71 protein-coding genes and 1 pseudogene (1 of these 72 running past the window's edge) are annotated in these 55931 nt (G+C 34.4%); 17 read left to right on the top strand and 55 right to left on the bottom strand.

From position 1 onward, the window contains the following. From BW983_RS23325 to BW983_RS23300, 6 genes are all read right to left on the bottom strand, one after another. Window positions 1-547, bottom strand: partial view of a DUF58 domain-containing protein gene (locus BW983_RS23325; protein ID WP_076554218.1) — the 5' portion only. The gene continues 776 nt to the left of window position 1, outside the view; the window shows 547 of its 1323 coding nt (coding positions 1-547); its start codon is at window positions 545-547; its stop codon lies beyond the left edge, outside the window. A gap of 63 nt (window positions 548-610) precedes the next feature. Beyond that, window positions 611-1642 (bottom strand): AAA family ATPase, encoded by a 1032-nt coding sequence (locus BW983_RS23320; protein WP_076554216.1) that lies wholly within the window; start codon window positions 1640-1642, stop codon window positions 611-613. A 108-nt stretch (window positions 1643-1750) separates the two neighbouring features. After that, window positions 1751-2908 (bottom strand): hypothetical protein, encoded by a 1158-nt coding sequence (locus BW983_RS23315; RefSeq protein ID WP_076554214.1) that lies wholly within the window; start codon window positions 2906-2908, stop codon window positions 1751-1753. 11 nt (window positions 2909-2919) lie between these two features. Next, window positions 2920-3708: a DUF4129 domain-containing protein gene (locus BW983_RS23310; RefSeq protein ID WP_076554212.1), complete on the bottom strand. Its 789-nt coding sequence runs from the start codon at window positions 3706-3708 to the stop codon at window positions 2920-2922. Further along, window positions 3701-4663 (bottom strand): DUF4013 domain-containing protein, encoded by a 963-nt coding sequence (locus tag BW983_RS23305; RefSeq protein WP_076554210.1) that lies wholly within the window; start codon window positions 4661-4663, stop codon window positions 3701-3703. The genes BW983_RS23310 and BW983_RS23305 overlap by 8 nt, the downstream gene beginning before the upstream one ends. After that, a complete protein-coding gene (locus BW983_RS23300; RefSeq protein ID WP_076554208.1) occupies window positions 4647-5630 on the bottom strand; it encodes a stage II sporulation protein M in 984 nt (327 codons plus the stop codon). The genes BW983_RS23305 and BW983_RS23300 overlap by 17 nt, the downstream gene beginning before the upstream one ends. A gap of 28 nt (window positions 5631-5658) precedes the next feature. Here BW983_RS23300 and BW983_RS23295 point away from each other — a divergent pair, with 28 nt between their 5' ends. Both BW983_RS23295 and BW983_RS23290 read left to right on the top strand, forming a co-directional pair. Further along, window positions 5659-6408, top strand: a complete 750-nt coding sequence (locus BW983_RS23295) for an RDD family protein (RefSeq protein ID WP_076554206.1) — start codon at window positions 5659-5661, stop codon at window positions 6406-6408. Between the two features lie 57 nt (window positions 6409-6465). Further along, complete coding sequence (locus BW983_RS23290; RefSeq protein WP_076554204.1) at window positions 6466-6756, top strand: GNAT family N-acetyltransferase; 291 nt, start codon at window positions 6466-6468, stop codon at window positions 6754-6756. Here the strand turns inward: BW983_RS23290 and BW983_RS23285 are convergent. From BW983_RS23285 to smpB, 5 genes are all read right to left on the bottom strand, one after another. Further along, a complete protein-coding gene (locus BW983_RS23285; protein WP_076554202.1) occupies window positions 6745-7716 on the bottom strand; it encodes a glycosyltransferase family protein in 972 nt (323 codons plus the stop codon). The two genes, BW983_RS23290 and BW983_RS23285, sit on opposite strands and share 12 nt — an antisense overlap. Further along, window positions 7716-8540, bottom strand: a complete 825-nt coding sequence (locus BW983_RS23280) for a UDP-2,3-diacylglucosamine diphosphatase (protein ID WP_076554200.1) — start codon at window positions 8538-8540, stop codon at window positions 7716-7718. Before BW983_RS23280 ends, BW983_RS23285 begins: the two co-directional genes overlap by 1 nt. Window positions 8541-8679: 139 nt before the next feature. Beyond that, on the bottom strand, window positions 8680-9420 hold the full coding sequence (locus BW983_RS23275) for a YebC/PmpR family DNA-binding transcriptional regulator (RefSeq protein WP_076554198.1): 741 nt from the start codon (window positions 9418-9420) through the stop codon (window positions 8680-8682). Window positions 9421-9515: 95 nt separating this feature from the next. Then, entirely contained in the window at window positions 9516-11027 is a 1512-nt protein-coding gene (locus tag BW983_RS23270) for an OmpA family protein (protein WP_076554196.1), read from the bottom strand. A gap of 77 nt (window positions 11028-11104) precedes the next feature. Next, on the bottom strand, window positions 11105-11563 hold the full coding sequence (smpB, locus tag BW983_RS23265) for an SsrA-binding protein SmpB (protein ID WP_047427948.1): 459 nt from the start codon (window positions 11561-11563) through the stop codon (window positions 11105-11107). A 121-nt stretch (window positions 11564-11684) separates the two neighbouring features. Between smpB and BW983_RS23260 the strand changes: the two genes are divergently transcribed. Continuing rightward, complete coding sequence (locus tag BW983_RS23260) at window positions 11685-13307, top strand: ABC-F family ATP-binding cassette domain-containing protein (RefSeq protein WP_076554194.1); 1623 nt, start codon at window positions 11685-11687, stop codon at window positions 13305-13307. 77 nt (window positions 13308-13384) lie between these two features. Here BW983_RS23260 and BW983_RS23255 read toward each other — a convergent pair whose 3' ends face one another. Then, window positions 13385-14197: a M48 family metalloprotease gene (locus tag BW983_RS23255; RefSeq protein WP_076554246.1), complete on the bottom strand. Its 813-nt coding sequence runs from the start codon at window positions 14195-14197 to the stop codon at window positions 13385-13387. Between the two features lie 109 nt (window positions 14198-14306). Between BW983_RS23255 and recJ the strand changes: the two genes are divergently transcribed. The 4 genes from recJ (at window position 14307) to BW983_RS23235 (ending at window position 17934) form a co-directional block, all read left to right on the top strand. Next, window positions 14307-16019 carry a single-stranded-DNA-specific exonuclease RecJ gene (gene recJ, locus BW983_RS23250; protein WP_076554192.1) on the top strand — a complete coding sequence of 571 codons (1713 nt, stop codon included), beginning with the start codon at window positions 14307-14309 and terminating at the stop codon, window positions 16017-16019. A 109-nt stretch (window positions 16020-16128) separates the two neighbouring features. After that, window positions 16129-16713, top strand: a complete 585-nt coding sequence (gene nadD, locus BW983_RS23245; protein WP_076554190.1) for a nicotinate (nicotinamide) nucleotide adenylyltransferase — start codon at window positions 16129-16131, stop codon at window positions 16711-16713. 76 nt (window positions 16714-16789) lie between these two features. Further along, the gene (locus BW983_RS23240) at window positions 16790-17128 is read left to right on the top strand and encodes a DUF3817 domain-containing protein (protein WP_076554188.1); all 339 of its coding nucleotides are present in this window, start codon (window positions 16790-16792) and stop codon (window positions 17126-17128) included. Between the two features lie 488 nt (window positions 17129-17616). After that, the gene (locus tag BW983_RS23235; protein ID WP_076554186.1) at window positions 17617-17934 is read left to right on the top strand and encodes a hypothetical protein; all 318 of its coding nucleotides are present in this window, start codon (window positions 17617-17619) and stop codon (window positions 17932-17934) included. 6 nt (window positions 17935-17940) lie between these two features. Here BW983_RS23235 and BW983_RS23230 read toward each other — a convergent pair whose 3' ends face one another. The 21 genes from BW983_RS23230 to BW983_RS23130 form a co-directional block, all read right to left on the bottom strand. Beyond that, complete coding sequence (locus BW983_RS23230) at window positions 17941-20001, bottom strand: SGNH/GDSL hydrolase family protein (protein ID WP_076554185.1); 2061 nt, start codon at window positions 19999-20001, stop codon at window positions 17941-17943. Window positions 20002-20003: 2 nt separating this feature from the next. Beyond that, window positions 20004-20834, bottom strand: a complete 831-nt coding sequence (locus tag BW983_RS23225; protein WP_076554183.1) for a hypothetical protein — start codon at window positions 20832-20834, stop codon at window positions 20004-20006. Further along, window positions 20821-21288, bottom strand: coding sequence for a hypothetical protein (locus BW983_RS23220; protein WP_084184663.1), 468 nt, complete (start codon window positions 21286-21288; stop codon window positions 20821-20823). Before BW983_RS23220 ends, BW983_RS23225 begins: the two co-directional genes overlap by 14 nt. Further along, window positions 21278-22126, bottom strand: a complete 849-nt coding sequence (locus tag BW983_RS23215; protein ID WP_076554182.1) for a hypothetical protein — start codon at window positions 22124-22126, stop codon at window positions 21278-21280. The genes BW983_RS23220 and BW983_RS23215 overlap by 11 nt, the downstream gene beginning before the upstream one ends. Then, window positions 22123-22419 carry a hypothetical protein gene (locus tag BW983_RS23210; RefSeq protein WP_076554180.1) on the bottom strand — a complete coding sequence of 99 codons (297 nt, stop codon included), beginning with the start codon at window positions 22417-22419 and terminating at the stop codon, window positions 22123-22125. The genes BW983_RS23215 and BW983_RS23210 overlap by 4 nt, the downstream gene beginning before the upstream one ends. After that, window positions 22419-22784, bottom strand: a complete 366-nt coding sequence (locus BW983_RS23205; RefSeq protein ID WP_076554177.1) for a hypothetical protein — start codon at window positions 22782-22784, stop codon at window positions 22419-22421. The genes BW983_RS23210 and BW983_RS23205 overlap by 1 nt, the downstream gene beginning before the upstream one ends. Continuing rightward, window positions 22762-23058, bottom strand: a complete 297-nt coding sequence (locus BW983_RS23200; RefSeq protein ID WP_076554175.1) for a hypothetical protein — start codon at window positions 23056-23058, stop codon at window positions 22762-22764. Before BW983_RS23200 ends, BW983_RS23205 begins: the two co-directional genes overlap by 23 nt. 6 nt (window positions 23059-23064) lie before the next feature. Continuing rightward, window positions 23065-23289: a BTB/POZ domain-containing protein gene (locus tag BW983_RS23195; protein WP_076554173.1), complete on the bottom strand. Its 225-nt coding sequence runs from the start codon at window positions 23287-23289 to the stop codon at window positions 23065-23067. Beyond that, window positions 23286-23768, bottom strand: a complete 483-nt coding sequence (locus tag BW983_RS23190; protein WP_076554171.1) for a hypothetical protein — start codon at window positions 23766-23768, stop codon at window positions 23286-23288. The genes BW983_RS23195 and BW983_RS23190 overlap by 4 nt, the downstream gene beginning before the upstream one ends. Further along, window positions 23743-24840, bottom strand: a complete 1098-nt coding sequence (locus BW983_RS23185) for a hypothetical protein (protein WP_076554169.1) — start codon at window positions 24838-24840, stop codon at window positions 23743-23745. The genes BW983_RS23190 and BW983_RS23185 overlap by 26 nt, the downstream gene beginning before the upstream one ends. Window position 24841: 1 nt before the next feature. Continuing rightward, on the bottom strand, window positions 24842-25483 hold the full coding sequence (locus BW983_RS23180) for a DUF6046 domain-containing protein (RefSeq protein ID WP_076554167.1): 642 nt from the start codon (window positions 25481-25483) through the stop codon (window positions 24842-24844). Next, window positions 25484-27253 (bottom strand): tape measure protein, encoded by a 1770-nt coding sequence (locus BW983_RS23175; protein WP_139329350.1) that lies wholly within the window; start codon window positions 27251-27253, stop codon window positions 25484-25486. It abuts the gene before it with no gap. 3 nt (window positions 27254-27256) lie between these two features. Beyond that, window positions 27257-27439, bottom strand: coding sequence for a hypothetical protein (locus tag BW983_RS23170; RefSeq protein WP_076554163.1), 183 nt, complete (start codon window positions 27437-27439; stop codon window positions 27257-27259). After that, the gene (locus BW983_RS23165; RefSeq protein ID WP_076554161.1) at window positions 27432-27863 is read right to left on the bottom strand and encodes a hypothetical protein; all 432 of its coding nucleotides are present in this window, start codon (window positions 27861-27863) and stop codon (window positions 27432-27434) included. Before BW983_RS23165 ends, BW983_RS23170 begins: the two co-directional genes overlap by 8 nt. A gap of 19 nt (window positions 27864-27882) precedes the next feature. Beyond that, window positions 27883-28320 carry a hypothetical protein gene (locus BW983_RS23160; RefSeq protein ID WP_076554158.1) on the bottom strand — a complete coding sequence of 146 codons (438 nt, stop codon included), beginning with the start codon at window positions 28318-28320 and terminating at the stop codon, window positions 27883-27885. Between the two features lie 3 nt (window positions 28321-28323). Next, a complete protein-coding gene (locus BW983_RS23155) occupies window positions 28324-29481 on the bottom strand; it encodes a DUF2586 family protein (protein ID WP_076554155.1) in 1158 nt (385 codons plus the stop codon). A 1-nt stretch (window position 29482) separates the two neighbouring features. Beyond that, complete coding sequence (locus tag BW983_RS23150; RefSeq protein ID WP_076554152.1) at window positions 29483-29875, bottom strand: hypothetical protein; 393 nt, start codon at window positions 29873-29875, stop codon at window positions 29483-29485. A gap of 32 nt (window positions 29876-29907) precedes the next feature. After that, window positions 29908-30417, bottom strand: coding sequence for a hypothetical protein (locus tag BW983_RS23145; RefSeq protein ID WP_076554150.1), 510 nt, complete (start codon window positions 30415-30417; stop codon window positions 29908-29910). A gap of 1 nt (window position 30418) precedes the next feature. After that, window positions 30419-30937, bottom strand: a complete 519-nt coding sequence (locus tag BW983_RS23140) for a lysozyme (RefSeq protein ID WP_084184661.1) — start codon at window positions 30935-30937, stop codon at window positions 30419-30421. 75 nt (window positions 30938-31012) lie between these two features. Continuing rightward, the gene (locus BW983_RS23135) at window positions 31013-31981 is read right to left on the bottom strand and encodes a phage capsid protein (RefSeq protein ID WP_076554148.1); all 969 of its coding nucleotides are present in this window, start codon (window positions 31979-31981) and stop codon (window positions 31013-31015) included. Between the two features lie 2 nt (window positions 31982-31983). Next, window positions 31984-32976 carry a phage protease gene (locus BW983_RS23130; RefSeq protein ID WP_076554146.1) on the bottom strand — a complete coding sequence of 331 codons (993 nt, stop codon included), beginning with the start codon at window positions 32974-32976 and terminating at the stop codon, window positions 31984-31986. A gap of 144 nt (window positions 32977-33120) precedes the next feature. On the opposite strand from BW983_RS23130, the gene BW983_RS23125 reads away from it, so the two are divergent. From BW983_RS23125 to BW983_RS23095, 7 genes are all read left to right on the top strand, one after another. Continuing rightward, window positions 33121-33603, top strand: coding sequence for a DUF1804 family protein (locus BW983_RS23125; protein ID WP_076554144.1), 483 nt, complete (start codon window positions 33121-33123; stop codon window positions 33601-33603). Next, window positions 33596-35146 (top strand): hypothetical protein, encoded by a 1551-nt coding sequence (locus BW983_RS23120; RefSeq protein WP_076554142.1) that lies wholly within the window; start codon window positions 33596-33598, stop codon window positions 35144-35146. Before BW983_RS23125 ends, BW983_RS23120 begins: the two co-directional genes overlap by 8 nt. Before the next feature lie 4 nt (window positions 35147-35150). Beyond that, complete coding sequence (locus tag BW983_RS23115) at window positions 35151-35609, top strand: hypothetical protein (protein ID WP_076554140.1); 459 nt, start codon at window positions 35151-35153, stop codon at window positions 35607-35609. Continuing rightward, a complete protein-coding gene (locus BW983_RS23110; protein ID WP_076554138.1) occupies window positions 35609-36964 on the top strand; it encodes a phage portal protein family protein in 1356 nt (451 codons plus the stop codon). Before BW983_RS23115 ends, BW983_RS23110 begins: the two co-directional genes overlap by 1 nt. Before the next feature lie 119 nt (window positions 36965-37083). Continuing rightward, window positions 37084-38232 (top strand): phage minor head protein, encoded by a 1149-nt coding sequence (locus BW983_RS23105; protein WP_076554135.1) that lies wholly within the window; start codon window positions 37084-37086, stop codon window positions 38230-38232. A 119-nt stretch (window positions 38233-38351) separates the two neighbouring features. Further along, complete coding sequence (locus BW983_RS23100) at window positions 38352-38879, top strand: phage virion morphogenesis protein (protein ID WP_076554134.1); 528 nt, start codon at window positions 38352-38354, stop codon at window positions 38877-38879. Between the two features lie 2 nt (window positions 38880-38881). Next, window positions 38882-39427 carry a hypothetical protein gene (locus tag BW983_RS23095; protein ID WP_076554132.1) on the top strand — a complete coding sequence of 182 codons (546 nt, stop codon included), beginning with the start codon at window positions 38882-38884 and terminating at the stop codon, window positions 39425-39427. Here the strand turns inward: BW983_RS23095 and BW983_RS23090 are convergent. From BW983_RS23090 to BW983_RS22985, 22 genes and pseudogenes are all read right to left on the bottom strand, one after another. After that, on the bottom strand, window positions 39414-39623 hold the full coding sequence (locus tag BW983_RS23090) for a hypothetical protein (protein WP_076554130.1): 210 nt from the start codon (window positions 39621-39623) through the stop codon (window positions 39414-39416). The two genes, BW983_RS23095 and BW983_RS23090, sit on opposite strands and share 14 nt — an antisense overlap. 133 nt (window positions 39624-39756) lie before the next feature. After that, the gene (locus BW983_RS23085; RefSeq protein ID WP_076554127.1) at window positions 39757-40002 is read right to left on the bottom strand and encodes a hypothetical protein; all 246 of its coding nucleotides are present in this window, start codon (window positions 40000-40002) and stop codon (window positions 39757-39759) included. Window positions 40003-40008: 6 nt separating this feature from the next. Beyond that, a complete protein-coding gene (locus BW983_RS23080; RefSeq protein ID WP_076554125.1) occupies window positions 40009-40266 on the bottom strand; it encodes a hypothetical protein in 258 nt (85 codons plus the stop codon). 79 nt (window positions 40267-40345) lie between these two features. Further along, window positions 40346-40594 (bottom strand): hypothetical protein, encoded by a 249-nt coding sequence (locus tag BW983_RS23075; protein ID WP_076554123.1) that lies wholly within the window; start codon window positions 40592-40594, stop codon window positions 40346-40348. Further along, the gene (locus BW983_RS23070; RefSeq protein WP_076554120.1) at window positions 40585-40893 is read right to left on the bottom strand and encodes a hypothetical protein; all 309 of its coding nucleotides are present in this window, start codon (window positions 40891-40893) and stop codon (window positions 40585-40587) included. The genes BW983_RS23075 and BW983_RS23070 overlap by 10 nt, the downstream gene beginning before the upstream one ends. 22 nt (window positions 40894-40915) lie before the next feature. Beyond that, the gene (locus BW983_RS23065) at window positions 40916-41245 is read right to left on the bottom strand and encodes a hypothetical protein (protein ID WP_076554117.1); all 330 of its coding nucleotides are present in this window, start codon (window positions 41243-41245) and stop codon (window positions 40916-40918) included. After that, window positions 41223-41531: a helix-turn-helix domain-containing protein gene (locus BW983_RS23060; protein WP_076554115.1), complete on the bottom strand. Its 309-nt coding sequence runs from the start codon at window positions 41529-41531 to the stop codon at window positions 41223-41225. The genes BW983_RS23065 and BW983_RS23060 overlap by 23 nt, the downstream gene beginning before the upstream one ends. Before the next feature lie 3 nt (window positions 41532-41534). After that, window positions 41535-41720 carry a hypothetical protein gene (locus BW983_RS23055; protein WP_076554113.1) on the bottom strand — a complete coding sequence of 62 codons (186 nt, stop codon included), beginning with the start codon at window positions 41718-41720 and terminating at the stop codon, window positions 41535-41537. A 1-nt stretch (window position 41721) separates the two neighbouring features. Then, a complete protein-coding gene (locus BW983_RS23050; RefSeq protein WP_076554112.1) occupies window positions 41722-42720 on the bottom strand; it encodes a nucleoid-associated protein in 999 nt (332 codons plus the stop codon). Window positions 42721-42737: 17 nt separating this feature from the next. Next, window positions 42738-43022: a hypothetical protein gene (locus BW983_RS23045; protein WP_084184659.1), complete on the bottom strand. Its 285-nt coding sequence runs from the start codon at window positions 43020-43022 to the stop codon at window positions 42738-42740. A 23-nt stretch (window positions 43023-43045) separates the two neighbouring features. Then, window positions 43046-43228, bottom strand: a complete 183-nt coding sequence (locus tag BW983_RS23040) for a hypothetical protein (protein ID WP_076554109.1) — start codon at window positions 43226-43228, stop codon at window positions 43046-43048. Window positions 43229-43245: 17 nt separating this feature from the next. Then, window positions 43246-43707 (bottom strand): hypothetical protein, encoded by a 462-nt coding sequence (locus BW983_RS23035; protein ID WP_076554107.1) that lies wholly within the window; start codon window positions 43705-43707, stop codon window positions 43246-43248. A gap of 18 nt (window positions 43708-43725) precedes the next feature. Continuing rightward, window positions 43726-43944: a hypothetical protein gene (locus tag BW983_RS23030; RefSeq protein WP_076554106.1), complete on the bottom strand. Its 219-nt coding sequence runs from the start codon at window positions 43942-43944 to the stop codon at window positions 43726-43728. Window positions 43945-43956: 12 nt separating this feature from the next. Next, a complete protein-coding gene (locus BW983_RS23025; protein WP_076554104.1) occupies window positions 43957-44244 on the bottom strand; it encodes a hypothetical protein in 288 nt (95 codons plus the stop codon). Between the two features lie 85 nt (window positions 44245-44329). Further along, window positions 44330-44710, bottom strand: coding sequence for a hypothetical protein (locus tag BW983_RS23020; RefSeq protein WP_076554102.1), 381 nt, complete (start codon window positions 44708-44710; stop codon window positions 44330-44332). A 114-nt stretch (window positions 44711-44824) separates the two neighbouring features. Next, window positions 44825-45121, bottom strand: a pseudogene (locus tag BW983_RS23015) (DUF3164 family protein); the annotation flags it as partial. Between the two features lie 21 nt (window positions 45122-45142). After that, window positions 45143-45457, bottom strand: coding sequence for a hypothetical protein (locus BW983_RS23010; protein ID WP_076554098.1), 315 nt, complete (start codon window positions 45455-45457; stop codon window positions 45143-45145). Beyond that, window positions 45454-45741, bottom strand: a complete 288-nt coding sequence (locus BW983_RS23005) for a hypothetical protein (RefSeq protein ID WP_076554096.1) — start codon at window positions 45739-45741, stop codon at window positions 45454-45456. The genes BW983_RS23010 and BW983_RS23005 overlap by 4 nt, the downstream gene beginning before the upstream one ends. Window positions 45742-45743: 2 nt before the next feature. Further along, complete coding sequence (locus BW983_RS23000; RefSeq protein ID WP_076554094.1) at window positions 45744-46367, bottom strand: hypothetical protein; 624 nt, start codon at window positions 46365-46367, stop codon at window positions 45744-45746. Then, a complete protein-coding gene (locus BW983_RS22995) occupies window positions 46364-47305 on the bottom strand; it encodes an AAA family ATPase (protein WP_076554092.1) in 942 nt (313 codons plus the stop codon). Before BW983_RS22995 ends, BW983_RS23000 begins: the two co-directional genes overlap by 4 nt. Beyond that, complete coding sequence (locus BW983_RS22990) at window positions 47298-49358, bottom strand: hypothetical protein (protein WP_076554090.1); 2061 nt, start codon at window positions 49356-49358, stop codon at window positions 47298-47300. The genes BW983_RS22995 and BW983_RS22990 overlap by 8 nt, the downstream gene beginning before the upstream one ends. Before the next feature lie 174 nt (window positions 49359-49532). After that, a complete protein-coding gene (locus BW983_RS22985; RefSeq protein WP_076554089.1) occupies window positions 49533-49742 on the bottom strand; it encodes a hypothetical protein in 210 nt (69 codons plus the stop codon). Window positions 49743-49842: 100 nt separating this feature from the next. Between BW983_RS22985 and BW983_RS22980 the strand changes: the two genes are divergently transcribed. The 3 genes from BW983_RS22980 to BW983_RS22970 all read left to right on the top strand — a co-directional run bounded on the left by BW983_RS22980 (window position 49843) and on the right by BW983_RS22970 (window position 55840). After that, window positions 49843-50604: a LexA family transcriptional regulator gene (locus BW983_RS22980; RefSeq protein WP_076554088.1), complete on the top strand. Its 762-nt coding sequence runs from the start codon at window positions 49843-49845 to the stop codon at window positions 50602-50604. A gap of 731 nt (window positions 50605-51335) precedes the next feature. Next, complete coding sequence (locus tag BW983_RS22975) at window positions 51336-53615, top strand: outer membrane beta-barrel family protein (RefSeq protein ID WP_076554087.1); 2280 nt, start codon at window positions 51336-51338, stop codon at window positions 53613-53615. Window positions 53616-53659: 44 nt separating this feature from the next. Further along, the gene (locus tag BW983_RS22970) at window positions 53660-55840 is read left to right on the top strand and encodes a TonB-dependent receptor domain-containing protein (RefSeq protein WP_084184655.1); all 2181 of its coding nucleotides are present in this window, start codon (window positions 53660-53662) and stop codon (window positions 55838-55840) included. Window positions 55841-55931 lie beyond the last annotated feature (91 nt).

The raw sequence follows: 55931 nt of genomic DNA, 5'->3' as shown, positions 1-55931 counted from the left end.
TCATAAACTCACTCTGCAATGCCATCAATTCATATTTTCTGAGATGAATAAAAGACGGATAAGATGGTAACATTGCATCTTTCTGGAATGTAAATCTCCTGGCAACAAATCCTAATGGAGATGAAGCGTAAATATTTAAGTTTCCAAAGTGATACTCTCCTCTTTCTTTTGGTTCCAAAGTATATTGAAAGAAAGTATTAGCTCCAGCCAGAATAGGTTTTTCAATCAGGAAATCTCTCTTCTGAAACTGAAAGGGAATTTCATCAATGATCTTAGTAGTTATCTTAAAACTGTAATTATTTTTAATATCAATCTTTACAAAGTTCTCATCACCATTAGATAATTTTTCCGGTAATATCCTTTGAGCCTGTAACGCATTCTTTTGATTAAAAACAAGTAAACAATCTACCATAAAAGCAAGAAAACAGATCAACAGTACAATATGAGCGGCCCACATTAATCCGGGAAAGAAAAATGCAAGAACATAAAGTATTCCCACTCCGATAAGTGTAAAGAAAAAGCGGGTATTGATATATAAGTTTTTCATTATTTAGGTTGCAGGAATTAAAATTCAATAAGTAAGGTTAATTCCTCAGTATTAAATTCTGCTCTATCTTGGTATTTCAATTCCTTCTAATATTTGACGGATAATTTCATCAGCTGTCAGCCCTTCCATTTCTCTTTCTGGAGAAACAATGACTCTGTGTCTTAATACAGCATAGCTTGCTTCTTTAATATCTTCAGGGGTTACAAAATCTCTACCTCTTAATGCTGCAAATGCTTTGGAAGCGGTAAGAAGTGCTAATGATGCTCTTGGTGAAGCTCCCAGATATAAGAACTGATTTTCTCTTGTGTTGATAATAATCTTAGCAATATATTCCATCAATTGGGCTTCGACAATGATCTCCTTTACCAGATGTTGATAGTTTTTCAACTGTTCTGCTGTGATTACTTTATTGACAACTTCTGTTTTATCTTCTCTTTTGCTTTCGTGCTGGTTTTTAATGATCGCTATTTCCTGCTCAAGGTTAGGATATCCTACATTTATTTTAAAAAGAAAACGGTCCAGCTGAGCTTCCGGAAGTCTGTAAGTTCCTTCGTGTTCAATCGGATTTTGTGTAGCGACTACCAGAAAAGGTTCTTCCATGATATAGCGGTTGCCATCCATTGTAATTTGTCTTTCTTCCATTACCTCAAATAAGGCAGCCTGAGTTTTTGCCGGAGACCTGTTGATCTCATCAATCAGTATAAAATTCGAGAAAATAGGTCCTTTTTTAAATTCAAATTCTGAATTCTTCATGCTGAATACCGATGTCCCCAATATATCAGAAGGCATAAGATCCGGTGTAAACTGAATTCTGCTGAAACCAACATCGATGGTTTTTGCCAATAGTTTTGCCGTAATTGTTTTTGCTACTCCGGGCACCCCTTCAATAAGAACGTGTCCATTGGAAAGTAAAGCCGCAAGAAGATGTTCGATCATGCTTTCCTGCCCTACTATTACTTTACCTATCTCTGTTTTTACTTTATCCAGGCTCGCACGAAGTTCAATCATATCGATTCTCGACTGAAACTGTTCTTCGTTTTTATTGAGATTTATAGAAGTTTGATTTTCTGTGTTTGGGTTATCAAGGTTTTCCATAATAAAATTTAATTTACCAATCTAACAATATAGCAATGTAACAATTATATTCATTAAGAATAGTATTTAATTATCATTGGTAAACTGTTACATTATTATATTGTTATATTATTTAAGTATTTCGTCAAGCAGTTTATTGATCCTTCCTAGATCTTCCTTCATTACGCTCGCATAGGGATCCTGTGCTTTTTTGATCAGACTGATTGCTTCATTGATTGTTTCCATGGTTTTCCCTGTCTTTAACTGAAGTTTTTTAGCAAATTCTTCATCGAGGTTTTGGGTATCAATCAACAAGTCTATTCTTACTTTATTCAGAAAGTATTGGGCTTTCTTCGCCATCATATCATGAAAATCTCCTTCCTGAAGATAAAGATTTCCAATACTTTTCACAAAATCTAACGAGGTATTTCTTAAAGGTTCTATCACAGGAACAATTCTCTGTTTTCTTTTAGCATTAAAGAAAATAAAAAGAACAAGACCTCCCAGGAATAGCCACCATGCATACTTCAAGGCAGGATTTCCCAATATAAACCTCATAAAGAAGCTTGACGTATTGGACTTATTTTCTATAAACCAAAGCGTTTCTCTATCCTGAAGATAAGAAAAAACATCTTGGGTGTATTTTACATTTCCAGGCTTTAAAAGATAGTAATTGGTAAGAAAAAGCGGTTCGCTATGGGCATAAATAGTTCCCTTTCCAAACTTTATCTTAATGAAGTTTGCCTGATCTGTATTCTTTTTTTCTACCGTTTTTCCAAGGATCTCTGTACCTGGTTTGATGAATGAAAATCCTCTTCCTGAAGGAAACTTATCTAATTTAATAAAATCATTCTGATATTTCTTATCTGTAAATTTCAGTACATTTTCTTCTTCAAAGGATATATCTGAAGCATAGAAACCAATACTGTCTGAAATGTTTCTTGGTATACGGCTTATGATCAGCATCGCATCTGAACCATTGGATACCTGATCCATTATTTTCTTCCACGATTCCCCATCAATTTCTTTTTCAATCACAAGAATGTTATGATTTCCTTTCTTGTGCTGACTATAATATTCGTAAGGAGCCTGATCAATTTTTTTCAGATTATTCTTGAAAAGGTCTTTCGCTTCGTTATTAAAAACAAATAATCCGAAAGGTGATTTTCCATTAATATCAAAATTCTTTCGCCAGTCTGTAGTTTCTTTTTTGTTAACTTCAAGCAACGCCAAAATAACCATCACAATGATGAAAATTACAGCATATATTTTGAAAGTTTTATTCATGGTTAATTTCGTTATGGTTTAAATGCCTGATATTGGTTTTTAAATTTCTGATAGCTTTGCTCATCAATACTGAATTCTCCGTACCAGACATATTCGAAGATGTAAGACAGTTCTGAAAATCCTTTTTTAAGATCCTGAACTTTCAATTCTGCTACATAATCTTTATTTGTTTTTTCAGGATTCCAGTTAATTAGTTTTTTATCGCTTAGTTTTTTTAAGGCAAATAAGAACTGATAACGTACTGCCGAACGATAATCTCCTTCATGCTCAAACTTTGCAATGCTTTCAGGAAAATTGATTTCGTGGATATTTTCGTGTAATTCTTCTACATTCAGATCCAGCTTTTTATTCTTTCTACCGAAGATAAAGTTTCCGTCTTTTCCAAGGATATACCTAATGATAAAATAAAGAAGAAATCCAACCAGAATAATGGCGAATAAACGGACAAGTGCTACTGTAAATTCTGAAGATTTAGCAAAAACGGTCTCTCCAAAAATGCTTCTCAAAATCTTATCTACTTTCCTCATCAGCTTTTGCCAAAAGGATTCTCTGGGTTTTGATACTGAATAGTCAAACTCGTTTCCTTTATACCTGGATGGTACATTTTCTTTGAACTGTTTTGGGTAAACTTCATTTTCTGTAACCGGTTTCTTCATCAGTACAGAATCTGCCCGAAGCATATTATGATAATGCTCGGTACTCAATGAATCTCCCAGATAATCATCCACAGGAGCAGAATCCTGACCTTGTACAAAGCCAAAAGACAATAAAAATACTATGAAAAAAAGAATTTTATTCATTAATGCCAATGGTATCTATTTCTTCTAATTCTACTTTCTGATGAAGATCTGTTCGACTGTCATAATACATTAATCCTGCATTGATGTACATTAGATTTGAAAGGAAAAACGAAACAAGAATTGATATTCCATACAGTACTGAAAATACAATTCCAAACATTCCTGTAAAAGGGTTTTCCTCAAACCCTCCATCTGAAGGAGAAGTAAGAAGTGAACCATATATGAAAAACATCGGAACAAGCGTAAAAATAGACGTTGCAATGTACATAATGATAAACATTACAAATGCAGCCCCCCAATACTTCCAATATGGAGATTTCTCACTTCCGTTCGGATATGAAAACTGTGATCTCACAGAATAGCTTAAACTTTCTAGAAATCCTCTTTTTGAATTGAAATAATCATACATCAGGAATGTAGTGACATTAAATAAAGTAGGATACAAAAGCAAGATCAGAAAAACTCCTATGAAAATCAGAATAAGAGCGTAAGAAAAACCTATGATAAATAATGCTATAGGTGTTACTATAAATATCATTCCCACACAAAGCTTTGCTATTCTTCCGGCATTCTGCTTAAAATCTGTCAGAATCTCGTCTGCTTTTACTTTCTTGGCACCCTGAGCAATTCTTTTCAGATAAAACACTGGATAAAGGTAATTCACAATAGCCAAAACAATAAAAAACAATAGCACCAGAACCCCTACTCCTACCAGTAATGCTGCATTATTTGAAAAGTATTCTTCAAAATAAAAGCTCCCACCGTTAATGTTTCCTCCAAAAAAATATATAAAGAATTCTTTGTACCCGAAAATGAAAATTGTTACCATTAAAACCAATAGCAATCCATTGATCAGGGCATAGTTCGTTAAATAATTCTTTCCGTATAACTTGAAGAAATTAAAACTGTCACTGATGAAAGTTCCAAAATCTCTTTTTTTATAAAATTGTATCATTGATCTGTTTATTAGTTTTTTTGTTAACAATAGACGGATACACGAAGTAATAAAATCCTATCACAGCAAGTGAACCGAAGATAATTACCAGATTCAGAAACAAAGGCATTTTCAAAGCATGTCTTGTCACATATCCTTCAATAATCCCGGCGCATATTGTAAATGGAATGGTACTTAAAAATATTTTAAATGAATCCTGAAATCCTTTTTTAAAGGAATTAAACCGTGAAAAAGTTCTCGGAAACAAAATAGAAGCACCAAGGATTAACCCGCACATTGCTTCCACGACCATTGCAAAAATTTCAAAGACTCCGTGAAGCCAGATACCTCTCGCACTATCTTTCAGCGCTCCGTAATCATAGAAAAAATATTGGAAAGAGCCCAGCATTACACTATTTGACAGCAAAGCAAACAAGGTTCCCACTCCACCTGCAATTCCGTAAATGTACAATTTCGCACCTACCTGGATATTATTAAAAATGATTCCGATAGTCGTTCCCCAGGTTGTACCGCTTTGGTAAACACCAACGGCATTGTTGTTTTTAATATTTTCGATAGTTTCATTTACATAACTTTCACCCAGAATGATATTGGCAAATTCTTTATCATAAACAGCAGAAATCACTCCTATAGACGTGAACAGAATAAAGAAAAGGAAAGCATACAACAAATATCTTCGGTACTGATATACCAGTAAAGGAACTTCAGTTTTAAAGAAATAAACCAATCTGTTCTCTTCTACTCTTTTCGTTTTATAGATCTTTTGGAAAATCTGGGAAGACAGGTGATTCAGGTAAACTGTAGTATTGCTTTTAGGGTAATAAGTTTGAGCAAAAGAAAGATCATTGATCAGGTTAATATACAACGAAGACAGGTCGTCAGGATTTTTTTTAATTTTCCCATCGATAACCTGTTCTATTCCCAACCATTTTTCTTTATTTTGTTTAATGAAATAAACTTCTCTCATAATTGTAAAGGCTAAAATAATAAAAATTATGTCTCAAATTGCGATAAATACCTCACAAAATGTAAATATTAACTTTACTATTGCCAGTGTAGGAGAAAGAATGCTTGCATTCATTATTGATCTTCTGATAAGGGTTGCTTATGTAGTGATTGTGCTTTATCTGTTTTTCAATATTCTGGATTTGGGATATATTTTGAATGGTCTGGACACATGGTCTGTAATGGCTGTTTATTTAATCCTTACATTTCCCACCTACATCTATCCCGTTGTTCTGGAAAGCCTCATGGAAGGGCAAACTCCCGGTAAAAAATTAATGAAAATACGTGTTGTAAAGATTGATGGTTACCAGGCAAGTTTCGGGGATTATATGATCCGATGGGTATTCAGACTTGTTGATGTTTCTTTTGCTGGAGCCGTAGGTTTAATTTCAATGATCGTTTCCAAAAACAATCAGCGTTTGGGAGATATCGCTTCCGGTACAGCAGTGATTTCTTTAAAGAACAACATTAATATTTCACATACTATTCTTGAAAACATTCATGAAGACTACATTCCCTCATTTCCACAAGTTATAGCTCTCAGTGATAATGACATGAGAATCATCAAGGATAATTATACAAAAGCAGTGAGAACGGATGACCGTCAGATTATCCATAAATTATCTGACAAGATCAAAAGCATTCTAAAGCTGGAAATAGATCCTACTAAAATGACTGAAAAGCAATTCATCAATGTCATTATTAAAGATTACAACTATTATACAGGAAAAGATAATTAGTAAACAACCAATTTTCCCCGGTGTAATTTTTGTATATTTAACATTAAAGTTTGAATCATGAAATTTGAAAACAATAAATCCGGAAACGGAGGTGTTCTTACGCTGAATAACGAGGTAAAAGAAGTTGGAAGATTAACCTATACTATTTTTCCCGAAGATCAGAAACTGATTATTTCTTTTGTGCTTGTTCACCCTGAATTTGAAGGCAGAGGGATGGGAAAATATTTAGTAGAAGAAGCTATTAAATTTGCCAGAGAAAACAAATGGAACGTCTATCCTCACTGTTCTTATGCAAGAGCTGTTATGACAAGAATGAATGATGTGGAAGATATTTTCTTAAAGAATTAAAACTTCATTCACCAGAATATTTTCAATATCATCAGGGTAGTCTACATCCAGATGATGATCAGACGCTACCCACTCCATAATTTCCTGTAAATTTAAAACCTTGGAATTGGAAATCCCCATCTTATCCAAAGCACAGGCATTACATTCCTGTTCATATTGATTATGAATAGGAATCACAAACAATTTTTTGCCTAAGAAAAGAGCTTCGGCAGGACTTTCAAAGCCCGCGTTGCATAAAACTCCTTCACACCCTTCAAAGTATTTCAGATATTGAGTTTCGTCGATAGGAAAAACTTCTACATTCTTTATCTTTACCTGAACCTTACTATATTTTGAAAACACTTTCCATTCTACGGGAATCTTTCTTAAAACCTTAATAATATTTTCATCCGCAAAACTTGGAAGATAAACAAGGTAATATCCTTTTTTATAAGGATTTAAACTCCTGATTTTTCTACGAATTACAGGTTTTTTAATCTGAGGGTGATAATTTTCAAAATGAAACCCTATTTTTCTTTCACTGGGAACGTAGTATTTTAATATTAATTCTCCCAGAAAGTCTTTCTTTTGAGGTTTGGGTGTTTCAGGAAAACTCATAGATGCCTGATGACTAAGTTCAATCATTGGCAGCTTCTTTAACTTGGACGCCCAGCCTGTTAAAGGCTCATAATCATTTATGATAAGATCATATTGCGAAAGTTCCAGATTTCTTATTGTCTTTGCTGCCTCAATAAAACTATTATCTGTAAACGTTTTGCGATAGGATAAACCGCCTGTTTTATTATAAAGCAAGGAAATACCTTTATATTGAAAGTTAATATCGAAATCAGCCTTTAATTGCGACTGATGTCCACTGATCAGTGTATCAACCGACGCATACTTTTTGAGTATCGGTATTATCTCTTGTGCTCTGGCGATGTGTCCGTTGCCAGTTCCCTGAAATGCATACAAGATCTTCATTAGGAAAAATTAGTTACAATTTTCAAAAGTGCAGAATTATCCATTTCCGGAATCTCCTCTGCTTCATCATCTTTTAGTAAGTGTTTATGATCATCATAGTAAAAGATCTTCCACTCTTTTTCATTGTATTCTAGTGCAGATAGATTTTCAATCCAATCTCCGGAATTAAGATAAGTACATGATCCTTTTTTATTAATAACCTCCCTAATCTGTGGCTGATGAATATGTCCACAAACTACATAATCGTATTGATTGTCTATAGCCAATTCTGAAGCGGTAAGCTCGAAATCTCCGATATATTTTACTGCCTTCTTAACATTATTTTTAATTTTTTTTGAAAATGAATATTTTTCTTTACCCATTTTCTCCAGAAACCAATTTACAACATTATTGATAATGATTAAAAGATCATAGCCTTTACCACCAAGTTTGGCAATCCATTTAGAATGCTGGACCGATGCATCGAAAACATCACCATGAAAAATCCATGTCTTTTTTTCATCAATGGTCAAACAGATTTTATTACAAACTTTAAGTTTTCCCAATTCGAAATCCGTAAACTTACGGAACATCTCATCATGGTTACCTGTAATATAATAAACGTCTGTATTTTTTGTAGCAAATGAAAGGATCTTTCTGATCACCTTCAAATGAGGTTTAGGGAAGTAAGACTTTTTGAATTGCCAGATATCAATAATATCGCCATTCAACACTAACGTTTTAGGCTGAATAGAATTGAGGTATCTCAGCAATTCCTTAGCCTTACATCCATAAGTTCCCAAATGAACATCCGATATGACAACTAACTCAACGTTTCTTTTCATCCGTATATTTTTCAGCTTTTAAATTTGCTGGACAGAAAGCCTGAATATTTTTCTAATAAAAAACTACAACCAGACATTTCCTACATTTTTACAAAGAAACTAATTGAAAGTTAACTGTATATGAATGCTATATTATTTTTTATAAAGAGTTCATTAGCTCTTCTGAGATTTCCATATTGTGGTAAACGTTCTGAACATCATCATCGTCCTCGAAACGTTCAAGCATTTTCATATTTGCTTTGAACTGTTCTTCCGTTACTTCTTTTGTATTATTCGGAATTCTTTGTAATTCCGCACTTTTTGCTTCAATTCCAAGTTCATCCAGCTTGTGAGATAAAGAACCGAAATCTTCGAATGCCGTAGTGATCATTACTTCTTCCTCATCTTTTTCTACATCTTCTGCTCCACCGTCAATCATTTCCATTTCGAAATCATCCCAATCCATTTTGATTTGAGCCAAATCAATTGTGAAAATACCTTTTCTGTCAAAGATAAATGCTAGTTCACCATTTTTACCAAGGTTTCCATCAAACTTGTTAAAGACAGCTCTCACGTTTGCTACGGTTCTTGTAGTATTGTTAGTTGTACATTCTACAAAGAAAGCAACCCCACCTTGTCCATATCCTTCATAAGTAACTTCTTCGTAGTTTTCAGCATCAGCACCACTTGCTTTTTTGATTGCTCTTTCTACATTATCTTTAGGCATGTTTGCCCCTTTCGCATTCTGGATACATCTTCTCAATGCAGGGTTAGACTCAGGATCTACTCCTCCAGCCTTCACTGCTAATGCGATATCTTTCCCTATTTTAGAGAATGTTTTAGCCATTTTATCCCATCTGGCCATTTTAGAAGCTTTTCTATATTCAAATGCTCTTCCCATTTTATTTTTAAAATTTTCAACAAAATTACTTAAAAGTCAACAAAAAAAAAATACCTCCAAAAAAATTGGAGGTATTAATTATTTAGAAAAATTAATTATTTTTTCTTTTTAGCTGGAGCTTTTTTCTTAGCTGGAGCTTTACCTTTCTTCACTACAGTCTTCTTCACTACTACGTCTAGATCAGATTTCTTAAGTGCATCCCAAGCAGCACCGTTGATAGCTTCAACAACTACTTTTCTGTCAACCATTCTTTCAGCATCAGTTGCTTTTGCAGGAACTTGAGCATCTCTAGAACCTACACCAGTAGATTTCAATTGGTTAGCATTAACACCTCTAGTTTCAAGAGCACCTACTACAGCAGCAGCTCTTTCTCTTGAAAGTTTCAAGTTGTAAGCAGCAGCACCTTTAGCATCTGTGTGACCTGTTACTAAGAATGTACCATCGTTAGATTCTTTAATAATTCTAGCAGCATCATCTAATTTAGTATTAGATTCTGGTCTGATTGTAGCTTTATTAAAGTTGAACAAGATACCTTTAAGAGCACCTGTAGCATCTTTAGCGATAACATCTTTTGGCTTAGGACATCCGTTGTATTCAGGAAGACCTGGAACAGTAGGACAAGCATCATCTTTATCTAAGATACCGTCACCGTCTGTATCTGGCCAAGGACAACCGTTGTTTTCAGCAGGACCTGCTACTGTAGGACAAGCATCATCTTTGTCGATAACACCATCACCATCTGTATCTGGCCAAGGACAACCGTTGTTTTCAACTGGACCAGCTACGTCTGGACATTGATCGTCTTTATCTGGAACTCCATCTCCGTCAGTATCTGGACATCCTTGGAATTCTGGTAATCCTGGAGTATCAGGACAAAGGTCATCTTTATCTAAGATACCATCCTTATCTCTATCTCTGTTTCCAAATCTGAATAAGATAGATGCAGAAGCTTGCCAGAAATTAGCAACAGTAGATTTATCACCTGGAGTTGACACATAATCTCCTTGGATACCAAGACCGAAGTTTTTAGTTACCCAGAAGTTAGCACCAGCACCTGTAGATACAGCAAAGTGATTTGCTTTTCCTGCCTCGTTACCGTCTTTACCGTTAGTAACTGCATAATCTAATACATTACCATTAGCATCTAGTCCGTTTGCAGGGAAAGATTGTCCTGTATAGTCATGTCTTAAATAGTTAGCACCAACTCTTAAATATGGATCAAACCAAGATTCTTCGTTCCATAAAAGACCTGCTGCTTTAGCCTGGAAACCAATACCTGTCATTAGGAAAAATTCTTTCCCCATGTTGAATCTTTTGTTTTCAACATTTCCAACAGAAGTCTGCCAGTCAATAACTAAACCTTTTCCAATGTTTCTAGCAACTGTTAACTTAGATAATGGAGGTGTAATAGAATAGTTGTTCACATTGAACACATTCTTAGTCAAATTGTTAGCAGAGAACGTATTACTGAACTTAGATCTTGCTGCTACGTGGTTTTCTGCATGAGCACCAACTCCGATTAACCACGGATTGTTGGTAGTCTGCGCGAAAACAGTAGAGGCAACAGTAAGCGCCAATGCTGAAATTCCTAATTTTAGATTTTTCATAGAATTAAATGATTAAATAATTGATAATGCAAAATAAATATAATTTTTCTTTATATACAAAGTTTTTCAAATGATTTTTAACTTTTCTTTAATATTCTGTCCAGGTTCCGTTTATTTTCTCTATCTTTTATAGCCTCTCTTTTATCGAAAAGCTTTTTCCCTCTACCCAGCGCTATCAGCACCTTTGCTTTACCTCGGTCAGTGATATATAATTTCAAAGGTATAATCGTGTTTCCTGCATCTTTTAACTTTTTTTCAAGTTTTTGCAATTCTTTTTTGTGCAAGAGCAATTTCCGTTCCCTTTTTGTCTTATGATTGTAAAAAGTTCCCAATTTATACTCGTCAATCATCATATTAATGATGTACAATTCCCCATCAATAAACTGACAGAAGGATTCTGTGATGGATGCCTTGGAAGAACGCAAAGATTTTATTTCTGTACCCGTCAAAACCATTCCTGCTTCGTATTCTTCGAGAATTTCATACTCAAAGCGAGCTCTTTTATTTAATATATTAACTGTTTTTTCAATCTTCATCATTTTAAAATTTCGTTAATGAAATATATAAAAAATACGACACATTTAAAAACTTGACTATTATAATATTACGAAATACCCAAATTCTTTTTGTATTTTTGCGCCAAATTTACAAAACTATATGTTAACAGTATCTAACTTATCTTTACAATTCGGGAAAAGAGTTCTTTTTGACGAGGTAAATATTATGTTTACCAAAGGAAACTGCTACGGGATTATCGGAGCAAACGGTGCGGGAAAGTCTACATTCCTTAAAATATTAACAGGAAAGCAGGATCCTACAACTGGACACGTATCTTTGGAACCAGGAAAAAGAATGTCAGTTTTGGAGCAGGATCACTTTGCATATGATCAGTTTACTGTTCTTGAAGCGGTATTAAGAGGTAACAAAAAATTATTTGAGATAAAGGAGGAAATGGATGCGTTATACGCAAAAGAAGATTTCTCCGACGAAGATGGAATTAAAGCAGGTGAACTAGGTGTAATCTATGATGAAATGGGTGGATGGACTGCAGAATCAGATGCACAAACCATGCTTTCTAACGTAGGAATCAGTGATGATATGCACTGGCAAATGATGAGTGAACTTGAGAACAAAGACAAAGTAAAGGTTCTTTTGGCTCAGGCACTTTTCGGTAACCCTGATGTATTGATCCTGGATGAGCCTACCAATGACCTTGACATTGATACAATCTCTTGGTTAGAAGATTTCCTTGCTGATTATGAGAACACAGTAATCGTTGTATCTCACGACCGTCACTTCCTTGATACGGTTTGTACGCACATCGGTGACTTAGATTATTCTAAACTTAACCTTTATACAGGTAACTACTCTTTCTGGTACCAAGCATCTCAGCTAGCTACAAGACAAAGAGCTCAAGCTAACAAGAAAGCTGAAGAAAAGAAGAAAGAACTTCAGGACTTCATTGCTAGATTCAGTTCTAACGTTGCTAAAGCTAAACAGGCTACCGCAAGAAAGAAAATGATCGACAAATTAAACATTGACGATATTAAACCTTCTTCAAGAAGATACCCTGCAATCATTTTTGAAATGGAAAGAGAAGCCGGAGATCAGATTCTTGATGTAAAAGGTCTTGAGAAGACTAAAGATGGAGAATTATTATTTTCTAATATTGACTTAAACCTTAAAAAAGGAGATAAAGTAGCAGTACTTTCGAAAAGCTCTTTAGCAATCACAGAATTTTTTGAAATTTTAGCTGGAAATGTTGAAGCAGACAAGGGAACTGTTGCTTGGGGAGTTACTACAAACCAATCTCACATGCCTTTGGATAACACGAATTTCTTCCAGGAAGATCTAAGCCTTGTTGATTGGTTAAGACAATTCACTAAGAATGATGAAGAGCGTCACGAGGAATTCGTAAGAGGATTCTTAGGAAGAATGTTATTCTCCGGTGATGAAGCTTTAAAGTCTTGTAAAGTACTTTCAGGGGGTGAAAAAATGAGATGTATGTTCAGTAGAATGATGCTTCAGAAAGCAAATGTTCTATTATTAGACGAACCTACAAACCACTTAGACCTTGAAAGTATCACGACATTGAACAACTCATTGTCTAACTTCAAAGGAAATCTTTTACTGGCATCTCATGACCACGAAATGTTGTCAACTGTCTGTAACAGAATCATCGAATTGACTCCAAACGGAATCATTGACAGAGAAATGACTTATGACGAATACCTTGCTGACAAAAAAGTGAAGGAATTAAGAGAAAAAATGTATTCTTAATCTGAATTACATGATCATATAAAAATACCTCAAAGCAATGCTTTGAGGTATTTTCGTTTAAACAATAAATAAAATAATTATTTTGTAAGTTTCGTTGTCGGAATAGCTACTGTTCCCGGATCTTTCCATAATCCGTCTTTTTCCGCTCTCTTCTTAATTGCCTGAGCTCTTTTTTCGCTATCAGGGTGAGAGTTAAACATTTTCTCAAAACCAGTTTGTGTACTTCCCTGTGATAGTAAAGCTAACTTCTTAAAAGCTGTATAAGCTCCTACTACATCATATTTATTAGCTTTCATAAAATCATATGAATAAGTATCTGCTTCAGATTCCTGCTTTTTGCTGTGAGAAGCATCTAAGAATGCATTAGCCATCTTTCCTACCTGGCTATCGTTAAGAGTAGCCACCGCGTTAGAAGCAGATGCTGCTGCGTCCAATGCTGCTGCCTTAAGATAAGCAGACTTCATAGCATCTTTGGTATCTTCATTTTTAACGTGTCCAATTTCGTGACCGATTACGGCTAGTAATTCATTATCTGTCATGATATCCATCAGAGAAGAAAATACACGTACACTTCCGTCTGCACAAGCAAAAGCATTGATATCTTTCACTTTATAAACTTTATAGTTCAGATTCAGTCCGTCTTGTGATTTGTGTTTTCCAAACAGTTTGTTCAATCTCACAGTATAAGGATCTTTCGGTCCTGCTACGGGATTGTTTTTATCCATCCAATCTACTGATTCTTTGGATAATTTAATTGCGTCTTCGTTAGTAAAAGTTAAAGCTTTTGCACCATTGGAAACTATTCCGGCAGCTTTACCGAGATTGATTTTCTGTGCACTGATTGAATTCATTGCGCCTAAAAATGCTAGGCATACGATAATTTTTTTCATAGTCATTTAAATTTGGAGCACGAAGATAACCATTTTTTAACAATTATTAAGTCAAAACTTCATTCTCGATCCATTCAAAATGCTATTTTTTTTCCTTATTTTTGTGAACATGAGTCAAAAATGGATTTACAAGCCCGAACCCGATGAGGAAGTTGTGGACGGACTAAGTTCGTCACTTGGTTTTGGTACTTTTGAATCTAAACTTCTCGTTCTAAGAGGAATTGACAATTATCAGAAGGCGAGAGAATTTTTCAAACCAAACCTTAACGATATACACAGCCCGTTTTTAATGGCAGACATGCAAAAAGCTGTAGAGCGTATTGCTAATGCAATTGAGAATGGCGAAAAAATATTGGTATATGGTGACTATGATGTGGATGGAACCACAGCAGTTGCTTTAATGTACCTATACCTCAGCAAAATTGTTGAGAAAAAATACTTAGATTATTATATCCCGGACAGAAACTCTGAGGGATATGGGATTTCAACTGAAGGAATTGATTTTGCCAAAGAAAATGGTTTTTCATTAATCATTGCTTTGGATTGTGGAATCAAGGCTTTGGATATGATTAACTATGCAAGCACTCTGGGAATAGATTTTATTATCTGTGATCACCACCTTCCCGGTGAAGAAATCCCTAATGCTGCTGCTGTACTTGATCCTAAAAGAAGCGACTGCAGATACCCATTTAAAGAACTTTCCGGCTGTGGTGTAGGCTTTAAGCTTTGCCAGGGTCTGAATACTATTTATAAGCTTCCGGAAGCTGAATTATTTGAGCTGACGGATCTTCTTGCTATTTCTATTGCTGCGGATATTGTTTCAATGACCGGAGAAAATAGAGTTTTGGCAAAAATGGGATTGAAAACTCTTAGAAAGACCAGAAATCTTGGATTAAGATTATTGATCCCTGAGGATAAGCTTTCTCATTTTGAAATTTCCAATATTGTTTTTGAAATTGCACCAAAAATAAATGCTGCAGGAAGAATCTCTCATGGTAAAGCTGCGGTAGAACTGATGGTTTCTGATAATCTGAAACATGCCAATCAAATCGTAGATGACATTATGAACCTCAACGATGAAAGGCGTGAACTGGATATGAACTCTACCCTTTCCGCCCTGAATCAAATTATAGAATCTCAACAGGAAACCAAACACACCACCATTGTTTATCATCCTGAATGGAATAAAGGAGTAATTGGGATTGTAGCATCCAGATTGATTGAAACCTATTATAAGCCTACTCTTGTTTTCACTGATGGAAATAATGGAGAAATGGTAGCTTCTGCTCGATCTGTTTCTGATTTTGACGTTCACGAAGCGCTTGATTTATGTTCTGAATACTTCCTGAAATTCGGAGGGCATCATGCGGCTGCCGGACTATCAATGGAAAAAGAAAAGTTTGCTGCTTTTAAAGAAAAGTTTGAAAGAATTGTTTCTGAAAAAATTAAGGAGCATCAAAAAGAACCTTCTATCACGATTGATTCTGAAATTAAAATTGATGAAATCAACAGAGAGTTTATCAATTTCCACAGGAAACTGGCTCCATTTGGTCCACATAATATGAAACCTATTTTTACATTGACCGATCAAAAACTTTCAGGATATGTAAAAACTATGGGAAAAGATAATAATCACCTTAAGTTTTATATCAAACAGGAATCTACCGGACGAAATATCGAATGTGTAGGTTTCAAGCTTGGGCAGTTTGTAGAAGATTTTAAAAATAAAAACTTCGACCTTGCTTTTACTCTGGAAGAAAATCACTGGAAAGGCAATGTTACTCATTATCTTAATATAAAGGATGTGAAATTTAGAGATTAATAGGTTGCAGGGATTAGAAAACCAAAATTTTAAATTTCCTGCAAAGCCTGAAATAATCTAACTGTTACCTATAAACTTTCGATAAGCTCTTAGCTGTTACTTTACAAAAATGAAAAAAATCGGTCTATTCTTCGGATCTTTTAATCCAATACATATCGGACATCTTATTTTAGCCAATTATATTCTTGAAAATTCGGATATGGATGAACTGTGGTTTGTGGTAAGTCCGCAAAACCCGTTTAAGGATAAGAAATCTCTATTGAAGGATCACAACAGACTTGATATGGTACAGCTTGCGGTAAAAAATTACCCGAATATGAGAGCTTCCAATGTTGAGTTTTCTCTCCCAAAACCAAGTTATACAATTGATACGCTCACTTACCTTCATGAAAAATATCCTGACTATTCATTCAGTCTGATTATGGGAGAAGATAATCTGGATAGCCTTCACAAATGGAAAAATTCCGAAACTCTGATCAAAAATCATCATATCATTGTTTACCCAAGGGTATTTGAAGGTGAGAAAAAAGATTCTGAGTATTTACAACATGAGAATATCTCTATGATCAAAGCTCCAGTAATAGAACTTTCTGCTACTGAAATCCGAAACATGATCAAGGATGGTAAAAACGTAAGACCTATGTTACCGCCTGAGGTTTTTGAATATTTGGATGGAAGTAACTTTTATAAGTAATTTTGCAAAACGAAAAACAGAGATTAGAAGCTAGAGAAAGACTCTTACTTTTACCTCTCAACTTATTTCTATAATAATGGACTTCATCAATAAATTCTTTTCAAAATACTCTCAGGAAAAACTCATCAAATGGTTTAAACAGATTTGTCTTGCGGAAGCTATTTCATGTGTTTTATTGTATTGTGTTGCTATGATCTGGATTCGATATGATGAAAACCTGTATTCAATTATTTTCATTAGCGTCATTGGTAGCTTACACGGTTTATTTTTCACACTTTACCTTTTACTTTGTATTCCTGCAAGAAAAATTTACAACTGGGATGATGAAGATTTCGTGTTCGCCTTATTAGCTGCATTTTTCCCCTTTGCTACAGTATGGGTTGATAAAAAGCTGGCTAAATTCGATAGAGAATAAATTATTTTTTCATAATATAATCGCAAAAACTGAATGTCAAAAAATTCAATACTGAATGTCAAAAAATTAATAAATCTCATTAAAAGCGTACAGGCAATTATTATTGATTAAAAAAAAGAAATAGCACATAAGAATGAACAGACGAAAACCAAAGCGTTCAAATCAATCTAACAAAAAAAGGAATTGAAATATCTCTATGTGGATGTGATTCAGGAACATCTTCTCAATGCTTTATAATAGACCATGTTAAGTATGTTCATCAACTTCAATATTTATTATTATCATTAGATAAATTAAACTCCATTTAAATAGTCTTTAAATGGAGTTTATATTTTTTTCCTTTACATTTAGTTTTACAATACTTTATGATTAGATTTTCCGATTATAAATACAATTACTGTTTTCCGTAAAAAAACCAAAAATAATTTTAATATCTATGCAACAGTTATTATTTGAGTTCAAATAATAACTGTTCTTAAATATTTAGAATGAGTGTTAAAGCAGATAACCCCATAATTCTGGGGTTATCTTATTTTAATAAATTGTGTAACTTTACAAAAATGAATATCATGACTAGTTTACTAAATAAACTAAAAAAATACTTTAAAACAGGTGGAATTGACTTACATTTAAAAGAATTAAGAGATCGTGTATCTAGCTTTAATGGAATTACACAGGATGTTTTAATTTTAGAACAAGCTATAGAAAATATTGAAGATAATGTTTTAAAAGATTCACTTAAGAGAAATCTTTTAGATCATCTTCAATATTTAACACAGAAAGATGACATTGATAGAGCTTGGTAGGTATTTTTATGCTGCACCAGCATTGATGAATACTTCCTCCATATCTATCTTTGACCTATCAAATATTTGTTGATTACCCTTTTCGTTGGGATGTATAAAGATTCCGCTTTCGTTGCTAAAACATGAGTTATCCTTCGTTGTAGCATCAAAGCCTATAGAAGTAGCTATATCATATCTAATACTCATTAGTTTTCTTGAGTTAACAACATTTGCGATCATTGCATTTTTAGCAGCTGTGGATGAATCATATAGAGGTATATGATTCAAAATCACTGTACAGCCGTAGCCTTCACAGAAATCAATCATCGCATTTAATTTTGCTTCAGTATTGCCACCATTAGTACCAATCGTAATACACACATAACGTGGACGAAAACATGGTATTTCTATAGCCAGTCTATTCATAAGACCATCTATATTACCTACCGCTCTACCACTTATTAAATATTCCTTTCCTAAGAATGTTCCACATAAATCAGCAAAGCGCTTATTCAGAGGATTATTGTTTGAACCACGCATAATACTATCCCCAAAAAACATTATATATGGTCTTTCTTTTGCCATAGAATAAATCTTCATTTTCGATATTGACCCACCTCCAGACATAAAACCAACTTTGTATTGGTCAAATTCATCTGTTGTAGGTTTGAAAGTGTACAATGCTTCTTGTGTCGTTCGTTTATTTCTAATTCTGATTGTAGTTTCTGAAATTTTATAACTCATACTGATAGAATATGAATCATTAATATTTACATCTATCAGCGTTGAGAAATCAAATGTGTTATTAATTTTTTTAGTAGAGAAATCAACTGAATATGTTGCAGAACCTACTTGGTTTTCTGTAGGTTTTGTTCCAAAATACATTTTCGTATTTATATCGCTCAACTTTACATCAAACTCAAAACACCTCTTATTTAGGTAAATATTATTAGCAACGACAATTCCCAATCCATCACCTATTGAAGTAATGTTGATTATTCCTGAATCAATAGTAAAAACTGAATTTATTGATTCTTTAACAATTTTACTAAGCAATTCAGTTTTATCCAACATTATATTAGACCACTGAAAAGATTTGGTTTCTCTGCTTTCAAGTAAATCAAGTCTTTGCGCAACAGTAAGTGTTTTTGGTAATATCGCAGAATGATATGTAAAGTATTCGACACATAGAGCTATTGTAGGATTTTCCGACCACTCTCCGGTAGCAACTAACATTTGTTTTACAGGAGTTCCTCCATTGAATGCATAATACATTATTCCACTACTAAACATCACATAATATAGATCTGAATCAATTGGTTCAGTGAAGACATATTCAAAAATTTGTGATGTCACATTAACTTGAATAGTCCGATCAAGAGACATATCAGATTTCTTATGTATAAAAATATTCACATTTCCTATAGCCGTTGCTTTTGCTCGTATTTTCACTATATATCGATCTTTCAAAAGTGCTGGTGATTGCCAATATCTTAATGTAGCTGGCAGGGTGTTATTTCCTTGTTCAAGGGTAAATCCGGCATTAGGCAGAGTCATTTTGTTAGGATTAGCGAAATCTGGATAATTACCAACTGCCGCAGATGTTTTATCATATTTTTCTGAATTTACATCAATTTTGGTTTCTGATTTTGTCCATACAGTTCCTTTTTTATAAAACATCGTGGAATATCCTTGTTTTGATCGTAAATTTCCAGCATTTGGATATTTTGTTCCCCAGTCTAAAGTACTGGTAGGATCTGTTGGTTTGTCCAGTTCTGAAGACACTGCTGGTTTATAACTTCCATCTTCTGTTGGAGCCATACCTGTTGGATTTAAGATTCCTTTGAATTCTGATTCTACTGCCTGATGGATATCAGTTAAAGCATCATTAAATGCATCTAACAAAGAATCTTTCGCAGCATTATCAAGTTTACTATTAAGCGATAGCTGTAGATCTTTTACAGCGGCTATATCTATTTGATCATCTTTGTGCCAGAAGGAATCAAATAAATTGTAAAATGCTTCTTGTGAGGGTTTCATCCCTTTGGCAAACAACTGCCTAAGATTAATTTTTGAAATTTTTGGCATAGTTATCCTACGTATTTAATGTAAATTACAATTCTGAATGGAGACATATTGTTATGCTCCTGATCATTTCCTAGTGTATTCGTTTTTCCCGCATATGCTTCTCCAGCTGCGGAAGTTATTTCGTAATTCCAGTCTTCATTAGCAACTGGACTATCACCCTGACAAGCAGCCGTATATTCGGGATTATCAATAATCTTTCCAGTATTAATTCCTGAACCACCAAATATTTTAAAGAAATGTTTTGGAATCTCTGATATTGTAAGCTTATGTTTTTTTTCACCCCCAGATTTTGCGACTTCATTAAAATCTGAATCATTTAAATCAAGACCTACAGGCATTCTCCCTGCAAAATCCTTATCCTCTTCCCAGCCTGGCGGAATTTCGTTAGCAGGTCTGTTCCATAGTACACGAGCCCCACCATTGATTATTGGCGCAGATGCTTTTTCTAAGCGAGAAATCCTTTCCTCCAATAGATTTAAGGCAGTCACACGCTTGAAGTCCTCCCAAATAAATGCATCAGGTGAAAATCCAAAAGTGACATATCTATAAGTCTCAAAGTCTTTTTCTCCATTTTCAAACATTAACTTTTTAACTTCCGTTTTGATGATGACACTGGATTGCTTCAAAGCGCTCTTAAACTCCAATAATTCGCCATTTATAACTACATAGCCATCAGAGATGGTGGTTCCCTGATCCTCACAACCTGATATAATAGCTTTATTTCCTGCCATTCCCGCTAAACCAGTAAATATACTGTAAGCTTGCTGAAGCTCATTAAATCGCTCTGTAGTAAGCCTCATTCCTCCAGCTTGATTATAATTAAATGTTTTCATCTACAACTATTTTGTATCTTTTGGATGCTAGTTTGAAAAAGTCAATCATTGACTTTATTTCAATTTGATAATTTCTTAATTCCCCAGGGATTAAAACCGTAAAGTCTACTTCAAAGCCTTCCGTTTCTTCTTCTGTATATACAATCATCTCTCCTAAGAATTTTGGTTTTTTTTCAGCCTCAGTATAAATGTATTTAGGCTGTTTAAGTACAGTATCAACTATTTTAATCCGTCTTTGATAATCAAAGGTATCATTGAGAATCTTCCGGAGAAAACACGTTTGCGAATTGTTCCTAATTTTTGTAATATTTTGATTTCTGTTTACAAGGAATAGATTATTGACATCTATTATTTCTTCTGAAATAAGAGATAGAAAGGAGCTTATTTTTGGCAACCTCAAAATTGATGGCCATGTTTGCAGGATATGTTCCTGTGCATTAAAATTAAACCACATATTCGATTTTTGAATTTTCCCAATCAATTGCGAAATATCCACTGATTGGTATTGTTGAAATTTCTACATTTTCAAACTTTCCATAATTTCCAGCATTAGGGTCTATCCAAGCCGTTTTAACATTAATTAAATGCGGATTAATAACTCCTTCAATAATCTGAAGTTTGTCAACCAGTTTATTCAATATCAGTTCACCATTAAATGGTAATTCCTTCATAAACTCCAATAATGCTTCTTTTACAGGTTCATTCCCCATAACAATGGAAACACCGTTTGAGTCAATTACGTTAGGATCTCTTTTTACCTTCAAAAAAATCTGAAGTTTATCAGGTAAATAATTGATGACGGTTGTTTTTACACCAGCATCACGAACTTCTGAAATATAATACTCAAATGCTCTTTTTTGCTCTTCACTAATCGGTTGGAGCAAGGCCCCGGATTCAGTAGCAATTTTTATTATAAGCCTGCTTTGATCTTTCAACTCTTCTATAGCACAATACTTTATAATTTTTGATTTTTCAATTTGATCATCTGTATAACCAATATTGTTAAATTTATCTGAATCAGTTAACAAAGAAAAACCGTGCTGAAAAGCCAGTGAAATTTTCCGATACCATCTTGGGGTATGTGCCTTATCTTCTTCAATCATTTTTGCAGTTTCTTTTTTATGAGTTTCAAAAATTTGTTCATGAGTCCAGACAAGGAATGCACAAACCCAAAGGATATTACGCCAAATGGAAACTTTAGACTTGGAATCTAAGATAGTAAGCCCAGAGATTTCGGGATATGTTTCTTTACGACTTATAAGGCTATTATATATTTCTTCAATACTTCTCATTGTACTTCAAATGTTTCTTCTATTTCCCAGTAATTTATTCCCTCTAATGGTTTTATTTGAACCTCGTTACTAGATCTTGTGGCAATAGGTGGATGTTGTCTGATTTTAAAATAATCTACCATAGTCTTTTCAATGACTATATCATCAGGAATTTTAATAACTGTCCCGGAACTTAACTGTTCTGAAGGGGCAAGATTATTAAACTTTGCTATATAAACAGAATTACCAATGTTACCAGTGTATTGTATAGCTATGTCTAACAATGATTGATTATTGCGGATTGTTACTTCCATTATGATATTTTCCCGTTGAGTTGTTTATATTTCTGAAGTTCTTCCGTAAGACGATCTACTTTTTTTTCTAGTTCGTGAATTGTTTGAGTTGCCTCTGTGAACTTTATGATAACCTCTTGTTTCTCAATTTCTGATTTTTGCAGATTTTCAATGGCTTTTTCCAACCTCACTCCCAAATCATCAACAATACGTTTATAATATTCGAGAGCCTTTTCTGCATTATCAATTTGGGAAGTTTCAGCTTCTGCATTGGCTTTTTTACGACCAAAGAACCAACCGCCAAAACCAGTTGCCAAAGCAGTAAGTAAAACTCCTAAACTATCAGTAATTATATTTTTCATATCATCCATTATTATATACTGCATCTACTTTTATTTCCATTTCAGGGCTAATGGATAGACTTTTAATAAACATTCCATCCTTTATAAACTCCTGCCTAATTTCACGGGCAAGATCATCCTTTTTACTACTTTCTAAAAAACGTCTAGTTCCTACACCTACTGTTGGATCCATTTTAAATTGACCCTTATCTGCAAGTATTAACAAATTTTGATTTTGAAAGGTACTTTCACCAATCACAAAATCCCCATCCTCTATCTTGATATCAAAATTTTCATCTAAAATTAAATCGAACGGCATATTACATTATTTAATTATTCCGGTTCCGGTTCCTGTTTGGGAAGTGGCTGTTCCAGATGTTGCAACGGTTACATTTACCTCGCCAGTTTTAACAAATTTGTATATTGCTTCAGCCATTTCTTTAGCAATTCTGTGTCTGGATTCTTCAGGCTTTTCTGTTTCCTGAGATTCTTTTGTAAATATCTTTAGTAGTTCATTTTCCAAAATTGGTTTCCCTATCTCTAAACTCATTTTAAAAGGCTTTTAAAATCATTTTTAATACTATTAAATTCGGGCTCAAGGATTAATTTGATGGTAGAACCTGTATTGGTCTGATAACCTCTCTCAATGACCGTGAAAAGACGGTCCATTAGTTTTAAGAGGTTTTGATTTCCGGCCTCAATCAGAATTTTATCTGTTAGCTCCAATTTTGTTTCACCAACATTCCAAAGAAATTTATCAACTTCATCGGAAGCGATTATCATCCAATCTTCATCATCTTCAATACGTATAGCTAAAACAAAAGACCCTATTTTAGGAATTTGTATAAAGCTATTTTTATCTGAAAGCACAGGCTTTAATCTCACTTCAAGATATTCCTGGTCATCTTCATCAATAAGTACGCAGGTTCCTTCATTTTCGTTTACCGACTTTACTCTGGCTATATTTGTAACCATTGGTGCTTTTAACCAATTTTCAAAGCCATTACGGAGTTGTTCCAGTGTTGCCATCCCAAATAAATCCTAATTTTGCTGTTTGCCTTCCGCCACTCATTCCAAATTCTCCGGAAACTGATTCTACAAAGTAGTGACCTGTTTTCTCTGGATACATTCCTCCATCAACTTCCAGTACCATTCCTTTTGTAACATAAGGAATGAGGAAAAGTTGTAAATTCCCTTCATAACCTTTGTAATTCTCTTTAATTTGAAGACGGTTAACAATTTCCTGTACATACTTTGAAGGAATTCCCGGCTTAATTTTCACCTCTTTTTCATCATCATATTTTTTAGTGATCCGGTTCAATGCTTTCTCCTGGAGTTCTTTCTCTTTTTTGATACGTTCAGCCTCCTTTTGAGCATCTGTTTTTTTAAGGTTGTTTTTAGTCTTTGTAACTTCTCCTTTTTGGTCCTTTTCCCTGACTACTATTTTGACGTTCTTATCAACTTTTCGTTTTTGAAAGTCATCATCTTTAACAGTGTTCCAGCCAATTTTAACTTTAGCTCTGGTTTGAACCTTACCGAACAATGTCCCTACATACAGTTCATCAAAATTGAAGTATACTGCTAATTGACATTCTTTTTTAAGATATTCCAGAACCTGAATTCCGGTAGCGTTTTTAAAGCGAACATTTTTTAAAGGAATATCTGGAAGCTCAGCGGACAACTTAATATCTGTTCCAGTTGTTACATCCTGTAATAACTGCTTTACAGTTACCGTTGCATAGGTCTTATTAAAAATAATATCATACAGTTGATATCCATACCCTTCACACTCCAGTTCCACCGGAACTCCAAGCTTTACATTTCTGACAAAACCAACAAAGCGTTTTTCATTTTTGTTATTGTATCCTAAATGAACAGAGACTCTATCACCCTCTTTAAATTCATAAATTAGTTTTTTTTTGTCTGGAGTATTTTTGTCGAACGTTTGATCTTTATTTTCATTAATCATGTGAGATATACGTGGTAAAGTAATACTACAGGAATCAATAAAAGATCCTACATCTGTCTTCCATGATACTTTGTTCGGTTTTACTTTGGTATGTTCACCTATACTAATATCACTTGTTAAATAAAAAGCCATATTATTTCCATTCTAAATCAGTTATAAAATCACTTTTACACGTTAATTGAAAGGGACGTATCCAGTAATTTTGACCCTGAGTTTCAGGAAACTCCAAATCACTAATTACTATACGACAAGTCTCATCTAAAAACAGTTCCGGGTACCCGCCATGAAGAGTCTTCTCCAGTGTACTTTCCCTTAATGCTGTCAAATCAAGAATTTCTTTCTCTGGAAATTTCCTGTTTTTTCCCACTAAAAACCCTCGAATAGTGAACTTATAATTATCAATATTTATAATTTCTGTGACGGTTCCTTTTCTTTCCACTACTGGAGTATCAATGATAGTACTCACCATATTAACAGAGACAGTACAGATATCTATAGGAATCTCAATCGGTTCAATATTATCAGCTAATATTTTAGATCCTTTTAGTACAATAGGAAACCAGATATCTTGACCATATGTTCCGATTTTATTTAATGCCTGCCCTGTTCTATTGCTTGTATGTATAGTTCCCTTTGGTGTTTCATTTTTAGGAATCCCGGAATAATTAACATCAAGATTTAATTTTTTAGGCTCATCAATATGATAGGATTGTCTTCCAAAGACTTCACCATATAATTTAAAAATATTGATTACGTTCGCTGTTGTTGGTGTCATTTACATATTTTTAGATCCGTTATACAATACTCTTCCCATTAATTCCATTAACATTTTTTCAATCTCCTGTTCACTTTCTTTCATATTCATGGTGGTAAACTGGATATTATCAAAGAATTTACCGAGGTGAATTGTTATGTACTTCGTTCCTCCACCTGCAATAGTATCTCCTGCTTTTTTCGATTCTTTCTTATTCTTAGTTTTGTCCTTATCTTCAGGGACACCAACATTTTTAAACCTTGTTAAATCTGCTTTATAGGGTTTTGTGTCCTCTTCTTTTTTCGGTTTTGGTAATAATGCGACACTCTGAGTCACATCAATACCAATTTTATTATCTTTACCAAACCCGAGAATTCCTTTGATGATTTTATAGACGATTTCCAGAGTTTCCAAGAAAGGTAGGAGTACGTGATCCCATACCCAACCAAGTAGTTTACCAAGTGCTCCAGTGACCTCTAATATACTGACCAAAACAAAATGAGCTCCTTTGAAAATATCTATCATAAGCTCGGACTTTGATCCCCATGCAATGATTCCGGAGATTATTTTCCAAACCGTTGAAAATATCGTTTTTAGTGTATTCCATAAAACACCATACGTTTCAACTAAAGTATTTAGGAACTCCCCCCAAACACTGGTCCCCGTACCAATGTTCATGATATAATCAATCGCAACACCAAGACCTTTTGAAATCATATCAATGTAAGGAGCTGCCATTGCTAACATTGGCTGAACCATTTGAGACATTTGAATTGCAACATCGAGTACTTTATGAATAACTGGGGCAAATGCATCGCCAATATCTGTTAATGCATTTTGAGATCTGTCTTTAACGGATTCCCATTTACCAGCCATTGTTTTATTCATCTTTTCCAATGCTCCTTCATACAACCCTCCTTCCGAGCGAGCTATCGCAAGCGATTTTGCAAGAAGATCATATGTAACATCCATTTTTTTGACTTCTTTCTCAGATTTACCAGTTGCGGCTGCTAATAACCCATAAATATTGATTCCGGCATATCCGAACTGTTTAATATCCGCGGCGGAAGCTACACCTAACGACTTAATTTGTTGCATATTAATTGCCATTCTCTGAAGTTCATCATTTCCTCCACCTGTTGCAGAAATGGCATTGGCAAGGTTCATAATGTCTTCACGTGCAGCTTCAGCATCGCGATCAACACTGACTAATGCCCTGTTAGCCTTTAACAAAGTACCTGTATCATAGGACGATATTTCAGCATCATGACGAATTTTGAAATAATCCTCTGTAGCTCCTTTATCTCCAATAAATGTTGACAGACCAGTAATATCCTTTTCTTTTTGCATTGATCCGGAAATAGCCCCTCCAATACCTGCCTTTACTGCATTTAAAAAAGCGGATGCGATATTCATCCCAACATCGGCAAGCATATTTCCTGTCATTATCCCTCCAATACCAGAGCCTCCACCGGAACCTCCTCCAGAAGAACCTGCTCTTCCTGCCGAACTTCCCGGATGTCTTGATGCCAATCTTTGCAATCTTTCAAGTTCTCTTCGGGCTTGTTGAATCTGACTGGGAATAGTAGAATTACTAATAGTACTTTGAACAGTTCGGATCTGACGTTGAAGTTCGTTATAGGATTGTCCTAAAACTCGGTTTCGGCTTGTTACACGGTCAGCATGCTGGGCCATTTGAGCAAATGCAGATCGTGAAGCTGAACTCATCCTTGATAAGCCTCCGCTCATCAAATCTTTCATTCTTACTACAAATTCTACAATATTACTCACGATCTACATTTTATTTTTTTGTTGTGCTTCCCATATTTCCAGAGCTATTCCAGTGCGATAGAAAAATTTTTCGTCGCCCCATTCTTTGAGGGCATTAAAACCAAATTGCATTGTACCAAAGACGATCAGAAATTCGATTCCGTCTTCTCTTTTTTCAAAAGTTTTTTTTCCCCTTTCGTTAAGCACGAAAAAACTCTCCTTTTTTACTTTCTAAGATGTTGTTCATCTGAAGGAAAACAGCGATAAATAAGTCTTCATCCTCAATAAGGGCGTAGTCACCATCTAGCCACAGATTTTCTACGATCATGGCAACCGCTTTGGACATTCCATTCATTCCAATTGCTGTCAGGTAATCGCCCAGGTCTTCAGCCATTGGCGGTCTTAATACCGCTAAGTTGTCATCAACCTTTATATAGATCAGGTCTCTGTTTCCATGTTGCTGTTTCCAGTTGGTGAGTTGTTCCTCTCCAAATCTTTCAATAAAGGGAGTTCTATCCTTTACCTCATTTTTTTGAGAACTGGCTTCCTTCTCTTTTTCTTTGGCTTTTCTTTTAGCAAATACATCCTGTAGCTTTGCTTTATTTTCGTCTGTGTTGATTGATTGTTTCATTGTTTTATTTTATTATTAATTAGTGAATTTGTTGACGACCCATTGCAATAAATGGTAAGGTTACCTCTCTATTTTTTGCACCCTGTTCCATTGATATTCCATCCTCTGTAAATTGAACCCCTGTTGTAATGATGCTTTTCAGTTTATCAGTAAGTCTACGTTTAAAGGAGATTGAAATAATGATAAGTTCATGAGGAACCTCTGTGATATCATCATATCCTGCATCCTGAGCAGCTTTATTCATAGCATCCGCTTCAAAACCTAAAACCTTGATATTCCCTTCATATTTAATATTCCCTTTAGTAATATCAATAGGTTCCATTCCTGAACCATAAAGAGGATCTGCTTCCACCGATTTTTTTGATTCAAAGCCACGAAGTCCTTTGATTCTTCTATTTAGAATTTGTACTTCAAAGTTTGCCCATGCACACTCTGAAGAGGTGATATTTACATTCATTTTTTAGATTGATTTTGTTAAGCCTAAATTGATAATGATCCAAGTCATATAACCAAGTGGTTGTATTTTGATTTGTTGTTCCAAAGTGGAAGTATTAATCAAATCCTGATCGGTTGGAATAATGACATCAGCATCACTGATCTGATCTGCCATGTGTAAAAGAAGCTGCTTTTTAATATTCTGCTCCAGATATAAAGCATCAGCATCATTGATCTTTCCATCCTTAGTCATTCGGACGTTTGTCTCCAAAAACGGTGTTGAGCTACTTGTAGAGATTCGTTGAGCCTTATCAATCAATCTGCCATGTACCAGGATATGAAAATCATCAGTTCCAGCCATTTTATCAACACTGAAATAATATCCGGAAACACCTTCACGGGTGTGGTAATGGATATATCCGGCATTTGTAAAATTATTGAGTTCAACTGGGTCATACTCATCTACCGGACGGGTTCCAATATATGCACTGGTAACACTAAGGATGCCATTCATCCCATCTCCTAACTTAATATGAGCAGGATATTTTACAGCTCTTCCCAAAGCAACACCAATGGATGCAGAACCGTCATTTTTTGTACCACCTATGACAACACCTGAATAGGTGTTTTCTGAAGTGATTAGCTGGTCGATAGGTGTTACAGATTCATTCTTAACTCTACCTTCAATAAGAATTCTTACAGGGCGGTTCATTGATTGCTGATACTGTCCTAAAACTTTAGAAGTTACCAATGCTTTTTTTACATCCTGATCCAGAAATCCTGTTCCGGAATCATAAGAAGCTGAAGGATTTCTGCAAACCCCGACAAGATTAACACGTCCTTTGGATACATTGAGTAATTTCTTTACTCCGTTTTGATTGGTAGAAGTACAAGCCAATTCCATTGTCATAGTATCTTCATTGCCGAGAATCCACAATTCCTGACTTCCACCAAGTTCATTGTAAAATTCGAGGATGTGCCTGTATAAAAATGGCTCAGCAGCTTCTGTGTATCCTTTTTTGATTGCATCATCTAGTGAATAAACGGTACGAACCTTTCCAATGTTTTCCGCAGTTTTAGCAGTCCCTACAATTCCTGCAACACCATCCGTAACCAATACTTGACGCTGCAAGTTGCCATTTGTAACATTTGTTTTTACGCTTGGCGTTCCACTTCCTTGCATATTATTTTTGATTAAAGGTTTCTTTTAGTTTATTAAGAGCTTCTATAAGAGTAGGTGCTTTCTGATTTTCAGCTTCTACATTAAAAAACTTTACTAACTTTTTCAGATCATTGTAATCTAATTTTTCTACTTCCGATTTTTGTAAAAAAACAGTCATTGCCAAAATTTCCGCGTCTGAAGGTTTGGTTCCAGATTCATCTTCATTTTCGAATTCGCCTTCTTTTTCAAGAACTTTTCTTAGGTAGGATTCGATTTTTTGGTCATCAAGAGTCCCAGCCATTCCCTGAGCCGAACCAATTGTATGGAAAACACGACTGTCAGAAGTAATATGGCATTCGTTACTTTCTGGATGACGATTGAAATAATCAATAGCCCTTTCTTTGAATTTTTTCATTATATAGAAATTAAATAGTTATTAAATAGGGTTTAAATGACCTTTTTCCAGCGAAGGATAAATACGAGGCTGACAATGGCAATGAGAAATAAAAAGATTCTTCCGAGCCATATTTGTACATTTTGGAACCAGTTGAGTGGTGTTTCCACATGTACTGGTATCTCCACATAGATAGGTTTTTGCTCGTGTTCTTTAATATAAACTTCACGCCATTGTTTAAATAATGCCTGCGCTTTTTTATCGCATTGTACTGTAAGCAGCTCTCCGGTTATTTTAACCTTTGGTTTATCCAGTACAATGCCCGGCTTTGAATTGTTTTTAGTGTTTGTAGTCTCATTTAGGACTGGTGTTCCGTTCACACATTCGATGTAAGCCTGATAATAGGAACTGTCTGCATCGACTTTAAAAATAGTGTCACGTACTGTTATGATGGTTTCTTTTGTGTTTTCTATTACCGCCGGAGGTGATGGCTTCCTAGCTTTGCAGGAAACCAACGCTCCAATGAATAAAAAATACACAATGAATGAGAATATTGTTTTCATATTATTTAGAGAAATAAAGGTTTGCCTCGTGTTTTCTACGATTGACAAGACCAGGGATTACTTGTTTTTTACCTTTGATAGTCCCATATTTCCAAGAAGCAAAAGCATTTCGAATACTTGGATCGTTGGGGTTTTCATTCACTTTCTTGAGCAATGTTGAGCTATTGAAGTTCGGACAGCCAATATTATAGCATAATGAAACTAAGGCGTTAAACTGATTTTGATTGATTTTTGACGTTACTTTTTTGTTGACGTTGGCAACATATTCTTTTAATGTGTTTAGGAACAGGGCTTTTTCCCTTTCCACGGATACTGTATCCCCTTTTTTTACGGGTGAACCATCCTCATAGTAGGTTACACCACGGCCGATAGTCCATTTTCCAACACTGTCAAGGTATGCAGTGTATTTTATACCTTCACCTGTTGAAAGGAACTTTTGCCCCGATAGATCCAGCATTTTATCTGCTTCCCAAGTTGCAAAGGCGAATGTACTTTGTAATAAAAATTGAAAATTTGCCATAAGATTAAAAAATAAGAATCACCTGCCGTGTCTTATAACAGGCGATTCTTTCATATATAATTTAGTTATGAATTATTATGCTGTTTTAGCCTGATTAATGGTCAGGACTCCGCGCCAGTCTTCACGTCTGCATCTTCCACCTGTTTTAATCAATCCGGAATGGATATCACCATAGTATAGAGGATTGGCAATATCTTGGAAAAGCTCAGTATCACCTGTTGATTTTGCAACACTGTCCTTTTGCCAAAGTAAACATCCAAGATTTGAATCAGCCTCCAAAGCTTCACCCGGAAGAATCGGCTGGTTAGTTGTAGGATTAAAAGCCAAAACTGAACTTCTCTCAAGGAAGGTAAATCCGGCAAATTGCCCCACAACACCATTTTTTAAATCTACAGAACCTTGGAATGCTGCCATTTGGTTTTGAGATAAGGAATCAATGAACTCCTGTAACATATTACTTTCTAACATTGCGTAACGCTCTGTTTTTGCTACATTACCTTTATTCATCATCGCTTGAGCGGTTTGGAATTGCTTATGATGAAGAGCCTTTCTTTGTCCGGTCTGACCGTCAACCAAATTAACCTCAGTCGCTGCACCTGTTGTTTTAATCTGATTGGCCACAGGCAGATATTCAACCTGTGATCCACCGCCTGCGATTGGCTTAAATCCACGAACCCAGTTATACAACATATCATCCCCAACAGTCTCTACAAGAGTATTAGTGTGATCTCCTAATACAGAATCTGTTTTTGCATAGGAAATTTCCATTCCTTCTGTCCATGTGATTAAAGTAGGATCAGTAGTGTAGACATCCAATGCGTAAAAGATTGCTGTATCACCTCTTTGAACTGCTACGGCTGGGAGTTGTCCCCTGTTTTTTACAACATTTGGTTTTGCGCCTGCCTGTGGAATGTAAACAAGCGATCCACCTTTTACAAACTTAGATTCGTCAACACATAACTTTAAATGTGGGTTGCTTTTAAATAATTTTTCTACGATATACGATACCCACAATTCCTGTGGGACTTTTACACTTTGTGCCATAATTAATCTTTTAGATTAGGATATTTTTCGTCTTTTAATTTGGTGTACAGTTCCGGAAACTTTTTTCTAACGGTTTCTAACTCTTCCGAGGCATAGAGATCATCCCATGATTTGCCTTCAAATTTTTTGAGTTCCGGGTCTCCGTCTTTAATACCATTGGTTACTGATACCTGAGCAGGCATTGTGTCAATAAGGGCTTTTAAATCTTCCGGATTGGTAGCGTAGGATTTTGATAGAATAGCAGCTACTTCATTGGTTAGCTTTTTATCAGTCTTTCCTTTGTCGATAAGGTCTTCAACTTGCTTCTTTACAGTTTCGTCTTTTAGATCCTTCAATTCTTTCGTTTTGGTATCTAAATCAGTTTTATATTCATCTGATTTATTAGCCTTGTCTACAAGGTTATTGATCGCAGTAACTACTTCGCCTTCGTCTCCTGCTTTCAAATTAAGAGCGGTTAAGATTTTTGCCGCATCTAAGGTATTATTACTCATATTTAAGAATGTTATTTTTTCAAAATCGACCAAGCTTAATTCGTTATTTTCTGCATCATATAGATTGGAAAGTGCATTGTAATTGCCCGGAATATCAACCAATGAAATTTCACGAGGAAACCATTTTGTAACTGTCGGTCTTTCCTGTCCGGAAAGCATTAGACTTTTATCACTGGATGCATCCAGAACAGTAATTTTACCAACAGAAGCAGCATTTAAAAATCCTCCTTCTATTTCATCAACTGTTCTTTGTCCTCTGGGGTGAGATAAGTTAATACATGGTTTTGCATACACTTTGTCACCATCTACCCTGAAGTCTTCCCAACGAACCAAAACACCCATTTCACGGGGAAACTCTTCTGTTCCATGCAAAAAATAGCCTATCGGGTTTCGTTTTACTTCATCTAATTGCAGACCCTCTGATAGACATCTGTATTTGTAAACATTAACAGAATTATCTGTTACACAGAACTCCTTATCTATCTTCTTAAACTTATCACTCATAGGCTTCAAATATTATGTTCTAAACTTTTGTGAGTACAAAGATTTTAAAATCCGCAACGCTTTGAAAATAAGAGCGCAAGGATTGCATAACTATTTCATTAAAAGGCGGTTTCATCTCAATTTTGTATCGAGAAAAACTATAAAATGGCAGTAAGTAAGACACAACAACGGGAACATGCAAGACTTCTTTATGTGGGTGAAATGATAACCCTAAAAGAAGTGGCTGAACGTGTAAAAGTCACTGAAAAGACGGTCGGAAAATGGTGTAAAGAGGATAATTGGGATGATCTTAGAAAAAGCCTTTTAAATACCCGCGAAAGTCAATTGGTTCATTTTTACAATCAATTGGAAGCAATCAATATGGATATCGCTAACCGCCCGGAAATACTTGTTAATGGTAAACCTATCCAAAGACCACCAAAAAATATTCCCACCAATGCTGAGGCTGATACCATCAGTAAAATCACTTCAAACATTCAAAGATTGGAACGTGAAATAGGATTAGGGGAAATAATTCAAACCGGGAAACGGATGATTCTTTTTATTCAGAAAATCAATCTGGATGATGCTAAAATGTTCACAGGATACTTTGACGAATATATAACTAGCAACTTAAAAAATGGCTAAAAGGAAAAAGACTGATAAGGAGTGGCTGGCAGAATGGAAAGATTTTGGAGAAAACATTAACCAGGCAACACCTATTGATTTAACGGAGTCCACGGTTGATAAGCTAAAAAGAATCAAACGGCTGGAAGAAAATGACGAGGAATGGTTTAAATACTATTTCCCGAACTTCTACACGTCCGAACCTGCTGACTTCCATAAAGCCTCTACAAAAAAGGTCATGAAAAATGCCGAATATTATTTGGTACGCTCATGGGCTAGGGAGCTTTCCAAGTCTGGAAGGACCATGATGGAGGTTTTAAAATTGGCTTTAACGGGAAAGAAAAAAAACATCCTTTTAGTTTCAAACTCCTATGATAATGCAAATCGTTTGCTAATGCCTTATAAGGCAATTTTGGAACGAAATAATAGAATTATTGAGGATTATGGAATACAAAAAAAAATAGGATCGTGGGAGGATGGAGAATTCACAACGCGGGGGGGGGTTGCCTTCCGAGCTTTGGGAGCTGGACAATCTCCAAGGGGAACCCGTAACAATGAGATCCGTCCGGATGTTATCATTATAGATGATATTGATACTGATGCTGAATGTCTGAATCCGGAACTGATCGAAAAGAAAGTAAAATGGATTAATGAGGCCCTTATCCCAACACGTTCGATTTCACGCGGTCTTTTACTAATAGCCTGTGGAAATATTATAGCTGATTATTGCTGTATTACCGAACTAGGAGCAATAGCGAAATCCATAAAAGGTGGAGATTGGGAGATCATCAATATTCGTGATGAAAATGGTCTGTCTTCATGGCCTCAGAAAAACTCTGAAGAGGCTATTGATAGAGTAAAGGAGACAATCAATTATGAAGCGTGGGAAAAGGAATACAATAATAACCCGATGGATGGTGGGAAAACTTTCAAAAACCTTGTAGATACAGAAGCATTCAGATTAAGATATTGTAATCATGTTGTTATTTATGCCGATCCAGCACCCAGCGACTCTGAGAGCAAAAAATCATCAAATAAAGCCATTGGGATTATTGCCAATATAGGATTAAAATATCAGGTTTATAAAGCATGGCTTGACCAAATGACTAATGCAAAATTTGTTGATTATCTCTTTGAAGCTTATAAAATATGTCTGAAAGCAGGGGTTGATCCTATTGTAATTTATGTTGAAAATAATACCCTGCAAAACCCACACTATCAAGGGATCTTACTTCCATCTGTATTTAAAAAACAGGAAGATGAAAATATTAATCTTCCCATTACTCCCGATGACAGGGATAAACCTCACAAGTGGACAAGGATTGAGGGGAATTTAGAGGCTCTAATTCGTTTGGAGCATCTGACTTTTAATGCAAAAGAAAAAGATAACCCCCATATGATAAGGCTTAAAAAGCAGTTCACAAATGCCAATCCAAGATCAAAAGCTCTTGACGGACCCGATATGGTAGAGGGGGGAGTTGTAAAAATAAGAGATAAAAAACAAGCAGAAGAAGCCGGAGGAATTGATATGTGGGCAAGACAACCAAGTAAACACAGACTTTAAAATTATGTTAGTTACAACCAAAGATTTAGAAACGGAACTATATCCGGAAGTTATTGAAGAAATTACAAGAACCTCGGAAGAGGAACAAAAAACACAGATAAAGGCAGCGGAAGATTTTGCCAAAGGTTTTTTATTTAAATACAATTTAAATGCTCTTTTTGGTACAGTTACAACTGCACCAACCGTGCAGGATGAAAGTTTAAAAAAGTGCATTAAAATCATTGCTGCTTATTTCCTTGTAAAAAAAGCAAATCCCAATGTACAGATGCAACTGTTCAGGGATGATTATATGATGATGATTGGAACTAAAGAGGAACCTGGGTGGCTGTATGAAATCAGAAACGGGAAAATTAATCCGGATTGGCCCTACAAAGAAGATGATCCGGAAACCCCAGAGGATGAAAGCAAACAAAATAATGAAGTATACTGGACTTCTACAACAAAACGAGTAAACAGATTTTAATGGAAAATAAACAATCAGCTACACCACAAGGCATCGCACCCATGTATTTAATACATGATTTAACCATCGTTTCACCAGATAGAGGACGTAAAGATATACAGTCATTAAAAAATGCTGTAACCTCGGCTGAACAGGTACATTTTCCAAACAGGACTTTATTGTATGACCTGTATCATGATGTCTATACAATGGACGGATATTTATCTGGGATTATTGATAAGAGAATTGATTTTGTACTTAACAAAAAATTGAAATTCTACGATAAGGAAGGTAAGGAAGTAGAAGAAATCACCAAACTTATGCGTTCCAATGAAGGCCGTGAAATCATCCGTAAAATTATGGAATCTGTGTTTTGGGGCGTTTCCGGGATTGAATTTAAAATCGGTAAAAAACTTGAATGGGAAGAAATACCGAGAAAACACATTAAACCGGAAAAAGGCATAATTACAAAGAGTCAATATGGAGTAAGCGCCGAAAGTGGTTACAAAATAGAGGATCTTCCTTTTGTATGGATAATCGGTAAGAAAAATGACCTTGGTAAACTTTTGGCCTGTTCCATGTATGCCATCTACAAGCGTGGAAATTTTGGAGACTGGGCGCAATATGTGGAAATATTTGGTCAGCCTGTACGAATTATCGAATATGATGCCTATGATACCCAGACTAAAAAGGAGCTGAAAGAAATTCTTGACAAGTCCGGAAACTCACTTTCCATGATGATTCCTAAACAAGCATCATTCCAGATGCTTGATGGAAAGCAAAGCAATGGAGATGGTAAGCTTCAACAAGCTTTCAAAGATGCCTGTAATGAGGAAATGGCAATCCGTATTCTTGGTAATACAGAAACCACTTCCAGTTCAAAAGGTTCCGGATATGCTCAGGCTAAAGAGCATGGAGAGCAACAGGATGAATTAACAGCTTCTGATTTAATTATGGTAGAAAACTATCTGAATTCAGAGAAGTTATTAACAATCCTTAGATCATACGGTTATCAGGTAGATGGCGGAAAGTTCGCCTATGAGCTGGAGGCGAATTTAGCAAAATTGAAAAGCCGTATGGAGATTGATCTTGAATTATCAAAGATCATCCCCATTGCTGATGATTATTGGTATGAGACTTATTCAATCCCCAAGCCTGACAACTATGAAGAACTCCGGAAGAAAATGGATGAAAGACAATCATTCAATCCAATGACTAAAAAAAATGTGGAAGAAGTTCCGGAAGAACCAACACCAAAAAATAAGAAAAATAACGAGGATGAGGATCCGGAAAACCTCACTGATTTTTCAAAGCCTAAATTATTGGATAAATTTTTAAAACAGTTAGCCGATTTTTTCGACCCCGCCCGACAATAGTCGGGCAGCTAAATGACCTATACAGCAATCAATGCGAGACATGTGGTGGTATCATCGAGAATCTTGCTGATCTTGATAATAACTGGGATGATATCTATAGAGAAATTGCAAGGGAACTATTGGAAAACAAAGACATTCTCATTAATGCAAATCTCCACCTCGAAACTGCTAAAAAATTAATTGAAGCCCTTGAAAAAGGCTTGGACACAAGTGTTTATTATGATAATGATACCAGACATCTTGCAGAAAAATTAAAACAAAATATCTATGCGTTTTCGGCGGCAAAGTCTTTCACACAGATGATGTACTATAGAGATATGATGATTGGGGATGATGGGAATACTCTTAGTAAAGGTTCTTTCATAAAAAAAATAGCCAATACAGGGGAAGTATTCAACAAGAGATATCTGGAGGTAGAATATGAAAATGCCTATTATTCATCTATTATGGCAGATCAATGGGACCGCTATGCTCCTGATGATCTTTTGGAATACACTACTGTTGGTGATAGACATGTACGTCCTGCACATGCTGCACTTGATAAACATACAGCACCCAAAAATGATCCCTTTTGGATTAGAAACTATCCGCCTAATGGTTGGAACTGTAGATGCTCTGTTGTACCAGGTGATGAAAACTTTAAAAATAAATTAACGGACCGGGATGCAGGAAATGTTTTAAAACAGGAAATAAAAAACACCCCATTTGATAACAATGTCGGACTATCAAAATTGATATTTAAAGACAACCACCCATATTTTGTAAACTCAAAAGGTAAGGAATCAAACCTGAGCTGGGAACAATATGGAATGCGTGATATTGATCGGATCCGGACCAACCAGCTACCGGAATATATTGCCACTACAATGGAAGATTATCTAAAATGGTGGGAGAAACAGAAGAAAATAAATGGCGATGATATAGCCATAAAGGATGTTCTGGGAAACAATATTATTCTTGAAAGTCATCAGGACAAAAAAGGAAGGAACACAGATTATTTTAAGGAACATATTATCCGGAAAGAAGAGGATAAAAGACATGAATATGCAACAGAGGTTGCCAATGTTTTAAAGAATCCGGATGAAGTCTGGATGAACCCAAAAGATAATAATACGAAAGTCTATCTAAAGTATTATGAAAATGGAACTATAAAACTTATTGTCAATGGTGATAATAAAGGAGAAACCATGTTTTTAATTGAAAAGGGTGATAAATCTGAACTCAATAAGCTAGGAGAAGCCAGAAAAGGAATTTTACTACATAGATAAAAAAAACGGACCGTAAAGGTCCGTTTCTATCAATATGTACAAGGTCTTTAACTCATCTGTTTAGGAAGCTTAAAGCCGGTACTCACATTGACAGTACAAATATACAATATTTTTTAATTATGGATATATCACAATTTACCTCATTACTTAATAAAAAATCTAAAGAGTTAAAAAATTATACCATTACTCAATTCCCGTCTAAAGCGGGGAAAATTGCAATGCGATTTGTCAATAATAATTTCAGGGAACAGGGATATCGCGGAACTACCTTTAAAGCATGGAAAGCTAATAAACGTGGAAGTACTATTCTTGTTAAGACTGGAAAATTACGGGCAGCAACTTATTTCACAACTCAACCAGGGCAATTCACTATTAAAAACCCTATGAAGTATGCAAAAATACATAATGAAGGTTTTTCAGGAAAAATAAAGGTTAAAGCACACTCACGGAATAAGTATAAAAAAACGAGAGTCGGAAATCAGACAATGACAATGAAGTCAGGTCAAGGGAAAGTAAAAGCTCATGACAGAAATGTTAATATTCCACGTAGACAGTTTATCCCAACAGAAGACAATCCAAGCCCTACACTTTACAAAAATATTCTACGAGCTACAGCAAAAGACATTGATAAAATAATGAATAAATAAATATGGAAACATTACAAAATATAGAGGAAAATTCAAAATATTTCTTCCATCAAATTTTAATGGATCTTTATGATAGAATTTCAACTGAGGTTACGGAAATTACATATATAGATCAGGATTTGGGACAACTGGGTCAAACCGGAGACAATGAAAAACCACCTTTGTCATATCCTGCAATCCTCATTGACTTTCCCGATTCAGAATATTCAGACATTGCAGGTGGAGGTCAAATAGGAGAAGTACCAATCTCTTTTCAACTAATTTTTGATACGTATAGCCAGACGTGGCATAAATCACCCAAAAATGTTATTATTAAAGGATTGGATTATCTTAAAATTGAACAGAAAATCCATAAATGTCTGCAAAGCTGGCACCTTGATTATTTCTCACCATTAAGCAGGAAAAGTGTAAAAAGCCAAAATAATAATGATATCGGGTTACGTGTAAGGCAATCAATATACACAACGCAATATGAAGACTATACCCCAATTGAGGAGGATATAAAAGAAGTTACATTTAGCTTTTCAGGATCTCTTAAAAAAGAGTAAGCTGTTGTTCTGTTTCCTGAGTAGGGAATACCATCCCTTTAATATTCATCCATTGACGGTAAGATATGAATATATTATGCTGTGGAAAGTAATTGTTAAGAATTCGGGTATCAGGAACATCAGCGTGCTTATATTGGTTGTAAACCGATATAATATATTTTGCGCGCTTTATATAATTGTTCCTGTTATATGCCATTGGGACAAAGGTACAATCAAGGAAAAAGCCAGTCAAGCTGGCGTTAATGTGCATTAAAAAACCCGCTTAATCTGCGGGTTTTATTTTTTAAAGAGATTTCTGTTTGAATTTATGCAGAATAGAAAAAAAATTTTCAATAGAAGTTATTTTTTTCATTAACATAAAAAACAAAAAACAAAACTGCTCCCGTTAAAAACCCCAATGTAGATAAATTTTTAAGGGTCTTTCCTATAGAACATAGTTTCGATGTAAAGCTTTCAACCGGAAATAAGTTTAAACCCTCTGTTTTCACTTCACAACCTCTCATTAAAGCAAAAGAAATAATTAATGCCGCGATGGATCCGACAAATATCCATGCTATGATTTTAAGTATATTCATTTGGAGTTATTTAGGACCAAATATAATAATATTCTTTTTTAAATAATCTCTACCTACAATAATACCAAAAGCAAAAAATTCTATAGGGTTAATTTCCTTCTCAGGATCATTAGGGGTTAATATTAAAGTTGAATTATGCTGATCTTTTTTTTCAATTGTGATATCAAATAAAATAGAGAAACCTATTCCCATTGAATTAGTCTTTAATGCATCTTTAATCTTTTGCATTTCTTCATTACTTGTAGTATATTTTAATGTTTTCATTTAATAAAATTTTTATTCACAAAAGTAAACTCCAATTAACAAAAAAAGCTATGGGATACCGTAGCTTACTTTAGTTCTTTTAATTAGCTAAATCAGGCTTAAAAAAGGGTTTTTCAAATTCTCTCTCAGCAACTTTAAACCAAATGTTTTCATCTGATGGAAGTTGATTGCCTTTTACAGCACATTTTGTTGTAAAATAATGTTTGACGAATGTGCTGCCATGTATCGGTTCTTCATTATAGGTTTCAAATTTTAATATTAAATATCCCTTCTTTTTTAAAGCTTCTAAAACTTCATCTTCTGTATATTCATAGCCATTTATTTCCATTTTCTTTTATTTTGATATTGTCTGTTGTAGGGGTTTGTTTGGTTAGGTGCGGGCTTTTCAGCTTTCTTTATTTCCGCTTCCAAAGATTGAGCTGACAGAATAGCTTTTGCAAAATTTTCTATTAACTCTTCTGTATTACTGTTGATTTTTTTTAATACAGATACTAACATATCTGATACGTGATCGAGATCATAACCAGTTGCTTCAGAAACCTTATTGATTTCTTCTGAATACTGTACATGTTCTTCTAAGCTGTATGTTTTGCCGGATATCCTTCCGGATATTATAAGTATGTTCATTTAAAATAGGTTTAAATAGGTTTTAAATTAACTGGCGATGCAGTTCATTTTTCATTTGTAAAATCGCGTTGGATTCGTAGGATCCAAATTCATCCGGAAAGTAAATTTCATAGTCTCGTAGATATACCAGCAAAGCTTCAGCTTTATGATAGGATAACTTTAAAACAAAGGATTTATCTTTTTGTCTGGTCTTGATCGCTTTTTGCAAAAGTTCTGTCCGAAGTTCCATACAGATTGATAAAACACTTCTTGAATTCTTAGCTTGGTTCTGTAAAACTAAAGAATCAATGATCTGCATACTGTTGTTTAAAACAAGTAATTTACTATTGTCAAGTGTAAGCAGGGTTTTCATTTTTTAAAAGATCTTTTATTTCGATTGCTTTACACTCAAAATTCTTATTAATACTTATCATTGTGTGATACTCCCTTATATTATATCCAATTGTACTATGATCGCGTTTTAAGAACTTTCCAATCTCTTCAAGGGTTAGGCCTTGACCTCTCAAAATGTAACAAATTATCTTCCTAGCATCACACAGGTGTTGTTTTCTGTTTCCAGATCTCACTTCATTGATTGATACTTCTAAAGTGTTACACATTTTTACCAGTAATCTGGCTATTCTGTATCTGCTTTTCATAATTCAATATTTTAAGTCAGAATTTTTTGATTGTTCATCCTGTTCTCTTTTTATATATTCAAACTCTATCTCAATTTCCATTTCTACCAAATGTTTTTTAGCATCAGCCATTCCAAAAACAACAATTACCAGTAGAATCCCAAATACCAACAAAAGAAGGATTAGGAAGACTTTAAATATTATTATCATGTTATTGTTCTTTTTGGTAATAAAGTTTGTAGAATTGCCCGTTTTCGTCCTTATCCTGCGTAATCAGGTTACGATCACCATGCACATAAATATGAAAGTTCGTATCAAGTTTGATGATGGTTTTAAACTTACTCTGTGCCTTTTTTACAGCACCTTCACTGATCGGAAATTCTTCTGCGATATTGATCTGCATATCCTGCTCATAATCGGTTTTAAAGGCGTTAAAACTTTCGATCACTTTTTCATCGCCTAAAACTTCATTGTTGAACTCTTCCAGATTAAATTCTTCCTTCTCCTTGAAAAATTTGATTGACTTATTCAGGAAGTCCGCCTGATCAGCTTTTAAAACTTCAAATTCTGCCGGAAGTTGCTTTTTTATGTAGTCTTTAAAAAGGTTTAAGGATTCCTGTGTATGGAAATACTCATCGGTGCGTTGTCTTACTTTCAGGAAATCCTCAAACCAGTAATACATATCCCCGTTTTTATTGTTATCTACAACAGAAAGGACAAAACCTTTTTCTTTATCCTTGTTGTAGATCAATGCTGCCTTATCAATTTTTGACAAACTGAAACCTTTATCAACTTCTATAGGCTCCAATTTATTTGGAAAAACCTTTAAAAATGGTTCTTTTTTCTCCGTTTTAAAGAAGCCGACTTTATCGACATCATTTTCATCAGTAGCAGGAAAATAAACCACAAATAAATCACCGCCTTGAATACGCGGATTTTCAGCTGATTCATATAATAGTCTACCGAGATTTTTTGACCAGGCTAACAAATCCGAACTATTTTCAAAGATTCCTGATGCTACTTTGTAAACAGGATTGTTTACCAAATATGTATCACTGTAAAAGTGATAAGTTTCTTCTGACTTAAAAGAACCTAAAAAGTAATCCTTTAAAAGATCTGTCATTTTTTCGTTTAGCTGAAGTTCTTCATCTGCTAAAGAGATTCCTTCACTTAAAATTTTGTTGCCTATGTAATGTAATGTGATTTTCATTTTAAAGTAATTTTTAATTAAAACCCAGAAACTCTGGAAATATATTTGTCTTCCAATTTTTTTAAATCTTTTTTGCTGCAATTAAGCTGCTTTTTATTTTCACGTTTATTATAACCGTTTGCAATGTCATTTTCCAGTTCTTCGATTTCTTCTTTTAGACCTTCAATTTCTAACTGTAAATCATGACATTCTTCACATACTGTTGTTTGTATGTCAGGGAGACTCGCAAAACCATCGGTCAGATCAAACCATTCACCACATGAACATGGAGTTGGCATTTCCATTTCTTCAAAATCTTCCATAATTATATTTTCTATGTATTGTATTACTCTTCGTTTGCTTCATCCAATTCTAGTGCTGTCAATTGATCAGAAATACTCATTTCCACCTCTTGCATAACCTCTTTAAATGTTTCATTATCCAAATCTTTCGTTTTTTCAATGAGGAAATTGGTTATTTCTTCAATTAATTCATCAGTTCCTTTATAATTGCTTTTTGTATTTGACATGATTTAAATTTTATAGTTTAATTAAGATTTATATTTTTTGTTGATTTTTCCCACCATGCTTTCGTCATAGGCTTTTTTGCGCTTTTAGCATTATTACTTTTAACGCCTTGGAGCTGGAGGAAGACTTTTTGAAGTTCTTCGATAGAATGGGCATTTAAATGCTTTTTAAAAACACTTGAAACATACATCCAATTATTGAACTTGTGAAAGTCATTTGGTTCCTTAATTCCGGTTTCCTCAGCGAGTTTTAAAATTTTGGACACCCAGCCGTTTTTTAAAAGCTGGTTCTTAAGATCATTGTTTTCCTCTTCCACAGTTTTATCAGTGGGGACATAAATTGATAGAAGCTTAACAACTTCATCATCTGTTAAATCATCAATCAGGGTGGTTTTATAGCCTGTAAAGCCGTTGATTTCAATGGCAACATCAATGGGACGTTTATTGGAGAAAATCTCCTTTAATTTTTCTTTTGGTTTCATAAAGTGTATGATTTTGTTTTAAAGTTGCTTTGCTAGTTTTTGGTATTTTTTCTTTTTTGCTTCGGAGGTGGACCATTCGTTATATTCATTTTCTGTAGTATTAGCATAATCGATAATTTGATTTGAATCACTTTTATAGAATTTCTTCATCTCTATTTCGGAAGAAAATGGGACTATTACTGTCAACGCTTTTTCTCCATATTCAACCGGAACAAATGTTACTTTGAAATACCGCATAAAGTTGATTTGTTATTTTAATATTTCTTTTTCTTTAAAAAAGTAAATCAGTAATTCATACTCATCACCTTCTATTTTTCGTTTGATTTGATGCCTTGTTTTCTCAAATTTGAAATCTCCCAACCAAAGAGTAATCTCAATTGTAATGACAAGGTTAAAAGCTTTCATTGCCTTTATCTCTTTGAACTCCTTATCCATTATAGGGTATACTCCGATGCTTATAACATCAGTTTTTTGCTGGAACTCAAATTTTGTAAGATCTAATTTCACAAGGCCGATGCCTTCCATTGGTGATTTCATTCAGTTATTCTATGTTTATAATTTTTATTTGCTTCCCCGGTGGGATTCGAACCCACTCCAGCCCTTATACGGGGAAAAACCTAAATTATTGACTATCCTGCCAGTTCTTGATATCGGAATCATAAACCTCTTTAAGATTTGCTATTCCTCTTACACCTTCTGGATATTGGAGACTTTCTTTACGTTCATTTGATAATAAATACTTTCCAAATGACACAAGATTTTTTTCTGCTTCAGTGCCATCAGTTACTGCCTTTTCAGCTAATAAGGCTGCGGTCTCATACTCAGTTTGAGCAATACAGATTAATCGAATTTGTTCCGGGTCCTGATTTCGAGGATCATTTTTAAAATCCTCCAATGCATTCAAAATACTTGCTGTTAGACTTTGAATAAAAAAAACGTTACCCGGTTTTTTATTTTCTAAATTGAGACGGAGACGCTTTTCTCCGAATGATAAATTTGACATAATGATTATTTTTTTTGGTTAATTTCATTTGTTGTAAATACTGCCATAATAACTGAACCTATTATAACTCCAGTAACAAAACACACTGTTGATATTCCTGCTATTAATTCCATTTTAAAAAGAAAAATTTAAATTGATTAATTCCCACACATTGTTTTCATCACGTTTGTAAAATGAAACGTAGTCCTTACTTAGATTGTAGCTGTATGATTCTTTAAGCAGCCTAATCCCTTCTTTCCAGTTTTGATCTTCAAACCGATCTTCCATACTGTAAAGCTTTTGGACTAAAAGAATATCCAAAGACCCTTTTTTACGTTCGAGCAATGACATGATTAAATCTTTTGTATCTTGATCCCCTTCGTATTTGGATGTCAGAAAATCAACAATATGTTTTTCTGCCTGATGTGATCTTTCATCAAAAGATCCTTTACCTTAACGCTTAAATAGAATGCGGTAATTTTCGTCTTCAATTTGAAAATTCCCCTTGCCGTCTTGATGACGTTTGCTATAATCTTTAAGTAGATCATATAAACTACCCATATCAGCGAATGCTTTGTTTTTAAAAGCAGTCAAATTCTCAGATAACTGTTCCGCAAATGGAGCGAGATCCTTAATGACTGTTTTTTTTAAAGACTCATACTGTTCACGCTTTTGTTCACGCTCCTGAGCTTCAGCAGATTTTCTTTGTTGCAATTCTGCCTCTAATTCCTCGGTTGTAAGCACTTTTAGTGCATTAGTTGGTTTCATATATTTTTTAAATTTTTAAGTTCTTTGTATTGTGGATGGACTTTTAAATAATCTTCGTCCCAAAGCCAGTGGTTATTTATTGGATCATAGAAATAAAGAAGGCGGTCCTGTCCATATTTCATTTTTGGAGGCTTCCAATTTTCTTTGATAATCCATTCGTAAGCTAATTTTATTCTGGATGAACTGATCTCATGATTTTTATGTATATCGGTTCGTTCCTGCCAACTTAAAAAGCCAATTAAGCTATCAAGCTGTAAAACTCTTTTTAAGATTGTTTCATCCATGTTTATCCTGTTTGAGACCAATATTTTTGCGCTCCCTCTTCCCAAATAGTTAGGCCATCAGCATAATATTTCCCAAGGTATCGGCCTTTTGAAAATGCCTTAAAGCCTTCAACCCATATTTTCAAATCTGCATCATACTGGATTCTTATTGCTGTTTTTCCGAGGGGTTTATTTCCATCCATCTGGCTATTCCATATGAAAAGCTTGTCAGGAAACGTTTCTTTCAAGTCCAAATACTGCTCGAATGTCATCCCGGTGTACTGCCAACTATCTGTAATAATAAAGCGGGGAGATTTGCGTTTGTTCAGCCTTATTTTTAAATCTTCATACTTTTCTTTAATAAGCTGAATACTCCGTCCGCAATCTGATACATTATGTCGTTTCCAAGCCTGTTGCATTGTTCGGGATGTTCCTTCTTCCAAGCTGTTAAAAAGTACTCTATCAAATTTTGATAATGCTTTTGCCAATTCAAGCATAAAGGATGTTTTACCATTGCCGGAGTGTCCGCTGATGAACCAGGAACCGGAGGCTTCAGGTTCAGAGAAGTTATCATACCATCCGCCTTCCCATTCAATAAGATCATACTTTTTTGCTAACAGGTCCGTTGATGAAATGGCTTTTCTCATTGTTTAGGCTTGTTAAGTATTGTTCTTACTAAATTTTCCGTCAGAGGTTCTCCCATTCTTTCAGCTTCCCTCATGGCTGGAAGTAAAGCATCATGCAACTCACCGTAATTTTCACATTCATCCTGAAGGAACCTTTTTAGGTGTGGATCTGCGATGCTTGTTAAAAACTCTTTAAATCGTGTGTCAATTGGTCTTAAATGACGAATTCCATACTTTACCCTTCTATAGAACTGAGGCATTCCCGGAGCATTTTTATTTTTCAGCTTCTCAATTTTTGTAAGAAGTTGATTAGTTCCAATCATAATCAATGCACATTTGCCATATAGATGGTCATGCATTTCTTTGATATTAGCCAATGTTGCTTGCTTTAGGTACTCAGATTCATCCCAAACTATCATTGGTTCCCTGCCATCTAATTTTAACTTGATAATGTGTTTTGTGATATCTCTAAGCTTTTTTGAAGGAGAACCAACAAGAGGGATTCGCATTGATTGACCTAACTTATCCAATAGATCTGTGATATTGTCTAATGAACCCACTGTTACTTTAAAAATATCTTTTGGATTTTGTTTTAGGAAAATATCTGTACAGTAAGTTTTTCCTGATCCCGTTTCACCTATTATAATATTGGTATACCCGTGTTTTTTAGCATCAGATAAGTAAGTTATCATTTGGGTGAATTGAGGTGTTTGTCGTGGTGTCCATGCCAGTTTGTTATCAGGGTCATAATCTATGGCATCACAGATCATTCTGAAATATTTATCATCAATTTCCACATCTTTACCACCTGTGCTAATGAAATAAATATTTTTCCGCATGTAAGACAGATAATTTGCAGGCACATTTGATTTTGCGGCAAAATCATTGGCTGTATAGTCATTATCAATTAACCATTGGTTAAGGGCTGATATAATGTTATTTTTTATATTATTATTCATTGTCTAAGTATTTACTAAAGTCCATTTTATTATTAAAGTATTCCATCTGTTCATCCTCCCAACTTCGTTGTTCCTGTTTTTCAATTTTTTTATTCTGTTTTTCCAGTAGCTTTTTACCAGCATTCAAGCGTTTTGCATTTCGTTGATCTTTATGCTGTCCGCGACTGTCTACAATCAGCATTTTGGCAAGGGTATTGTTTAATTCTGGGTTTTGGATAAACATTTGGTTTACTAGCTTGCTATCTTCAGCCACACTATCTACAATCATTTGTTTAGTATCCTTATTGAAATCAAAAACCTTTTGAAGTTCTTCACTGTCGCCTTCTTGTCGGTCATATAATGCCATCGGCTGGACATATTTCTGTATAAGCATAAAGCTTATTTGCTTTTCTTCACTGTATGCTAACACTTCCTGCAGGTTATCACTGTCATATTTAATAGTCCAGTCAAGATGAGCGTTCATTCTAAAGTTGACATCAAATGAGTCATATTCCATTTTTTGCCCGTTGATCGCTACATGTAAACCGTTATGGCTTAGTTTATTGGTAAATCCAGTAGTTTCCCCGAAATGCAGTAAGAATTCTTTGTCAGAAACCACTTTTTTAGCTTTTTCCGGTATATTCGCATACGCTTGAATGTATTGATCCCTTAATTTTTCACGATCCATTTCAATCATTCGAACCAGTTGCATTACACAGCCTTCTTCATTAGGAAATGAGTGTTTAATTTTATTTATATACTCTTCGTTCGGTTGAGTATCTGATTTAACACCCTCACCACTCCAATTGGGCGCGAATTGACAATAATTTCTATTGAAATATTTAAACCAAGGCTCAATCACTTTTGTTTTAGAATTATGTGCTTTTGCAGGAGTGAATTTTTTTGATACCATTTCATAAAAAGGAGTTAATTTTTTAATAGAATATCTATCTGATTGAATCTGCAATACTTTATGTTTTGCTCCAAACAATTCTTCCGTGTGCTTTACTGCATTTTTTAAAGCCTCCTGAATGAGTTCCGGATTTTCGTGAGTTCCTATTGCATAACCGACTGGGTATTTATTAAAAGGATCTAAAACGACCACTATTGTCAATCTGTGATGATAAGTAGTTGTTGTTCTATTCTTACCATCAAGAGTTTTAGTAATAGTTGTTTTTTGATACAATAATTCGGCATCCCAACCATCTACTGTCCAGTAAGCCATCGGAATTGACGGTGCTTTTCTTTTAACCTGCATAGCCAGTTCATTATCAAAGCCTTTTTCTCCTTTTGTTCCTGCCATAACTTGCAGATTCCATTTTTTACGATAATTACCAATGGTTGAAGCACTGAGCTCTGGGAACTGCTGTAATTTTGCCACGGCATTATATATCATTGCAATTTGCTCGTTATCTAATGACCTGTGGTCTCTTAATAAGGTTCTAAGTAATGCTTCCTGTTCAGAATCTTTTACCTTGGAGGCTTTTATATTTCCAAAATTTTCAGAAACAAGACTGGAGTAACCATTTTTTTTGAAGTCTTCCAGTTTATCCTTTAATCTCCTAGCAGATTTTGGTAAAGTATGACCTATTTGCTCTTTTACCTCTGTAATTGCTTTTGCAGCATCATTCCAAATATCAGTTAAACCTCTCTTACCATTTCGGCTCTTTACAAAGGCTAAAGTTTCTTTTATGAACAAATCTAAAGCCTGAAGCATTTGAGCATTTTTTACATATTCGTCCTGCTTTTCTGGAGAAAGAGTTCTATATTCATCAAGAAGATAATAAGCAAAAAAGTCTACAGCTTCATAATCATCCTTGTAATAATTGAGAATCAAGTTTTGAGTATTGTTCTTTGGTGGGTAACCCAGTTTTTTGACTATCTTCACTTTAAATCTATCAGGGATACTATCAAATTCAACCTGCGCTTTATTGCCTAACCCTCTTCCTGTAACTACCTTGTTGATTTTACTACATCTACATAATTTTTTGTAATTAGCTTCTGACATTATCTCAGAATCTTCATACAAAATTGTAGCAGGTATTGTTAAAATATTTTGATAGAATTGATACATTTTAAATAGAATTTAAATTCATTTTATAAAGTTTTGAAAGATTGTCTAATAACAAACTTTCCAAATAGCACCCATTGATGTACTATTATTTTTTCATCGAAAAGAAAATTTACTCCGCATGTACGATGCTTAATAATTTTCTGTGCTAGAAATTTTAGATTTTTCATATTGTAATTATTTTAGTGATTCGGCTTTTTCTGCGACTGCTGCTTTTGCAGCAATTTCCAACTCTTTATAAGTTTTAATAATTAAATCAGGCATAATACCTGTTCTGTCGCCTCTCAATGACTTACGGATATAATCAAGACTATAACCATATTTATCTTTCAAAACATTCAGAATGTCTTCATTGTAATTTGTTCTTTTTTTTGTAGGTTTGCCCATTATCTTGTTTGTCTTATCGTTGGGACAAATATCGCAATATTTCGCGAATAACAAAATGTTTTCCCGTAATATTTTGCGAATAAAACATATTTCATTGATTATGAGCGGAATAAATTTGCGAATAGAACAGCTAATGAACCATTTTGCAGGCGGAAATAAGTCTGCTTTTGCTAATTTACTAGAGATTGGAGAGTCTAATGTTAGAAGTTATTTATCAGGAACAGAGCCAAAATTCAATGTTATTGAAAAGATTTGCAAAGTATTCGCAATTAATTACGAATGGCTAATCTTAGGAATTGGCGAAATGCTGCCAACCGCAGAAAATACCGATAGAACTCCACAGGTAATTACAGTAGATTCACATAATAATGACAATATAGTACTGGTTCCTCAAACTTTAAAAGCTGGATATTTATCAGGATACAACAACCCTCATTTTATTAAAAAACTTCCATCATATAGAATGCCAGGTCTGAATAATGGTATTTTTAGAATGTTTGAAATCGAAGGAAATTCAATGTTTCCCACACTCACAAATAAAAGTTATGTTGTAGGTCAGTTTGTTGAAAATTGGGAAAATGATATTAAAGATAATCAGATATACGTTGTAATTTCCAATCAAATCGCCGATGGATTAGTAAAACGCTGTATCAATAGAATAAAGAAATACAACAATTTAATTTGTAAATCAGATAATCGTAGAAGTTATCCAACGCAGAATATTGATCCATCCTCAATAAAGGAAATATGGGAAGTGAAATTACATCTTAATTTTCAATTACCAGATCCAGCTGATATATATGAAAGAATGAATGATTTAGAAGCTGAAATACAGGAAATAAAACGTCAATACCCTGTATAATGCAGATGAAACAATAATGCATTAAATTACAACAAGTTACACAATATGACATATGTAAAATAGGGTGTGTTACTTTAAAATACAATGCTTTTTCACGTTGTTTTAAGGCTAAATAACAACATTTATAATCATTTAAAAAACACTTTATGGTATCCCCTAAAGTATCCCCTAAAGTACCCCCTAATAACATTTATCTAAAAATAACAAACAAGGTTGTTGAACATAATGCTGTACTAATATGCATAAAAAAGCCTCTTTCCTTAAACTAGGAAAGAGGCTTTTATGTTATTAGGAGCTATTTTTTAAGTATAAATCAAATAAATGTTACTATAAAGGATTTAAATTTGCTTTAAATGGTTTTTAAATGGTAGTAAAATGGTACTAAATGACATTCAGTTTAGTTTTGACTCTATCTAACTTAATTACTAAAACTCTTTATTCATCGGCTTTTCAGCCATTTTATGGGTTTTTGTTTTTTGACATCCTGTCTTATGCCCTATAATAAAATTTTATCTTTTGCTGTAACAAAATTATTGTTACAGTTGTCTTATTGTACAGAAAGTCTAAGCAATCAATATTTTAATATAAATTTTTAGTAACTGAAAACCAACAACTTATAATAATTAGTAAACATTTTTAAGTACTTTGTATTGCATGATACTAAATTTATTACATATCTTTGTAATGTTAAATAACAAACCATACCAGCTATTAACTAAAATATAATAATCATGAAAACTCAAATTCTTATTGCAGCTCTATTTTTCACAGGACTTGTAACTGCACAGCAGAAAAAAGATAGTTTGAAGGTAAATTCCATTGAGACTGTCAATATCAAGAAGCAGGTTTTCAAAAAACAAGGTGATCGTCTTGTATATGATGTAGCCGCCTCTCCTATTGCTAAAGGAACTAATACTTTTAACCTTCTGAAACAAACTCCAATGATTTCCAGTATTGATGGAAAGACTCTGAAAATTCTTGGTAAGTCTGATGCGGTAATTTATATCAACAACAAAAAGACGAATATGGATTCTGAGGCATTAATTGAAATGTTGAAGTCTACTCCATCGGAAGATATCCAGAAGATTGAGGTAATTACTGTTCCGGGAAGTGAATTTCAGGTAGAATCTAAAGAAGGTGTCATCAACATCGTGATGAAAAAGAATAAGAATAATGGGTATAATGGTACGATGAAGATGCAGAATGAACAGGCTTATTACAACAATCCTAATGCGGGAGGATCTTTCAATTTCAGACAGGGAAAATGGTCCGGAAACTCTAATTTCAGAATGGGAAGCTGGACTGACAGACAGAAATATACTCTTTCCAACGGAGATTCTACTTTCAGAAATGATTCTTATGGATATAATGATGATCCGAATAAAAATTTGGGTGGTGGGTTTAATGTTGATTATGAGATCAGTAAGAATCAGAGTCTTGGGCTTTCATACAATATGAGATATAACAAAAGTTTCAATTCTATTCTGGACATGACTAACTATCAAAACGGAATATTAATGGACAGAACTGTTAATAATGAAGATGCACAAACCAGAAATCACTCTTTTAATTTAAATTATGAAATAAAAACTGATTCATTAGGCAGTAAGCTTACTTCGAATGTATCTTATCTATGGTTTAACAGGGATAAAGTAAGTTTCAATGAAAGTTTTCCTTTATATATTGATAAAGATAAGAAGGAGGAAGACCAAGCTAAATATTCTGCTTTGCGACAATCTGTTCCTCAAATCATCAATAATTATGCAGCCAATATAGATTATCTGAAAAAGACCTCAAAAGGAGCTACATGGTTGATGGGAATCAGCTATAATCATACTAATACTGACAATGATACAAGACAGGACAGACTGGAAAATAATGAGTTTGTAATAGATACGAAACAGACCAATCATTTCATTTACAAAGAAAATATTTTAGGACTTTACATCAACTATGAAAGAAAGCTGACTGAAAAGTTATCCGGAAAGGTAGGTGCCCGTTATGAAATGACCAGAAGCAACGGGGAGATTCTTGAGAAAACATCATTTGAAAGAAATTATAACAATATACTTCCTTATCTGAATTTAAATTATGCCGTTAATTCAGATCATAATCTAAGCTATACTTTTTCCAGCAGAGTGAGAAGACCAAGATTCTGGGAACTGAACCCTTCCAGAACCTATTTTACTCCAAACAATTATACTCAGAATAACCCTTTTGTACTGGCAGCAAAATTCTATAATCAGGAGCTTAATTATATGTACAAAAATGCATTCTATGCTAACCTGAGTTTTAATATGGTAGAAGATGCAGCTGCTTCTGATCTGCTTCCTTTACAAGGGACCTCAACAAAACCTAAAAGAGATGAGGACGGAAAGATCATGTATGATGAACATGGAAATATGATCATGGAAACAACAAGATTTCTAAGATATATCAGAACCAATTATGGTAAAAACAGAGAGCTTAGCTTAACTCTTGGGATGAACAAATCTTGGTTCAAAGATATATGGACAACCAACTATTCTGTAAATCTGGGATATGTTACTTACTCAGGGGGAGTTTGGGAAGATCCGACATCTCAATTAGGAGAATACGAAACTGAGGAACTTGAACCTTATATCGTTGATGTTAAAAATTATAATATGTCTGCTACCCTCAATAATACTATTCGCCTTTCTTCGAAAAAGGATTGGTTCTTGGGAGTAAATTATTTCTTCGGAAGTAAAGTAGCAATGGAAGGCGGTACAATTGGTGTAAGACAGAGTGTTGATATCAGTCTGAAGAAAATTATAGGTGACTGGACGATTCTTGCGGAAGCTAATGACTTGTTCAACCAAGGCTATTACAGAGTAAATGGAATACAGCCGAACGGAAAGTATAATAACATTACGAATTTCAATTATCCAAGATTAATAAGCATTGGTGTTACTTATAATTTCGGAAATCAGAAACTGAAAAAAGCAAGGGAAATGAAATCAGCAAATGACGCTGTAAAATCAAGAACCTAATCTATAAAAACTTACTTCACTTAACCACTCTTAAAGAAAACAACATGAAACGCATTCTTTTGTCAATAGCTGTCATCTTCGGGACCTGTGCATTTGCTCAGGAAAAGAAATCTGACACGACAAAAACCAAAAATATAGAAGGTATTACCATCACCAAACAGGTATTTAAAAAACAAAGTGACCGTCTGGTTTATGATGTTTCTGCTTCTCCTGTTGCGAAAGGAAATACTACTTTTGATCTATTGAAACAGACTCCGTTATTATCTTCAACAGATGATAAAACGTTGAAAATTGCTGGGAAAAACAATGTTCTTATTTTTATCAACGGAAGAAAATCCAATATGGATGCTGAATCATTGGCACAATTCCTGAAAAATACTCCGGCAGAAAATATTCAGAAAATTGAAGTGATCACAGTTCCCGGAAGTGAATATCAGGTAGAATCTTCTGACGGAATCATCAATATCGTTTTAAAGAAAAAAATGAGTGATGGTCTTAACGGAAATATGAGATTTTCAAATACCCAAGCTAAATACAATGGTAGCCAGGCAAGCTTTTCAGCCAACTACAGAAAGGATAAACTTGGAATAAGCGCCAGCCTTAGTGGTGGCGAGAATATTGAAGCTCAAACTTATACTCTGAAAAACAGCAGTGAAAAGGCATCCAACGAATCAACCGGTGATATTGATGATCCTAACAAAAACATTGGTGGTTATCTGAATATTGACTACCAATTAAATGATAACAGCAACTTAGCATTATCATGGAATACCTGGGCAAATAAAAGCTATAATTCTACTGTAAATTTGTTTAATACAATTATCAATAAAGACGGAACTTTTTACACATGGTCTAAAAATAAAGAGGATTCGAGATCTTATAATAATTCCCTGAATCTGAATTATGAATTAAAAACAGATTCTTTAGGCAGTAAACTGAATGTAAATGCGGCTTATCTGAATTATAAAAGATTTCAGTTTACAGACAACAATACTTTTGAATCTGATATCAACAGAACTGTAAAGAATAAATCTATTCAGCTGTTTCAGGAACTTCCTCAGATTATCAACAACTTTTCAGGGATGGTAGATTATATCCAGAAATTCAAAAACGACCTTACAATTTCTGTGGGAGGAAATTATAATAAGACCAAAACAGATAATAATACCAAAAATGACACGTATTTTTATGATTCGATAACGACAATTGAGCGTAAGCCTAATCATTTTATCTATGATGAGAACATTTATGGATTTTATCTGACCGCTGAAAAGAAGTTTTCTGATAAATTTTCTGGAAAAGTGGGTGCAAGATATGAGATTACCAACAGTTTAGGTACATCGGATAATCCACCTGCAGGTGTAGAAGATCTTAAAAGAATTGAAAGAAACTACAATAATTTTCTTCCTTATTTGAGTCTTAATTATTCTATTAATGATAAAAACAATATCTCCTACTCTTTTTCAAGCAGAATGAGAAGACCAAGTTTCTGGGAGATCAACCCTGTAAAGAATAAGCTTACAGACAATAATTATACTCAGAACAACCCATTTGTAAAAGCTTCTACAAATTATAATCAGGAGCTGATGTACATGTATAAGAATTCATATTTCGTAGTTTTAAATCATTCATATATTAAGGATGTTATTACTCAGGTTCCTTTACAGGGCTATCCTAAACATCCTAATGGAGAGGTAGGAAAAAATCTTGCCTTACGGTATATCAGAACGAACTTTGGGGATAAGCAGGAAATGTCTGCAATGATTGGAATCCAGAAATCATTCTTCAAACAGTACTGGACTACCAATTTCAGCATCGGAGCTCAGCATAACAGAAATAACGGAAGCCTGGATATGGACCCTACTACAGGAGATCGATTTGTAGATGAGGAAGGAAAACCTCTTATTTACAATAATACGATAAATTCTACCAGTCTTTTGATTCAAACGAACAATACCATCCGTCTTGATAAAGCAAAATCATGGTTCCTTGGAGTAAACTTCTTCTTCATTGATAAGCAACAGGTTGAGCTAGGTCAGATCCGTAGTTTAGCAAGTCTTGACATCAGCATTAAGAAAAACTGGAACGACTGGACCTTTGCTCTGAATGCCAATGATATTTTAAAAACCAATATTGTAGAAATCGACGATTATCAGACCAATGGAAATTACAATTACATCCACCAGAACCGATATCAAAGAAACGTTACTTTAAGCCTTACTTAGTCATTCCTAAAAATAAATACAACGATTTGATATTCAATATTTTATTATCAAATTTCGCTTAAAAATGTTGTATAAAATTGCAGAAAATCGT

This window comes from Chryseobacterium ureilyticum (assembly GCF_900156735.1).
In the GTDB taxonomy this organism is placed as follows: Bacteria; Bacteroidota; Bacteroidia; order Flavobacteriales; family Weeksellaceae; genus Chryseobacterium; species Chryseobacterium ureilyticum.
This window is presented reverse-complemented; position numbering and strand designations above follow the sequence as displayed.

Excerpts from the sequence above, each read along its gene's own strand:
- BW983_RS23320 (WP_076554216.1), bottom strand. The coding sequence starts at position 1,642 with ATGGAAAACCTTGATAACCCAAACACAGAAAATCAAACTTCTATAAAT.
- BW983_RS23315 (WP_076554214.1), bottom strand. The coding sequence starts at position 2,908 with ATGAATAAAACTTTCAAAATATATGCTGTAATTTTCATCATTGTGATG.
- BW983_RS23310 (WP_076554212.1), bottom strand. The coding sequence starts at position 3,708 with ATGAATAAAATTCTTTTTTTCATAGTATTTTTATTGTCTTTTGGCTTT.
- BW983_RS23305 (WP_076554210.1), bottom strand. The coding sequence starts at position 4,663 with ATGATACAATTTTATAAAAAAAGAGATTTTGGAACTTTCATCAGTGAC.
- BW983_RS23300 (WP_076554208.1), bottom strand. The coding sequence starts at position 5,630 with ATGAGAGAAGTTTATTTCATTAAACAAAATAAAGAAAAATGGTTGGGA.
- BW983_RS23295 (WP_076554206.1), top strand. The coding sequence starts at position 5,659 with ATGTCTCAAATTGCGATAAATACCTCACAAAATGTAAATATTAACTTT.
- BW983_RS23290 (WP_076554204.1), top strand. The coding sequence starts at position 6,466 with ATGAAATTTGAAAACAATAAATCCGGAAACGGAGGTGTTCTTACGCTG.
- BW983_RS23285 (WP_076554202.1), bottom strand. The coding sequence starts at position 7,716 with ATGAAGATCTTGTATGCATTTCAGGGAACTGGCAACGGACACATCGCC.
- BW983_RS23280 (WP_076554200.1), bottom strand. The coding sequence starts at position 8,540 with ATGAAAAGAAACGTTGAGTTAGTTGTCATATCGGATGTTCATTTGGGA.
- BW983_RS23275 (WP_076554198.1), bottom strand. The coding sequence starts at position 9,420 with ATGGGAAGAGCATTTGAATATAGAAAAGCTTCTAAAATGGCCAGATGG.
- BW983_RS23270 (WP_076554196.1), bottom strand. The coding sequence starts at position 11,027 with ATGAAAAATCTAAAATTAGGAATTTCAGCATTGGCGCTTACTGTTGCC.
- smpB (WP_047427948.1), bottom strand. The coding sequence starts at position 11,563 with ATGAAGATTGAAAAAACAGTTAATATATTAAATAAAAGAGCTCGCTTT.
- BW983_RS23260 (WP_076554194.1), top strand. The coding sequence starts at position 11,685 with ATGTTAACAGTATCTAACTTATCTTTACAATTCGGGAAAAGAGTTCTT.
- BW983_RS23255 (WP_076554246.1), bottom strand. The coding sequence starts at position 14,197 with ATGAAAAAAATTATCGTATGCCTAGCATTTTTAGGCGCAATGAATTCA.
- recJ (WP_076554192.1), top strand. The coding sequence starts at position 14,307 with ATGAGTCAAAAATGGATTTACAAGCCCGAACCCGATGAGGAAGTTGTG.
- nadD (WP_076554190.1), top strand. The coding sequence starts at position 16,129 with ATGAAAAAAATCGGTCTATTCTTCGGATCTTTTAATCCAATACATATC.
- BW983_RS23240 (WP_076554188.1), top strand. The coding sequence starts at position 16,790 with ATGGACTTCATCAATAAATTCTTTTCAAAATACTCTCAGGAAAAACTC.
- BW983_RS23235 (WP_076554186.1), top strand. The coding sequence starts at position 17,617 with ATGAGTGTTAAAGCAGATAACCCCATAATTCTGGGGTTATCTTATTTT.
- BW983_RS23230 (WP_076554185.1), bottom strand. The coding sequence starts at position 20,001 with ATGCCAAAAATTTCAAAAATTAATCTTAGGCAGTTGTTTGCCAAAGGG.
- BW983_RS23225 (WP_076554183.1), bottom strand. The coding sequence starts at position 20,834 with ATGAAAACATTTAATTATAATCAAGCTGGAGGAATGAGGCTTACTACA.
- BW983_RS23220 (WP_084184663.1), bottom strand. The coding sequence starts at position 21,288 with ATGTGGTTTAATTTTAATGCACAGGAACATATCCTGCAAACATGGCCA.
- BW983_RS23215 (WP_076554182.1), bottom strand. The coding sequence starts at position 22,126 with ATGAGAAGTATTGAAGAAATATATAATAGCCTTATAAGTCGTAAAGAA.
- BW983_RS23210 (WP_076554180.1), bottom strand. The coding sequence starts at position 22,419 with ATGGAAGTAACAATCCGCAATAATCAATCATTGTTAGACATAGCTATA.
- BW983_RS23205 (WP_076554177.1), bottom strand. The coding sequence starts at position 22,784 with ATGCAGTATATAATAATGGATGATATGAAAAATATAATTACTGATAGT.
- BW983_RS23200 (WP_076554175.1), bottom strand. The coding sequence starts at position 23,058 with ATGCCGTTCGATTTAATTTTAGATGAAAATTTTGATATCAAGATAGAG.
- BW983_RS23195 (WP_076554173.1), bottom strand. The coding sequence starts at position 23,289 with ATGAGTTTAGAGATAGGGAAACCAATTTTGGAAAATGAACTACTAAAG.
- BW983_RS23190 (WP_076554171.1), bottom strand. The coding sequence starts at position 23,768 with ATGGCAACACTGGAACAACTCCGTAATGGCTTTGAAAATTGGTTAAAA.
- BW983_RS23185 (WP_076554169.1), bottom strand. The coding sequence starts at position 24,840 with ATGGCTTTTTATTTAACAAGTGATATTAGTATAGGTGAACATACCAAA.
- BW983_RS23180 (WP_076554167.1), bottom strand. The coding sequence starts at position 25,483 with ATGACACCAACAACAGCGAACGTAATCAATATTTTTAAATTATATGGT.
- BW983_RS23165 (WP_076554161.1), bottom strand. The coding sequence starts at position 27,863 with ATGAAACAATCAATCAACACAGACGAAAATAAAGCAAAGCTACAGGAT.
- BW983_RS23160 (WP_076554158.1), bottom strand. The coding sequence starts at position 28,320 with ATGAATGTAAATATCACCTCTTCAGAGTGTGCATGGGCAAACTTTGAA.
- BW983_RS23155 (WP_076554155.1), bottom strand. The coding sequence starts at position 29,481 with ATGCAAGGAAGTGGAACGCCAAGCGTAAAAACAAATGTTACAAATGGC.
- BW983_RS23150 (WP_076554152.1), bottom strand. The coding sequence starts at position 29,875 with ATGAAAAAATTCAAAGAAAGGGCTATTGATTATTTCAATCGTCATCCA.
- BW983_RS23145 (WP_076554150.1), bottom strand. The coding sequence starts at position 30,417 with ATGAAAACAATATTCTCATTCATTGTGTATTTTTTATTCATTGGAGCG.
- BW983_RS23140 (WP_084184661.1), bottom strand. The coding sequence starts at position 30,937 with ATGGCAAATTTTCAATTTTTATTACAAAGTACATTCGCCTTTGCAACT.
- BW983_RS23135 (WP_076554148.1), bottom strand. The coding sequence starts at position 31,981 with ATGGCACAAAGTGTAAAAGTCCCACAGGAATTGTGGGTATCGTATATC.
- BW983_RS23130 (WP_076554146.1), bottom strand. The coding sequence starts at position 32,976 with ATGAGTGATAAGTTTAAGAAGATAGATAAGGAGTTCTGTGTAACAGAT.
- BW983_RS23125 (WP_076554144.1), top strand. The coding sequence starts at position 33,121 with ATGGCAGTAAGTAAGACACAACAACGGGAACATGCAAGACTTCTTTAT.
- BW983_RS23120 (WP_076554142.1), top strand. The coding sequence starts at position 33,596 with ATGGCTAAAAGGAAAAAGACTGATAAGGAGTGGCTGGCAGAATGGAAA.
- BW983_RS23115 (WP_076554140.1), top strand. The coding sequence starts at position 35,151 with ATGTTAGTTACAACCAAAGATTTAGAAACGGAACTATATCCGGAAGTT.
- BW983_RS23110 (WP_076554138.1), top strand. The coding sequence starts at position 35,609 with ATGGAAAATAAACAATCAGCTACACCACAAGGCATCGCACCCATGTAT.
- BW983_RS23100 (WP_076554134.1), top strand. The coding sequence starts at position 38,352 with ATGGATATATCACAATTTACCTCATTACTTAATAAAAAATCTAAAGAG.
- BW983_RS23095 (WP_076554132.1), top strand. The coding sequence starts at position 38,882 with ATGGAAACATTACAAAATATAGAGGAAAATTCAAAATATTTCTTCCAT.
- BW983_RS23090 (WP_076554130.1), bottom strand. The coding sequence starts at position 39,623 with ATGGCATATAACAGGAACAATTATATAAAGCGCGCAAAATATATTATA.
- BW983_RS23085 (WP_076554127.1), bottom strand. The coding sequence starts at position 40,002 with ATGAATATACTTAAAATCATAGCATGGATATTTGTCGGATCCATCGCG.
- BW983_RS23080 (WP_076554125.1), bottom strand. The coding sequence starts at position 40,266 with ATGAAAACATTAAAATATACTACAAGTAATGAAGAAATGCAAAAGATT.
- BW983_RS23075 (WP_076554123.1), bottom strand. The coding sequence starts at position 40,594 with ATGGAAATAAATGGCTATGAATATACAGAAGATGAAGTTTTAGAAGCT.
- BW983_RS23070 (WP_076554120.1), bottom strand. The coding sequence starts at position 40,893 with ATGAACATACTTATAATATCCGGAAGGATATCCGGCAAAACATACAGC.
- BW983_RS23065 (WP_076554117.1), bottom strand. The coding sequence starts at position 41,245 with ATGAAAACCCTGCTTACACTTGACAATAGTAAATTACTTGTTTTAAAC.
- BW983_RS23060 (WP_076554115.1), bottom strand. The coding sequence starts at position 41,531 with ATGAAAAGCAGATACAGAATAGCCAGATTACTGGTAAAAATGTGTAAC.
- BW983_RS23055 (WP_076554113.1), bottom strand. The coding sequence starts at position 41,720 with ATGATAATAATATTTAAAGTCTTCCTAATCCTTCTTTTGTTGGTATTT.
- BW983_RS23050 (WP_076554112.1), bottom strand. The coding sequence starts at position 42,720 with ATGAAAATCACATTACATTACATAGGCAACAAAATTTTAAGTGAAGGA.
- BW983_RS23045 (WP_084184659.1), bottom strand. The coding sequence starts at position 43,022 with ATGGAAGATTTTGAAGAAATGGAAATGCCAACTCCATGTTCATGTGGT.
- BW983_RS23040 (WP_076554109.1), bottom strand. The coding sequence starts at position 43,228 with ATGTCAAATACAAAAAGCAATTATAAAGGAACTGATGAATTAATTGAA.
- BW983_RS23035 (WP_076554107.1), bottom strand. The coding sequence starts at position 43,707 with ATGAAACCAAAAGAAAAATTAAAGGAGATTTTCTCCAATAAACGTCCC.
- BW983_RS23030 (WP_076554106.1), bottom strand. The coding sequence starts at position 43,944 with ATGCGGTATTTCAAAGTAACATTTGTTCCGGTTGAATATGGAGAAAAA.
- BW983_RS23025 (WP_076554104.1), bottom strand. The coding sequence starts at position 44,244 with ATGAAATCACCAATGGAAGGCATCGGCCTTGTGAAATTAGATCTTACA.
- BW983_RS23020 (WP_076554102.1), bottom strand. The coding sequence starts at position 44,710 with ATGTCAAATTTATCATTCGGAGAAAAGCGTCTCCGTCTCAATTTAGAA.
- BW983_RS23010 (WP_076554098.1), bottom strand. The coding sequence starts at position 45,457 with ATGAAACCAACTAATGCACTAAAAGTGCTTACAACCGAGGAATTAGAG.
- BW983_RS23005 (WP_076554096.1), bottom strand. The coding sequence starts at position 45,741 with ATGGATGAAACAATCTTAAAAAGAGTTTTACAGCTTGATAGCTTAATT.
- BW983_RS23000 (WP_076554094.1), bottom strand. The coding sequence starts at position 46,367 with ATGAGAAAAGCCATTTCATCAACGGACCTGTTAGCAAAAAAGTATGAT.
- BW983_RS22995 (WP_076554092.1), bottom strand. The coding sequence starts at position 47,305 with ATGAATAATAATATAAAAAATAACATTATATCAGCCCTTAACCAATGG.
- BW983_RS22990 (WP_076554090.1), bottom strand. The coding sequence starts at position 49,358 with ATGTATCAATTCTATCAAAATATTTTAACAATACCTGCTACAATTTTG.
- BW983_RS22985 (WP_076554089.1), bottom strand. The coding sequence starts at position 49,742 with ATGGGCAAACCTACAAAAAAAAGAACAAATTACAATGAAGACATTCTG.
- BW983_RS22980 (WP_076554088.1), top strand. The coding sequence starts at position 49,843 with ATGAGCGGAATAAATTTGCGAATAGAACAGCTAATGAACCATTTTGCA.
- BW983_RS22975 (WP_076554087.1), top strand. The coding sequence starts at position 51,336 with ATGAAAACTCAAATTCTTATTGCAGCTCTATTTTTCACAGGACTTGTA.
- BW983_RS22970 (WP_084184655.1), top strand. The coding sequence starts at position 53,660 with ATGAAACGCATTCTTTTGTCAATAGCTGTCATCTTCGGGACCTGTGCA.